This window comes from Flavitalea sp., assembly GCF_035489435.1.
Taxonomy (GTDB): domain Bacteria; phylum Bacteroidota; class Bacteroidia; order Chitinophagales; family Chitinophagaceae; genus DATHKG01.
This window is the reverse complement of record NZ_DATHKG010000181.1, coordinates 57,672-115,342: the sequence shown is the minus strand read 5'-3', so window position 1 is coordinate 115,342 and position 57,671 is coordinate 57,672. Positions and strand designations below refer to the sequence as shown.

Here is a 57,671-nt window from a genome sequence, read left to right as displayed (position 1 = left end):
GCAATATTTTAGAAATCTCGGCATAAAGACTACCGGTGGAAATAACAACAATAATATTCGATTTCGGAGGCGTCCTGGTAGACTGGAACCCCCGGCACTTTTATCGCCGGGAATTTGGGGATGATGCCTCAATGGAAGTTTTCCTCGCCCATATCGGATGGGAAGAATGGAATCTTCAGCAGGACAAAGGCCGGTTGCTGGCGGAAGCTACCGAACTTCTCCAACGCCAATTCCCGGATTACCATTCAAAGATCCAGCTGTTTTATGAACAATGGGACAAGATGCTGAAGGGAGAGATTCCCGAAAATGTTGCACTTTTGCGGGAATTGAAGCTGAAGTATAAGTTATACGGATTAACGAACTGGTCGGCGGAAACCTTCCCGATAGCATTGAAAAGATTTTCCTTTTTTAAATTGTTCGATGGCATAGTTGTTTCCGGCGAAGAGAAGTTGGTCAAGCCGGATAAAAAGATTTTCAGGGTGATCTTAGAACGTTATCATTTAGATCCGAAAAGCACGCTCTTCATTGATGATAACCGGAATAATATCGATACCGCAAAAGGCATGGGCTTTTCTACAATTCATGTGTCAGAGCAAACAGATTTGAGACACGAGCTTCATGTTTCGGGTCTTCTCTAGCCCTGGATTGCAATGTTATTGTCTAATTCACAACAAACGTGATGTTAAAAGAAGAACGATTCAGTCATATCCTCAACCTTATTAAAAAGAAGGATAAAGCCAATTACGAATCCCTTGCGGGTGAACTGAACGTCTCTGAAGACACGATCAGAAGAGATATAGAATCGCTTCATAATAACGGCTTGCTCCTGAAAGTACGCGGCGGCGCCATATCCCTTTCAAAGAATCCGCTCAGCTTCCAGGATCGGACCCGGTACCAGTCAGAAGAAAAGAATATTATTGCCTTAAAAACGCTGCAGCTGATCAGGGAGGGGCAGACGGTCTTTATGGATGGCGGCTCGACCATCTGTGCAGTGGCGTCACATCTGACCGCCAATTCGAAGTTCAGGCTGGTAACCAACAATATGGCCCTGGTACCGATCATTTCTACATTCAGGCATATCGAGCTTATCGTGCTGGGGGGAATATATGATCGCGAGACGGCCGCTAACACGGGAGGACAGACCTGTGGCGAAGCCGCTAAATACATCGCAGACCTATTCCTGATGGGAACTTGTGCTCTCCAAAAAGACCTTGGCATTTCCGCCGTTTTTCAATCCGACGGTGAAGTAAAACAGCAAATGCTGAAAAACGCTGCTAAAACCATTGTCTTGGCCAATAATTCGAAATTAAATGTTACAGAGCATTATAAGGTTTGTGAATTAAAAGAGATCAAAGGATTAATCACAGACCTGCCTGCCGATGACCCCAGGCTCGATGACTTCAGAGGTCTGGGGATCCGGCTGATCTGAGCCACCTCTAAGCCACCTAATAAGGAGCGAAGAGTATTTAATAATTATTTTAGCAATTCTGCCGGAATTGCATCAATTGACCTGATCATAATATCCTTATAATAAATTTCTGCGCCTTCAGATTGTATCTGCAGTTTACCTTTTGCAAGCGGGCTTGCCTGCCCGTTATCCATTTGCCGGGAATGATATAATACCATCATCACTTTTCCATTTATCATATGTATACTTGTGTCACCGTGACAATAGAGATCAAGTGTGTTCCACTCACCGGAAGGCTTCTCGGCATCCAATCCTATCATGCAACGTCTTCCCACTTTACTGGTTGCACTGAAAGTATATAACTGTCCCGCAGGATTGTACACATATTCGCTGTCTGATTTTTTTATTGCCTTAACATCTTCCATACCACCTGCCACACCCCAATAATCGCCACTGTCTCCCTCCTGTATTTGAAATTCCTGGCTGCGCATCCATGCACCACCATCTGCTCCATGCTTACCCACGGCAAAGTATAGCAGCCCGCTGTCTTTTTTCTTTCCCTTTTTTTGTCCCCATGTTAAAGAGCCCCATTTAAACATTAATTGCAAATGAAAATTGTCGTATTCTTTTACAGTTGAGATGCCACCCCATTCCTGGCCTGAAATGCGGATAACTTTTTCTGCACCTTCATTCACTATACTGAAAACATGGTTGGGATCATTATTCAGCCCAACAGGTATATCACTCATCTTTTTTCCTGCATCATCACGGGGAGGAGCCAGGTAAGTATCCCAGCCGCTAAGGTCTTTGCCATTGAACAATTTTGTCCAGTCATTCTTTTGATGAAATGGATTGGTAAAACCCAATACCACTATGAACGGAAGCAAAAGAAACATCATCCATTTATACTGTTTCATTAAAAATTATTTTACTAAAGTTAGAGCAATTCTTTCCTTGTCCGTACCCTTGTACGGTTAAATTGTCTTAATTCCCGACGAGTTTCTGCTATGGCTTTGTGCCATGACGCGTAACGTCGATGTAACAATTAATCTACCTGAACTATATAAGAATTGAACTCTTTTACGAATTCATTTACTGTTTCCGGGTTTCGGCTTCCTATTACTGTAAATGAAAATCCACGCTTTAAATTAATTGATTCAGAAGTTCTGATGTTTAATTTTCTTGAATGGACAATAGCAAATAAATTACTATCATTAAATAAAGCCCATAATCTTATTATAGGTGAAGGATCATCCAGCCAATTTTCGTCTAACTGATAGCCAACAAAATGTTCACTATTAGATTCTTCAAATCCTGCACTTTTAAAATTGAATAAACTTATTAATAGTCAGGCTTGTATCCTGATTGATAATTTTTGAAAGAGAATATTCCGGGCTGGTACCTGGTTTAATATTTTTGATTGAGGTATAACCCACAAGTTCGGCTTTTAGACCCTGACTTGTTTCCACCCCTGCACGTAAATTCATTTTCTCAAGAACAGTTCCAAATATTTTCCCACGCCCTAAAAAATTATTTTTTAAACTAAATATATAGTTCTACATTTAAACTATAATTATAGTTTAAATGAAATCATTAACGAGAGCCGAAGAGCAGGTGATGAAAGTTTTATGGGAACTGGAAAACGGAGGACTCATGGAAATTGTTGAAGTCATGCCGGTTCCGCAGCCACATAAAAATACAGTGGCTACAATTTTGAAAACACTTGTTGACAAGGGTTTTGTAACTACCGAGAGCATCGGCAGGTTCTTTCGTTACTATCCATCCATTTCCAGGGAAGACTATTCTTCAAGTACATTAACGAATGTAGCCAAAGGCTATTTCCAGGGATCCTTTAGCAATGTGATCTCATTTTTGGTTGATGAAAAAAAATTATCAGTACAGGAAATCGAGCTGCTGCTGAATCAACTTAAAAAGTCAAAAAAATGAGCTCAATCTTCATCTTTTTGCTAAAGGTTGTGATCTGTTCGGGGATCTTCTATATCTACTATTTTATTTTTCTAAGAAATAAAAAACTACATCATTTCAATCGTGCTTTTTTATTGCTTTCGATACCAGGCTCATTGTCGATTCCTCTCCTCAATTGGAGAATCTATTCTTTAGAAATCCTTCCATCCCATGACCCAGGTGCAAGCCCATACTCCCAAACCTATGTAGATAGTGTCGTTTCGTTTTCATGGGAGGCTGCGTTGGTGGTTGCTTTTGTAGGGTTGGGATTTGTATTGTTAGTAAGTCTCATTGTCAGAATATGCCGAATGATGATATTAGTGAAAAGGCATTTTATTCAACCCATGAACGGCTTTTATTTTATTGAATCGGATCTTGAGCAAGCACCTTTTTCTTTTTTTGATAAATTATTTTGGAAGAAAACTATTTCTGTTGAAGAACCGGCAGGTGAACGGATCTTTATGCATGAACTGGCGCATATACGTCAACGCCATAGCCATGACAAATTATTTACACAATTAGTTTGTTGCATTTTTTGGGTGAACCCGTTTTACTGGCTTATTCAGCGAGAGTTATCGATGGTGCATGAATTTCTTGCCGATGCAGCTTCCATTGATGAAGGCGATTCGGAAACATTTGCGCAAATGCTGCTACGTTCGGTGAACAATGGACAGTATTTGAGTCCTTCGCAAGCATTCTTCAATTCCTCCGTACAACGTCGACTTACGATGATTAGTTCCTCCCAAAAAACCGGTTATTCTTTCGAAAGAAAGTATTTGATCATTCCTATTCTTATCCTGCTTTCAACCATATTATCGTGTACAATTACACGAAAAATGATGAATGCGACGCAGATGTATTCTATGAAACCCAGTGATGTTCCGGAAAAGCCACTTACTGCACAATTAAAACCTGCTGCACCTGAAATTGAAAAACCCAAAACAAGTTCTACATCACATCCAAAACCGAGCACTACGAAAAAGGACACTAAAGTTGAGTTCACGCATCTAAAATTTCCAGAAAAAAATTCATCACCACCAGGAAAGAACGACAAAAGCGATGGGGCTCTTTCGCCAGGAGAAATCATTGGAATAAAGAGCGGTAACTCCAGCGATGGCGCGGGCAAAAAAGAATATTCAGAACGGTACAGCACCAAACCAAGGGTTTCTTCAGAAAAATCTAAAGAAAGTACCATCAAAAGATCTTTCAAAGAAGAAGGATAGCCCAACGGTAAATTCAAGTAGAAAAAAAATTCTAAAAACCAAATTGCCATGATATTTAAAACAGGGAAACTATTTCCTTTGGGCATTCTATTGCCTGTACTTTGCTGCGTATTATCTGCCACCGCTCAGCAAGATTATGCAAGTATCCTAAAACAGGGCATACTAATGCAAGCTGATTTAGCTAACATTGACGCACATGCGAAAACGAAGGCTGAGGCTGCAATCGAATTATTGCGGACAGGCAAGGGAGAGCTTGTATGGCCATATCTTCGGAGTAGTGCCGATCCATCTATGCGTTCATACTTTGTCCGCGATGTGGGGCGTTCTGGTTTGCAACCAACCATAATAGTCGACCGTTTGGAAAAGGAAAAAGACGTTTCCATACGTCGGGCGCTGATCCTTAGTCTCGGCGGGTTTTCTGATAAACAAGTCTCCGCGCAACTCAGGCAAAGAATACTCACCAAACTGCTCCCCGCTTATCAAAACGATCCCGATCCGGGAGTTCATTCAGCCATAGATTGGCTGCTGCGAAACAGTACCCGCGGTTGGGGGAAACTTGCTCTCGATTGGAAGCAGGCAGCAGCATTGAAGCATATTGACAGCCAGCTTGCGGGGAAACCTTCAGGAAATCGCAAATGGTTTTTGACAAGTAAACAACAACCCATGGCCATTATTGAAGGGCCAGTAGAATTTCTAATGGGTTCACCGGGCAATGAACCCGGGCGAGACAAGTCACCAATTGAATTGCAACACCGTCAGCTAATACCAAGATCTTTTGCTATCGCTACCAAAGAAGTGAGCGTTGGACAGTTCCAGGAATTTTTGGATGCAAATCCGGCGATCAAAACTTTGGCTCAGTCGGGTGGCGCAAAAGATCCTTCTCGAAATGGAGCCATTATGAAAACAAGGATCATTGACGATGATTGCCCACAAATACTCATGACATGGTATGAAGCTGCACAATATTGCAACTGGCTGAGCGAACAGGAAGGCATTCCGAAAGAAGAATGGTGTTATCCAACATTACCTGAAATAAAAGAAGGCATGCATCTTCCTGATAACTATCTTGAGCGCAGCGGATATCGTTTACCCACAGAAGCTGAATATGAATATGCATCCAGATCGGGTAGCTGTACTTCCAGATTTTTTGGAGGATCGGAAGAATTGCTCCGCGAGTATTCCTGGTATACCGGAAACACATTTAATGAAAAACCCTGGCCCGGCGGACAGCTTAAGCCAAATGATTTTGGCTTGTTTGATGTGTATGGAAACGTGTGGGAATGGGGACAGAGCTGGGTTCAATACTATCTGTCGGCTTCAAAAGATTCTGTGTGGACTGATTCAAAAGATAGTTCACTTATTGTTTCAAAAGATTATAAGCGACCTCGCAAGGGCGGTTCATATACTTACGGTGCTGATTATCTTCGGTCGGCCGCCCGAAATGAAGGTTATATTCCTGATGAACGGCGTGATAGTGTTGGGTTTCGGATTGCGCGGACGATGAAGAAATGATTTTATCGGTGCACATGTATAAAATGCGACGGTGGTAATAACTTTTCTATTCCGGATAGTGTGATGTTTGGGATGACTGATCAACGCGATGCTCATAAGTCAGGGCTCACGGATTATGACGACTACAGTGCTGCATTTGGCAAGAAGTTCGAGTCGATGGCTTCGAGCATCACGACCTAAGCTGAGACGTTGCTGAAGTAGTGTACGAAGCTGTTACCGACGGTCGTGACCAGTTCAGATATGTTGTTGGCAATGATTTAAAGGAGCGGATCAAAGCCAGAACCAGCATGGATGATCTGAAATACATAAGGTACATGCGGGAACTTTTTAAAGTATAAAAACCAGCTCGTAACTAAATTTTGGTCTTTACAGCAAAATGAAATTTGGACCGTACAGAAAAATGTGTTCTTCACCTAGCTGTTTAAATATTTAATTAGTGAGTCGTACATAATCCAAAAAGACTTCAACAAATATAAATTTATTTGACAAAGCCTAAATGCACCGAGAGAAGGTAGTGATGTAACTACCTGTCCCATAATCACGGGAACACGATGTAATCAGGTATAGCAAGCCTAAGGGCTGGGATAATCAGATCAAAACAGACATTGTGTTGAATTATATTTGAGATTTTTTTTACTTGTCAAGGAATCGAATACGCTTAGCCAACTCCTTGAAATAATCACGCGACCATATTTCAATAGGTTTGTCATCAGGTATGAAACGTACGATATCTTCTTTGATATCATCCATAGACACCTGGTCGATCTTATCGTTCAGGTAAGGTTCCAATGACGAGATCTTTGAATGTTGTTTGATATGGCTGTCGAATCTTCTCCCATGTTTCTTCCGGAACTTTGAAAACTAGAGCTTCCGCAGGATGTGTTGTCAGCCAATCTTTGTTGTTCCTAAAACTCAGCACATCGTCTGCTCCAACCTTGTTAAGCATTGTTTCAAAGTCGGGACTATCAAAAAAGGTTTTGACTTCTGTATTTTTCAACATCATATGAAGGTCATAGATATGACGGATCTTATTTGCGAGATCGGTGTAGGGATCGGCTGTAAGAGAAAAGCGAACCAGACTCATGATCTTCTCACAAAAGGTACGTTCCTTGCTGAGTACGAGAACTCCAAAGGGCTGCATGTTATAGTCCTTTATGATGTCCTCCTCGCCTGTAGCCGCCATCATTTCAGTGATGTAACTGGTAACAGTACTGTTTATATGGGGTTCAAATGTGCCAAGCCAGGTTGCTTCTATGATAATGTTCTCTCTTATCTGTCCATATGTTCCTTTCAGATCCATCCTTTCATACTGGTGTGCAGTTTTGCGGATCATCCCCAGTTTATTGGTTATTCCGTCTAACTGAACTTCGGGCATTATTTCAGCCACTGCTTCTGTAATGGCTTTCAATTTGTTCTTCAGCTTGTTTCCGGCTTCGCCTTCTTCCTTTACCACTACTATATCAATATCTTCCGAGAAACGTTCTATTAGTTTGTAGCATTTCGATAATGCTGTTCCTCCTTTGAAGATGGCAAACTTTCCAGCCGCAGATGAGAAAATTCTGAACAATGCAACAGTTACCCAATAATCCTTTTCAATATAGATCTCCGGGATGTTCAGTTGATGTGACGCGGCCTGAACGGCTTCCCAGAATAATTCTTTGTCTTCATGTAGTCTCATACGATGTTCCACTGTTTAATGGCTGGTAACTCTTGCTGTTAAATTCCAAAGTTATAGGAGGACAGAGGGTTCAGACTTTTTGCAAGTGGTTCAACCATCCTGGAATCAATACCGAGACTGGTTAATAATGCTCCGGTAAGGGCCCGTACCCGCGGCGGATATTTCAGACTGGTACTGATCAGTTTCCGTTTATCATCTTGGTTGAGTTCATTGATCTTTTGTTGCAGTCGTTTTAGTGCCGCTTCCCTGTTAAGGTCCGGGATGTCTTTAAAATCTTTTATGGCGTCCAGAATTTCCAGTATGTAATAATTGTCATCGGTGACGTCCGCGTAACTTTTAACTGCTTTTACTGCTACGCTGCCGACTTTAGTAATTATTCTTTTATCCCGGCTGGCAACTTTTATGTTTTTGGGAACTTGTGTTGTCAACCCCATTTTATTATACAATGATGTGCCGGTAACATAAGCTATTCTCTTACCTTTTTGAAACAGGTAAGGTTTCAAGAGTTGGTCCTCGCCAGGTTTGAGTTCTCCGAATACTGATCTGTTTGGCTTATAATACCGCCCGGTTGAAGCTCTTTTGATAAGCCCCGCTTGGGTCATTCTGCCTAACGCCTTTACTGCTGCACGATATTCAGCTGGAACCAGTTTTAGCTGATCATAAGTAAAGACCTCGCCTTCCCTAAAGCGGTTTATTTCTTTTTCAATTTTTTTAGTTGTTTGCATCAGTAATTCCTCCTTTTCAAAGGTATGAATTTCTTATAAAATGTCACCTATTTTGCGCATAACACCTGTCCAATCCAATTCCTGAAAAGGAATTTAGCCTACCAAGAAATTGGGATCTTAATCAAATGGAAGACGAAAATAACAGCCTATGCGTGTTTAATCAAATCGAATGCTATCTCAGAGATAAAAGAGCAATGGTGTCACCCTCTACACTTACTGTTATTAAAACAATGAAGAAACATCTCTTTTCCTTCCAGGAACATATTGGATACAAAGTAGCGTTCGACAGTTTTGATGCAGTCTTCTACGAGCAATTCGTCAGATATCTCACTTTTGATATCCCACTAATGAGAAGGAACACCGTTCTAAAAGGCCTTAAGATAAATACGGTAGGAAAGACAGTAAAGCAACTGAAAACATTTATCAAAGATCGAATTCAGAAAAAGGTAATTCCACATGTTGATCTCACTGCATTTAAAATCTTGGAAAAAGATGTTGATGGTGTTTTCCTTAATTGGAATGAGTTATCGAGAATTTATCACCTGGACATGTCTTCTAAACCCGGACTGATAAAATACCGGGACCTATTTATCGTTGGATGTCTAACGGGGTTTCGATTCAGCGATTATTCAACGCTATCTGCTCATCATTTAAAGGATGGAATGCTACATGTAAAGCAACAAAAAACCGGCACTACCGTGGTAGTCCCATTAAGAGCCGATGCAAAAAGGATTTTAATAGAAAAGTATGAGTTGAAAATGCCAATGGTCAGCATGGTCAATTTCAACTATTACATTAAAGAAGTCGTCCGGTCAGCAGGCTTAAAAGAGCCGGTCAGCATATCACACAGACGAGGAAATAAAATTCGGGAAGAAATACGACCCAAATATGCCTGGATATCTTCGCACACTGCAAGGCGTTCCTTCTGTACTAATGAATAACTGGCTGGGACGCCATCAGATCTCATTATGTCTATCAGCGGCCATAAATCAGAAAAGTCTTTCAGAAAGTACATAAAGGCCGACCAAATAAAGAAAGCTTCAATGATTAAGGAATTATGGGATAATCAGCCAGGTTTGTATCACGTCGGTTTTAGTCTATCAAATTATAGACCTGCTGATAGACCATAAAATGAAAAACCCGCTACCAGAGCGGGTTCTACCTAAATTATCTGCGGACCGGACGGGACTCGAACCCGCGACCTCCGCCGTGACAGGGCGGCATTCTAACCAACTGAACTACCGATCCAACTCCCTTATTTTCTACCTGAAGTAGTTATTTTGGGAGGGCAAAGATAAGAGAAAAACTTTTCGAAACAACAGTTTTTTGGATTTCTTGCAGAAAAAATTATTCTACCGTTTCAGAGTTCTCATTTTATGTCATTCTGTTTTTATATAATTTAGAGTCAGAAAGATAAATGCTACTATAAAGGATTTACATAAGACCTGCCTCAAGGTTGATCAGACATAATAAAGACAAGTCTCAATATACATCTCTGAAAATTACATGGGAGATGTTTATATGGAGTAACTTGAAACGAAACCACTTGCACTAAGGGAAGAAAAACGTTTAAAATTTTACTCCATGAACATTACTCCATGAACAGATGATTAATTTGAGCGGAAACTCTAAAAATATTGTGAGTTGATTCCGATAATCCATTAAACAGTTTCCTATCTGAATGTGATCGATTAAAGTTGGAGACAACAAAAAATGCCGATGGAATTCAATAAGCTGAAAGTCGCCTATATCGGGCTCGATCAGCCATATATTGACAGCGCTAATTTACTTGTAATGTAGAAAAGACAAATTTTAAATCTCGTGTTGAATAGAAATATTATTCATCAAAAATATATTATCCCTGATTTTCATAATGATGGAACCTGATCATTCAGCAGCATCCGAATATAATATTCATGATTACGGGGAAGCAAGATTGCTACGAGGAATTCGCGGAATGAGCCGCGGGAAGGTCATCAAATATTTTTTGCAATTTCTTGTAAGTCCTTTATTTACCGTGCCTTTTCAAAAGTTATAAGTATCGCAAATATTCCACTTTTTTGTGTTGTGTTGTAAGAGATGGAAATTATTTACATCAAAAATAGCCGCATATTTCTCTGTGTCGTATATTTTCCAGGCCTCCACGAACTTTTCGGGTCTGAGATCTCTATATGCAACTGTTATATGAGGTGTAAATTTTAGTTCGCGGTTCAAAGAAACGGATTTTGGAAAGGAAATCCAGAATCGTCTGATAAGGTCGTGTTGCAATGATAATAACGGAATAGTCGTAATTGGATTCACATAAATGACCGGATGGTCCCTATTGGGAAAGGCGCCAAAATTTTTCAATTCAATGTTAAACTGAGTTATATCCAGCGATAAACACCGGAGCCATTGTAATAGATCGAAATGCCTGGAAGACGGTAATTTGAAGGGCATTTTTAAAGTGATATGAGGCACGACCTTTAGTGCTTGTGTTGATTCAAAACGGCGCGCAAGATCCCGCTTGAAAGCATCAATCTCATTACAAATTTGTTCGTTTGGGATCAGGGCCATAAAATACAGATTTTCTCTTTCCATGATGTTCTGATTTTTTTAGCTGTAACAGAAAACTAACAAATAACGGAAACGATAATTTTTAATCCGCCCCTAAAATACTAAATATTTTAGTATTTAGAAACAAAAATATTCTGATCATCGCGATAATTCTCATGTTATTAGTGAACAGGGGATGGGAATTTTCGGGTGAATACCTCGCGGGGAAGTCACAACTTTAGAGGAACTTTTTCGCCGATGAATACATCAATTGGCGATACAACTGGCATCTACCGGTCCCATGTTGGAACCTTTATACTTTAAGTTTTAAGAGAGAAATTGTAGGCAAGCCATAAGGTTTAGATGTTGTCGCATAATCGCTCGCGTGAGCAAGAAAAGCGAGGCGAAATTTGTGGCAAGACAACGGACACAAAATTTATTCCAGCCTTTAATGTGAAGATGCTTTCAGTCCCACGATTGAACCAATCAGCGTCATCAGAAAAAATATTCTCCAAAAATTAGCCGGGTCCTTAAAGAAGAAAATTCCCACTATAGCGGTTCCCGCTGCACCAATCCCGGTCCAGACAGCGTATGCCGTGCCAATTGGAAGGGTTTGTGTAGCTTTCATTAGCAACAGCATGCTGATTATTAATGCGAGTAAAAATCCACCATACCACCAGTATACAGCACTTCCCTCTGCTTCTTTTGCCTTGCCAAGGCAGGACGCGAAAGCGACTTCGAATAATCCCGCGACAATTAAGATGAGCCAGTTCATTATCTATGATTTTGTTTGCAAAGATGATAAACAGTCCGGTCTTTAAATTTTACAAATGATAAAAAATATATTCTTTATTTGATTTCAGCACGGATCCGGCTTAAGGTAACCTGGGTGATGCCGAGATACGATGCAATGTACCCCAGTTGAACCCGCTGAAGCAAGTCAGAATGATCCCGCATCAAGTCTCTATATCTTTCAGAAGCAGATCGAAATTGACTTGAAATAAGTCTCTCTTCGGTTTTCAATAATTCTTTCTCGGCAAGTTTACGTCCCCAATTAGCTATATGTATGTCTTCAAGAAAAAGCTTCTGAAGATTTTCACTTTTCAATTTGAAAAGCCCGCAATCTTCAAGCAACTCTATGTTCTCATATCCTTTTTGAGAAGCAACATAACTTTTCATCGAGAGTACTGTATCACCTTCCTTTCCAAACCAAAAAGTTATCTCGCTTCCATCTTTGGGTGAGTATGCGCGCACAATTCCTTTTTTTATGAAAAAGATATTCGTTTCAATTTTATCTGCCTTTAAAAGAATTTTTCCTTTTGGATGATCGACTTCGCTGATTGTGTCTTCCAACAACGATTTTGACTTCTCAGGGAGAAGGTATATGCTATCTAATATCTGGCTAATCTTCATTTTTGGCTGGTCTATTAGTATATGTGGGTACCATGAATTTACACATGTTGAAATGAAAACCAGCGGTTGCCCGGTAAAATGGCTGGTCGGTAATCATTGGAAGTTCAAAGATAACTGTCACTACCAGTTAAATCAACCTATTAAGAAACTATCCCCGGTTTGGTTTGAAGACATGCGGGAACGGACATATGATGAAATGTCCTGGAAATAAACAATACAGTTCTGAAATTGCAGGTATTTGAGTACGTGAGGTTGGAATGAGTGAATGGAAATTCAAGGGGGGATAAAGACCAACCTGTTAGGTTCGGGCAAACCACACAGCATATGTGGCCCTGGTTTGCCGGAGCAAGCTGGCCACTCCACAATGGAATCGTTGGCATAGTATTTTAATAGGTAGTGGGAGAGCCACCTGTGGTAAAGTGGAAATGTCGGCCAAAGAGCATTCCTGTCTTATTGAAAAACCCGTCATGATAAAAATGTCCGTCTATTGGAAAACCTTTATCATATTGAAAAGCCATTATCTGATTGCAAAGCCACTGTCCTGATAAAAAGCCCCTACCTTATTGAAACGGCGTTATCTTATTGAAAAGCCGTTGGCTTATCGAAAAGGGTGCAAAGGATTCCACACTACAGCTATTTGCCAATGTAAACAATCCTGCAAATCCATTTCCTGATGGGAAAAACTCTGACCGGTTTGGTACTGACTTCACCATGCTGAAAAACCGCCTGAACAGTTCTTTTATTATCGGGGGTGATTAAGGGCTTGAGTACAATATGACTTCGGCAGGATCCAGGATTGAAGGTTAATTTAAGTGCCTGAACCGCCGATCAATTAAATGGATTTGCTGTGGAATATTAGTGTTACTTTCGTATAAGTTTAATACTGCAATTAATTCCTGGAAGAACCACATCTATCTTCCCATCCCTCCCACAAAAAGTTTTTTGTCAAGTACCTTATCGATCCTGATCATTATGGTAACTACCTTGTTAAGTTGTTTCATTACCTGACACTTGGAAACAGCATAACATTATCAATTTCAACAGACATAAAAGTCGTCATTACATAGAACTTGCTTGTAACCTGACAGGTGGTTTTGAGTTGCAATAGGTTTGCTTAATAACGAATCCGAATTGTGCTACCTGTAATAGACCATTAAATATTTGCGAGATCATATATAGCCGTTTAGGGTATATAGCTTTTTCTTTTTTTAGACGTTACTGTGAAAATAAAAGTCATTAAAATTTGACATTCCTGCCCAGGATTTTGATACCACGACTTTCTAATCTATCAAATCTATGTGTATGAGTGAGCAGAGTTTACGCTTGATTAAAGAGGAGGTTGAAAGAATTTTCGGAAGAAAGATTTTAACTGCATCAGATTGTCAATATTTAAGTAACGATATATACAAACAAACAAAACAGAAATTAAGCTTAAATACCCTGCGACGTTTTTTTCACCTGATGAAGAGCAAATATCAACCTTCCTCATTCACTCTTAACCTGCTTTCAAAATACTGCGGTTTTTCTTCGCTTGATGATCTTGTCAATCATAAAGAACAGGTTTATAAAAATCATGTAAATTCTGATCCTGACTTATTGAATTTTTTGATTTTGTTGTTTAGGGATTTTAATACAAGGGGGATAGATGACACTACTTACATAAATCTAATTCATGAAATTATCAATAACCTCGAAAAGTGGCCCCATGTCATTGATGAGTTTCAAAGTCAGATCGCGAAAACAGCCAACGGTCAATTTTTCTATTACGAACAATCTGTAAACATTGATAATTTAAACGGATATTATGGCGATGGATTGCGGTATTATTTGCATGAACGAAAAGATGCTCCGGCACAAATATTTGGACACTCGCTGCTTTGTTTCCGGAGCTGGTTATCTAATCAAAAAGATGAAGTTTATAATCATTGCCAGGAATTGATTCAATACAGTATCAATGAAACAATTCATCCCTCTATTTGTGGAAGATACTTTGCATCTCATTTATACCAGGCAGAAATTTACGACTATGACTTCGAACCAATTTTATCGGCGGCCAGGGAATATTATTTAGATACAAAATATTCAAAAGACATCAGGTATGGATTTCCATATTTTGAATTTATTTTGTCTGAAACACTCATTCTAACACAGCAATACGACGAGGCTTTGTTTTATATTATCGAAGCGATTAAAAAAAGAAATAATTATGTTCCGCCATATGTTGACTTAAAGTTGTTTGAGTCAATTTATCTTTTTCATGCAATTGCATTAAAAAATACTGGCAGGGCGGAAAAGGCTAAAGAAATGTTTGAAATGATAAGTGTAAATAACTTTTATTTTTTGTCGAAAAAATTCAACATGCTTTTATACTTATTGCAAAAACAATCTTTACATAAAAACGACTTCCTGAAAGGACAATTAGATTATTTAATTAAACAAACAGGATTTATAAAATTAGTAACCGCCTACCCGGAAATATTAGCTAAGCCAATGGAAAAAGGATAACGGGACTTGTGGGCAAAAATGGGCAATTAACTTTGCCGGCGTGTTTTTAATTTGGACATAACAATAATTTAACTAAAACATAACCCTAATTTAACAAAGCCCTGTTAAAGCACAACCCTAATTTATTTTATACACCATTTTACTTTGTTCGGTGATAAGTTGGTAGACGAGATGCTGACACAAATAATATTGTGAATTACTCAAGTCTTCCATGCTAATCAGGCTAAGCTATTCCTCTCATAGCTTGTGTGTATCTATTTGCATATCGCGATTGAAATACACATTGTTATGGAAATGCCAGGTAGTGACAGATGAATCATTATACCCTTTGCAGACTTATAAAAAATGGCTCAGATTGTTATGATTTAGCAGTTTTTTACTTAAGCTAATTGCAAAGATATGAATACCAGGCACCTCCTTTATTTGCTGATTATTTCTTCGGTAGTTTTACCTTCCTGTTTTAACACAAAAGATGTTACGAGTTTTAATTCAATAAAGGATACTACCATTCAGTATTCCATTGAAAGCCTTGAGCCAGTAATTCAGAAGAATGATATTTTAAGTATATCAGTTAGCAGTCTTAATACGGACGCAACGCAGCCCTTTAATCTATATACTATTTCTTCATCACAGGGCGCCGTAAACTCGGGAACAGTATCTCAGGCATCCGGGTTTTTAGTCAACCAGGAAGGATACATACAATTCCCGATGCTCGGCAGTATAAAAGTGGCGGGCATGACAAAAAAAACACTGACAGACACAATCACTGCAGGTCTTATTAAGAAAAATCTTTTGTACGAACCGATTGTAAATATCCGTTACTTAAATTATAAGATCACTGTACTTGGCGAAGTAGCAAGACCTGCCGTTATAAATGTACCCGGGGAAAAAATCACCCTTCTCGAGGCGCTAGGCGTCGCCGGGGATCTCACGTCATATGCTAACCGAACCAACATTTTGGTTATTCGTGACAGTGAATCAGGAACGCGTACTACTAAACGACTTGACCTGACTGATGATGATCTTTTTACTTCTCCCTACTACTTTCTGAAGTCAAATGATATTATTTATGTAGCACCTAACAAGGCTAAGGCTGCCGGCACAAGCACATCGAGACAATGGTGGCCAGTAGTGCTAAGTGCAATGTCTTTTGTCGCAATTGTAATAGGGATAATAGCGGATAAATAAATTTGTGAATAAGCGAATAAGTGAATTTTATGCAGGAAAATAAATACATATCGGCAAAGACAGGGAAAAAAGAAAATAATTCCATTAAGCTTTTATTAAACCAGTATTTGCCTTACTGGCCGCTTTTTGTATTGCTAGTTCTTATATGTTGGATTGCTGCCTATGGATATTTGTACGTAACGAAGCCGATATATGAAGTATCTGCCAGCATCTTAATAAAAGATGAAAAGAAAGGAGCAGACGCCGAAAGAATATCAGATGCTATCAACGGATATGGATTGACCAAGATCGTTGAAAATGAAATAGAAGTAGTCAGGTCAAAGGATTTATTGAGAAAGGTGATAGATAGCCTTTGCCTTTATGCTCCTGTTTTTGAAGATGGTACTATTATAGAAAGGTCAGCCTATAAATCTTCACCTGTTATCATTGAGATCCTGGAAACTGAAAATATACAAAAAATTCCCCGGGTTGACTTTAGTTACGATGGAAAAATACAGGAGGTGATCATCGGAGATAAAAATTATGCATTGAATAAATGGATACCTGCACCATTTGGTATCGTCCGGTTTGTGGAGAATCCTGATTTTGTTGCGCATGCAAAGTATCCTTTGTTTTTCTCCCTTGTCCCAGTCAATAACGTACTCAACAATGTTTCTTCGAAGCTAAATGTTGCTCCGGCAGGTAAGATGTCTTCAGTACTTTACTTAACATACAGAGATGCTGTGCCGGAAAGGGGAAAAGACATACTTAATTTGTTAATCGATATTTATAACCAGGAAGCCATTAATGACAAAAACCAGATTGCCGCTAATACGCTTGCATTTGTAGAAAATCGTATGACGCATGTGGTGCGTGAACTTGATTCCGTTGAAGACCAATTACAAAGATTCAGAACCGAAAAAGCCGTGGTCAATTTAAGTGAGCAGGGCAAGCTTTATCTTCAAAGTGTTGGGGAAAATGATGAAAAGTTAATGGATATGGATATGCAACTATCTATGCTTGATGAGGCAGAAAAATATGTGCGTTCAAAAAATACCCAGATCGGGATTGTTCCTGCAATTACGGGTGTTAAAGATGTTTTGCTTTCTCAGTTATTGCAAAAATTATTTGATTCGCAGGTGCAATATGAGCGATTAAAGAAGACAGTCCCGGCTGGTCATCCGACAATGATTTCTTTAGAAAATGAAATCCAGAATTTGCGACCGCATATATTGGAGAATATTCAGAATCAACGGGCCAGTATAGTAGCGGGGAGAAGCCAGCTGAGCAAAAGCGCTGGTGTGTATACATCAATGCTCCGCAGCATTCCTAAAAATGAAAGGGGACTGTTGGATATTAGCCGTCAGCAAACCATCAAAAATAATGTGTATTCTTTCCTGCTGCAAAAAAGAGAGGAAGTAGCATTAACATATGCTTCCTCGATTGCTGATAGCAGAACAATTGAACGGGCGTATGCTTCCCCCGGCCCTGTAAGTCCAAACAAAAAATTCGTAATAGGTGTTGCCACTGCGGTTGCATTATTGATTGGGGTTATCATTGTAAACATCAAGGAAATACTGACAAATAAAATTTTGTTTCGTTCAGACATTGAGGCAATTACTGATATACCGGTTATTGCTGAAATTATGAGGGTAAATAGGAAAACGTCGCATTTTATCAGTAATACCAGTCGATCAAATCTTAACGAACAATTTTGTCAGTTAAGGGTTGCCCTGACGCTGAACAATCGTTTTTCACAGAGTAAAAAAATATTGGTCACTTCCGGCATTCCTTCTGAGGGCAAAACTTTCGTCAGCATTAACCTGGCGCTGAGCGTGGCTTTTTCAGGAGGGAAGGTGGCACTGGTCGACATGGATTTGCGCAGCCCGCAGGTATCCGCTACCTATGGGCTGGAAAAAGAAAGAGGCGTAGCAAATTTTCTGCAGAACAAAGAAGTCTCTTTTGATGAGATTGTTTATGAAACAGATTATCCCAACCTGTTTATTATTCCCGCCGGAGTTGGGGAAGTAAATCCAACAGAATTATTCTTGAATGGAAACATCGAAAGGTTGTTTGAAAATCTTAATAAAACATTTGATTTCATAATTGTCGATGCATCTCCGATCGATCCGCTGGCTGATGCTTATCTTCTTACAGAACATTGTGACTCGACATTATTTATCGTCCGGCATGACTATACGCCCAAGGCTATGGTCGAGTTGGTGCAGGAAAGCAGGAAAGTAAATGCTTTAAAGAACATCGCAATAGTTTTTAACGATATAAAACCCAGGGGTTTTATCAGAAAAGGATATGGTTACAGCTACGGGTATGGTGTGAAAAAGGTTTATGGAAATAAGGTTTACGGCAGAAGCATCTCGGCCAGGGATTGACAAGTTCCCATACATCTTACTTGAAATTAATTTTTAATTCTTCAATCTCTCTTAACAATTTGTGACTGAGATAGGCGGAGCCATTTCTACAGTACAGGCAACTTAAAATATTTAATATGGTCGATGGTAAGAAGTGGTTCGCGGTATATACCAAACCGCGATGGGAGAAAAAAGTGTCTGATTTGTTAGTAAAGGAACAAATTGTTACCTATTGTCCGCTCAATCGGGTAGTGAGGCAATGGAGCGATCGTAAGAAGTGGCTTTATGAGCCACTATTTACCTGCTATGTTTTCGTACAAGTTGGTGCCGATGAAATAAGCAGGGTAAAAGGCATAAATGGAATTATCAATTTTGTTTGTTGGTTAGGCAAACCAGCAATTATTAAAGATGAAGAAATCGAGGTCATCAAAAGGTTTTTAAATGAGTACGATAATGTTAATCTTGAGAAAGCAGAAGTAAATGTAAATGACGTGGTTCGGATTACAAACGGACCATTGATGCAGGCTGAAGGAAGCATCTTGTCTGTTGGAAAAAAGAAGGTTAAGGTCTATCTCCCCACGCTTGGTTATGCAATGGTTGCTGAGGTTGAAAAAGGTAATTTGAGAATTGTTAAGAAATCAAGTAGCTCTAGTAGACGCGATCAGCTTTTAAGATGAAGTGAGGAACTTTGACCTGGTTCAGCAAATGTCTTGTTTAGGAATTGAACATCTGTAATCGAGTATGAAAATATTAGTATCAGGAAGTGCCGGTTTCATTGGGTTTCATTTAACCATTGCTCTGTTGAAAGATGGATATGAAGTGATAGGAATTGATAATATAAATGAATACTATGATGTGAAACTGAAATACCAGCGATTGAAAGAATGCGGAATTGAAAAAAAAGAAGTTATTTGGTTCAAGGAAACTCAAAGCCGAAAATTTAATGATTACATTTTCATTCGGTTGAATCTTGAAGATAAATCGGAATTAATTGATGTTTGTGAAAGACACCGTCCCGATGTGTTCATAAACCTGGCAGCTCAGGCAGGGGTAAGGCATTCAATAACTCATCCTGACTCATATGTGCAATCAAATCTTGTCGGGTTTTTGAATGTCCTTGAATCATGTCGGAATATCAAGGCAAAACATTTAATCTATGCCAGTTCCTCAAGTGTGTATGGCCTGAACGTAGAAGTGCCTTTCTCCGTAAAACATTCTACAAATCATCCTGCTTCTTTATATGCGGCTACTAAAAAAGCGAATGAGCTAATGGCGCATGCTTATAGCTATTTGTACAACATACCAACAACAGGGCTGCGTTTTTTTACGGTGTATGGTCCCTGGGGCAGACCTGATATGGCTTGCTTTCTTTTTGCAGATGCCATATTCTCCGACAAGCCAATCCAGGTTTTTAATAATGGCAAGATGAAACGGGACTTCACATATATAGATGATATTGTAGGGGCCATTACCAGAATTGTCAATGCGCCCGCTCAGCCAAATGTGAATTGGAATGCAAGTCGGCCCGACCCTTCAACTTCCACTGCACCGTTCCGCTTATATAATATTGGAAATAACAGCCCTGTTGAATTGCTTGAATTTATTAATAAACTCGAGAATGCTATACACAAGAAAGCAATTTTAGAAATGAAATGTATGCAGGCTGGAGATGTAATGACTACCTGGGCAAATGTAGATGACCTCGCCGAGAATTTTGGTTATTCACCCGATACAGATTTGCAGGTCGGGTTAGAAAAATATATTGAATGGTATAAGGAATATTATTGTACGAAGTACAATTTACAAGCCGAGATACAAAGCTAACTGTGTAATTACCCGACATCAGTTTTCTTAAAGGGTTTTCGGCTTTGAACAAACTGTAAAATCATACCGCATTCTAACACAGATGAATAATATTATAGTTGAGCCGATTTCTGGGATATTTAACCCGCCCAAACAAGCTAATCTAAAACTTTCTTTGATCGAAGAGGTGTTACAGTCTTTTCATGAGCTTAATATCAAATATTGCCATTGGAAAAGTAACGAACATCTGGCTGCATCAATGTCGGGGGACACTGACCTTGACATTCTTTTCGACGAACAGGATAAGGCTGGGTTTGAGATCATCATGAACAATTACGGCTTTAAAAGATTTAACCCTATTAAGGAGAAACAATACAGGGATATTGAAGATTATATAGGGCTTGATTTGCCTTCTGGAAAAATTATTCACCTGCATACGCACTTTAAACTCACATTGGGTGAATCTTATTTAAAGGGATATCAGTTAAACCTTGAACAGAAAATTTTAGATAGCCGTGTCTTCGATGTTGAGTTTGGTATTTATCGAAGTGCACCGACTTTCGAGCTTTTACTGTTATTTTTTCGCTATGCATTAAAACTCAGAAACAGGGATATTCTGAAAAGTTATTTCAAAAAAGATATAAAATACAGTAAAAATGTATTGGCTGAGTATCAATGGTTAAAGGCCAGGTGTACTAACGATGAAATCGCTATACTTCTTAAATCTCTATTTGGTGATTATATCCCCATTTATGATTTGGTGACAAAAGAGTTTACGCATAAAACACTTTTAAAACTTTCCACTTTATTGCAAAAAAAACTAAAAACTCAACGTCTTTACTCTCCTTTAGAGGCAACAATATTAAGATGGTACAGGGAGATTGCGATCAAGGTTTACCGTAAGTGGGCAAAATATTCAAGCCAGCCAATTATTTCACAGCGTATCTATCCAGGGGGAGGTTTTGTTGTTGCTATAGTCGGGGCAGACGGGTCCGGGAAATCTACAGTGATTGGAAACCTGCAGGCAACATTTAAAAGAAAAATAGACGTATACAATATATACATGGGCAGGGGGAAGTCAGGTAAGATATCATGGCAGCGAAAGTTTTTAAAAGGTTTTAAAAAGAGCTATACACAATATCAGCAACCCCGGAAAATTATGATGCGTGATGATTTCTCTCCTAATCAGGGAAGAAGCTTCAAATTCAATTTGTTTAAATGCTTTGAGGCATTGACAGTTGCCAGGGAAAGACGCAAGAAGCTGAAAATGATCCGGCTTGCAAAGGCGAAAGGTATGTTGGTCATCTGTGACAGGTTTCCGCAAAACCAGTGCATGGGGTATAATGACGGTCCGGCGTTAAACTATTTACTTCACTCTAAAAATATTTTATTCAGGTTCCTTGCAAGAAAAGAAGCTAAGACTTATCAATTAGCTGAAGATAATCCTCCGGATCTGGTTTTTAAACTTGTAGCTAAGGCTGATTTAATTGCGATCAGAAAACCTAGTAACGCTTCATTACAAATGCTTGAATTAAAGATTGAAGGTATAAGGAATTTAAAGTATCCAGGGGATTGTGCTGTTGTAACCATTGATGCCGCCCGGCCGTTAAACGATGTCCTTGTTTCTGTTAAGAGTCACCTGTGGGGCTTGTGGAATTGAGTTTCTTATCCAACGCCTGAAGAAATTGCACGGGGGGTAATCCAATTGTTTGGAATTAGATTTATATGATTGATTTAGCTGTTGAAAAAAGTGCGGAAGTCCAAATTGAACGACCTGCAAAGCCAAAAGAAAACCTTAAGCAGCGGGCCTATCTTAACAGCTTAACCAGTATCATAGATTTTGCTGCAGTTCAAATCACAGGTTTGTTGGTAAGCCCCGTTATAGTCAGGGGCTTAGGTCCTGCGTTTTATGGTGCCTGGAAAATTATTGGACAGTTGACGGGTTACGCAACAGTTGCTGATTCCCGCGCAACCCAGGTGCTCAAATGGACAGTAGCCCGGAAAAAAGATATTGCCAGCGAGGAAGAATTGAGAAGTGATGTAACCAGTGCGTTTTTTGTAACCGCTTTTATTTTGCCGGTAATTTTGATTGCCGGGGCTATTTTATCCTGGTATGCGCCTTATATTACGAGGATTGACATAAAACATTACAGGCTAATTCGCATTACCTGTTCATTATTACTTTTCTCCTTAGTTATTGCCAAAGTATTTGACTTATTCGAGGCTGTATTGCGTGGAATGAATTTGGGTTTTAAGCGAATGGGGTTGCGGTCGGGAATCATAATTATTGGTGGTACTTTAAAAGTGTTTGTAATTACACAGGGGCATGGCTTAGTTGGTCTCGCCCTGGTTCAAATCTTTATTACCATCGTAACCGGCCTCAGTTACTACTTCATTGTCAAAAAAAGTGTTGGTTGGTTTGGGTTCGGGAAAACAAATTTTGCAAAAGTACTTTCCTTTTGCAGACTAAGCGGCTGGAATATGGCTAATACAGCCACTGATACTATACTTACCAGTAGTGATAAGGTTTTGCTTGGATTTGCTGCAGGTCCCGTTTTAGTATCTTCTTATGCCCTTAGTACCTTTCTGCCGTTAGCGATACAGGGTCTTTTGTTTCGTGTGATAATAGGAGCTATTCCGGGAATTGGCAAATTGTTCGGATTGAAAGAGTATTCAAAGATTTATAAGGTTCGGGATACTATGACTGGTTTAATTTTTTTATTAATAACTGCCACAGGAGTTACGATTATCCTTTTCAATGAGTCGTTTTTAAAAGCATGGGTTGGTGATGGTTTTTTTGCAGGCGATTTTATTAATTTATTACTCATTGTTATGATACTTCAGGATACACTTATAAAGCATGATGGTTATATTATTAATGCAACTTTAGACCTGAAGAAGAAGGTTTATCTATCCTTGATTTCATCCTCGATTTTTATTGCTTTAGGGCTGGTATTTACGGCAAAATGGGGGATTATTGGGCTTTGTAGTAGTTTAATTTGTGGTAAGTTTTTACTTTTTATCGGGCAAAGAAAATTTCTAAAAAGTAAAATAAAGCATGACGTGGAACTGTCTTTTATTCAACGAGTCCGGCCTTTGATAACATCCGTGTTAATGCTTTCTTCGGCGTTGTATATAACTACCTTCTTTCAACCTGTTAGATTGATTTGGATGATAGCGCTCGCATTAGTCTCCTTTGTCATTTCGTTTTCAATATTTTATCTGGTTGGCCTTCGACATGAGCAAAAAGAGGCGCTCTTGAAAATTATTTCTTCGATAAAGTTCTTTAAAACCAATTAACACTATCAGTTTCATATTTTATGAGAGTTTTACTAGTCGGCCCAAGGTTTCATACCAATCAATACCAGATGGTGAAAACACTCCAGGAACAAAACCATGATGTTTCATTCCATGTTGCCAGCCTCGGATCCACAGAAGATTATAGCTTACTTACCCCTTCAAGGTACAATCAAAGCAAACTATCTAAAGTAATCGAAAAGATATTTGGAAAAGGTGGTGTTAACAGGCCAAATTATTTTCCGGAACTCTTGCATTACTGGAAGACGCTCCGAAGTTTAAAACCAGATATTGTTATCATCCGCGACCCATTCAAATATTTTTCGTTTATCGCTGCTTTTTATTCATCTGTATTAAAGGCCAGAATAATTTTCTATACACAGGAAAATTTATTCAGGCCCCGAAGTACGAAAACAAGAATTGCACAAAGGCTGATGATTGCTTTTTTTAAAGCGGCCTGGATGGTTCCTATAAAAAGTGATAAAAAACTGCAAAGCAGCCAGATCAGGCATATGTATCACATTCCTTTACCCATTCCAATTAAAATATTTTCCCGGGATCATAAGAATTGCGAGGAGATAAGAATATTAATGATTGGAAAGTATAACCAGGAAAGGAAAAACCATTTGTTGCTAATAAATGCAGTTAATATTTTAAAGGATAAATACAAGCTAAAACTCACAATGGTAGGCGAATGTTCCAGAGATCAACAGGTCTTTCGATTTGAAAAAATAAAAGAATCGGTTTCCCGTCTGGGATTAGCAAATATTATTGATATGAAGAGAAATGTTCCTTATAATATGATAGGAGATTTGTACAAAACACATCATGTATTTGTTTTGCCAGCAGTTGATGAGCAATATGGAATATCTGTCACTGAGGCTCTTGGTTACGGTCTACCAGTAATTTGCACCGATACCTGCGGTGCACGATTCAATATAAAAGATGGCGAAAACGGATTAATAATCAAGTCTAATTCTTTGACGGCTTTGACTAATGCTCTTGAATCGCTCATTAGCAATAAAGACAAACTTGAACAAATGAGTAAAAATTCCGAGAAATATGTCTTAGCCAATCTATCAGGAAATATTTTTTACCGGCGATTTTCCGATTTGATCCAACAACGGTTTAATGTTGATTGCTGTAATTGAAGGAAAGGCTATTGGCGAAATCCGGTGCAGCTTAATATTTTTCAGGTCTGGCCCTTCATTCATTTAAAATACGATATATGGATTCTTACTACTTTTCAAAAGCATTATTTAAGATGCTGAAACTCGTGAACAAACCAGAATCAAAATGGGATTTGATCAGAAAATATCCTGTTCTTTTTTTCTATCCCCATATGAAGCGTAGAGAATATTTTTTCTTTAAAGAGTTGTGTAAAAACAAGAAGACCTTTTTGGAATACGGTTCAGGCGGTTCTACAATTTATCTCCTGAACTACAATAAGATTGTGTTTTCAGTAGAATCAAATCCAGATTTTTTCCGGTACATGTGCTCGATTAACTATATAAAGAGAGTATTAAATAAAAATTTGCACTATAAGTTTGTCGATCTGGGTCCCACAAACCGATGGGGAAAGCCTATATCTAACGATTATAATGACTATTGGCCCAGGTATTACGAAGAAATATGGGAAGAAATTAACCCGGCACTATATAAGGTCGATGTTGTTTTTATAGATGGGCGATTTCGTGTTTGTTGCTGCATGTATTCCATTTTGAAAGCGATAGAGTATGATTGGAGAGAAATAGTTTTCGTGATTCACGATTTTTGGCGGCGGACAAAATATCATGTAGTCCTTGATTTTCTCGAAGAGATTGAATCTAAAGAAAACCTCGTTTCTTTTCGCATTAAGGATGATATTGATGTAAGGAAGGTTAGGGAATTATTAGGAGAATATTCACTTGCAACAGTCTGATTCAAATATATTTTCAGATTTTGGCAGGTTATTTCTTAATCTCAAAGCACAACAATGGATAGGTTCTTTTTAATTATTGAAGTTTTGGGTTATTTATTCGCTATATATCTTTTTTCAAAAAAGAAAGAACTTGCAATTATTTATCTGCCTGTAATAATCTTTTCAAATAATATAATTGAACCCGTCTTTTCGGCATCGATCTATTATGGCACTATATCGTTTTTAATTTTGTATGGTATTCTACGAAACGGCACTTTCTTTAAAAACAATATCTATGCTTTAGTCCTGTTCTGTTATTTTTTTCTACTGCTCACACGGTCAGGTGATTTAGTGGCAATCCGTTCAAATGCTTTTTCCGTTTTTTGGTTATTTGTCTCAATTCCTTTAATCGCTGCAATATATAAAAAGTATTCAGCAGACGCGATTTTCAGAGAGCTTTCTAACTCGGCATTTTTAATATTGTTATTATTTGTTGCTAATGTCCTTATGTCAACAATCAACCACTATTCTCCTGCACATATGTATGGTATAGCCGGTGGTATTTTATATGGTAACATCTATGCCGCTGGGTTTAATATTTTATCGATTGCGGTATTTATCATGGCCTTGCAAATGATAATGACTCGTAAGCTTACATATATTTTACTTGTTATTTTAGCCTACAGTTTTATTATGCTCAGCTTAAGGCGAACTGTTATGTTAGTAAGTTCTATCGGAATTTTGGTGCCAATGATAACATTACTTTTTAAAAAGGAGGCAAAGCAATTTATTTTGCTGGGGTCATTTATTGTTTTTGCCGGTTTTTTTATTTACTCGGGTACTGGTTTCGGAAATGAATTGAAAGAACGGTATGAATTGCGGCAACTGAATGAAAGAGAGTTGGAGAATGAACCACGTATTGCAGAATACGAGCTTATTTACAAGGACATGTTTGTATATAATGCATACAGCCCTTTGATCGGTTTTGGATTATTCAATAGTTCTGGTCATTATGGCAAAGGTGTCTTTGAGCTGCGAACGCTGCATGGTGATTTGCCAAGTATAGCACATTCAAGCGGCATCCTCGGGGTTATCCTGTATTGCCTGATGATTATCACAGTATTTAAGATGTCGCTCGGGGCAGCTTCATTAATTATAGACAAATCAATTGTTTTTTTTGCGGCCGTGGCATTCCTGGTTTTTGCCGGTACAGGTCGCTTTACTGAGTCAGGCTCAATGTTGCTGATTTTCTTGTTGCTTATGTTACCATTAGCGCGAAGCAATATGGAGACGCAATCCGCGATTTCGACGGATAATAATGCTATCAATGTGTTGCATAAATCGCCCTTCTATAAAGATATTTAATGTATGTGCGCTGAAATAATAGAGATCATCGGGCCGCCAGGTATTGGCAAAACGACAATATATAACGCTTTATGTAAAAAATGGCGTGCATCATTTAATTGGATATACCAGGGTGCGCTTTTAATGCCTGCCCCTTCTCTTGAAGATTTTAATAGCTGGATAGTATTTAGAATCAAAAAGCTTTTAAATGGGGGGGGGGCGAAGAGTATTCCAATAGAATTCGGCTTACGTTTTGCACAAAACCATCCCCGGTTGGCAAATTTTTGCTGGGAACAATTGTCAGATGCAAGTATTTATCAGAATGATAATTCAGCTTTGCGTTTCCGCTCTGTTTATCTTTTGTATTTAGATTTTTGCCGATATCAGGCAATCGATGAAAAAAAATCCTTTATCCCATGTCTCCTTAATGAAGGATTTCTGCAGAAGTCTTTTTTGGTTCAAAGTGATTTGGTGCTAATGCCAGATTTAATCAATAAATATTTACCTCTCGTTCCCTTGCCGAAAGCTATAATTTATGTAAACACAGAAGATAAAGGAATAATTGTACAACGTTTGGTTAATCGATCAAAAACAATTGCCTCTCACCTTGGAAAAAATAAAAATGATTTACTGGGAGATATCCTTAAATGGCAATTCCAGCTTGAGCTTATTATCTCCTGGATGCTTGATCACAATGTCGTGGTTTATAATATTGATGGGGAAAAATCCATAAAAGAGAACGTGTTGTCTATAACAAAAATACTGGAGGGACAAAAACATTCCGATTCTTCCTTTGCGCAAAAAAATACTATAAATTTTACTGCTTACCGGCAATAAAAAGTAAATCAATAGGGCAGAATGTAATAGCAACAAGTCTTTGAACCGGGCTTTGAATAATACCTGAACAATGGCGAAATTTCTTTTTTTTGATGATATGATAATAAATATTCTTGTTAAACAAGAAAAGCCTTCCGGCGGAGCTGCTGTGCAGGCGTACGGGTGGATAAGAGGTCTTTTAGATGCAGGTGAAGAAATTAATGTGCTTACCGATATGTCTGAAAATAAAATTTTGAAGGAAGAATGCCTGGATATAATTCTATTGCCGTTGTATAATAAAAAAAAAGGTTTGCGATGGGTTCGATGGTTGTATTATCGCCTGCCTTATTTATACCAGACAATCAAAAGAAGCAAACCTGATTATTTTTATGAAGGTGTGCCGTGTTGGAAGTCGTTTTTCTTTGCGATAATATGCCGCCATTTAAGGGTTAAATATATTCTACGTATTTCGAACGATTGTTTTTTAGACGAGCGGGCCCACAAAACCCGTTCAGTGCCACATCTTTTCTTTCAGCGATTGGGAATGAAATTGTCATACTGCATTCTTTGTCAAAACAATTATCAATATAATATCATTAAAAAAGAGTTTCCTGGAAAAAAAATATTCAAGATTTCAAATCCTCTTCTTTTAAAAGGAGGAGCATTTTCAAATGAGATACAATCAAAAAATTACATAGCCTGGCTGGGAATATACCAATATCAAAAAAACATCCCGCTATTGTTTGAAATTGCTTCACTACTGGCCGACGAAAAGTTTTTGATTGCGGGAAAGGAACATCCAAGATGCGACGAAGAAACACAATATTATCTTCAGAAGTTAGGTCAATTGCCCAATGTGCAATTTGCTGGTTTTTTGGAAAGGGACCAGGTATTGCCTTTTTTTTCTAAAGCAAAGTATTTATTAAACACTTCTCATTATGAGGGATTCAGCAATACCTTTTTAGAAGCAATGTCAGTCGGAACCCCAATAATAACTACTGAAAGGGTCAACCCGGATAGTATCATTTCCAATCATAATTTGGGAATAGTGTTTAGTGATCTCCCGGAATTGCAAAAAATGTTCTCAGGCGTTACTACTGCAGTATATACTTCTATGTCAAAAAATGTTTTGACATATATAGAGCAGCATGATTATAAATTGTTGTCGAAAAAACTGCTGGCCATGCTCTCCACAAACTGATCAGATTTTTCTGAAACATTCGATTTAACCTGGTAGAATGATGTCTGGTGTTGAAAAACCCCGTATCCTGATTTTCATAGGAGGTCTCCGCGCAGGAGGCAAGGAAAGGCGCCTGATAGAGTTATTAACCTATTTGAAGGCAAGAAATTTGTTTGAAATTCTTGTTGTAATGACTAAAACTGAAATCCATTATACAGAATTCTTCAACCTTAATATTGAATATAAGATCATAAATAAAAAGCTTAAGAAAAAGGATTTGATGGTATTCTGGCAGTTTTATAAAATATGCAGGCAATACAATCCACACATCATACATTCCTGGGGACGAATGCAGTCTTTATATACTATTCCGGCAATTATTGGCCAGAATAAAACTTTGGTTAATAGCCAGATTACCGGGGCCCCGACGCGATTAAATAGTTGGACAGTAAACCGTTTAATCGACGTCATCAATTTTCGATTTTCGAAAGTGGTACTAGCTAACTCAAAAAAGGGGTTTGAAATCTTTAAACCTCCCTTAAGTAAGCGAAAGTTGATTTTAAATGGAATTAACCTGGCGCGTTTTGAAAATCTGCCGCCGGTTGATGAAATGAAGAAAAAATATGGAATCATTACTTCGCATGTCGTAATAATGGTAGCGTCGTTTTCGCCTGCAAAAGATTATAATTTGTTTATTAATGTGGCTTTGAAGGTAACTGGTATCAGGGATGATGTCAGCTTTATTGGGGTAGGTGGGTATGATAAAAATGATCTTGAATATAGAAGAATATGCAAATTAAGTGCAGAACATCCGAGGATAAGACTTCAAGGTGAAATTCAGGATGCTGAAGCCCTGGTAAATGCTTGTTCTATCGGCGTGCTGTTTTCTACTAATGGAGAAGGTACTTCTAACGCAATTCTGGAATATATGGCGCTCGGGAAACCAGTAATAGCAACCAATGCAGGTGGTACCGGTGAACTAATACGGAATGGCGAAAATGGTTATTTAATTGGTGAAGAAACTGTTGATGAAATCAGCGATTTTATACTGGAACTAATTGACGATACAGAAAAAGCCCGGCTGTTTGGAGCAATCAGCAAAAAGAGAATTCGCGATGAATTTTCAATTGACACCATGGGAAAGGAATTTGTAGCGGTTTATAACGATGCTTTAGCTTATGAGTATGGAAGTGAAGGCTTAGGACGTGCTATTTTAACAAATAAAACCTGACTCATGTTAAAAGACCGTATTTATTTGATTCATTCAGGTTCAACAATAGAATCACTATATACATTGTTTCCACTTATTGTTTCACAATTTAATCATCTGCTGGTTTATGTACATATAGATTCCAAAGAGGCAAGCATGGTGTCCGGTAAATGCGCAATACTGATTCGTGTGTTCAAAGGCAATAAGTTGTATACAACGAATGATCAGAAGAAAAGAGACCTAATCCGTGATTTCAGAAAACGATTTGATAGAATTATTATACTTGATGATGGTGCAGGAAGCGATAGCCTTCATTTTGAATATATAGATCTGGTGGATTTGTATTTTAAGGGGAAACTATTGCGTGACCGTCTAAATTATTTAAGGCCAATGTATGGAAGACAGTTGTTTACCGATTATTACCATCAGAGATTTAATATTATTGATGATAATGAAAAAATCAGGGCAGTGCCTGACAATCCGGATGTATTGAAAAAGTTAAGAATTTCCTGGAACCTTGGGTATGGGATTTACCCAATACCTGGTAGAACCTTAGTGCGACTTGCAAAGACCGCAACTAAACTAGGTTTTTCTAAATCGCTGAGACCATGGTTTATCTATTGTTATAAACAAATGATTGAGACTTTAAACAAACCGGTAGATATTACCACAAAGATAAATAAAGTGCAGGCCCGTTTTGGCGAAAGCGTTTTGCCGGAGACTATTGGTTTTCAACGAAAACTCTTTTTGAAGAAATGTATTAATAGTGAGGCCGTACTTTCCGGATCGGTAAAATCGAAATTATATAATAATGAAATTAAACTTGTGGCTTCAGTTTTAAGCCCTTTCGGCTGGGGCGAAGTGTGTTTCCGAGATTTTGAAACAATTATGAATGGCGGTTTATTAATTAAGCCAGATATGAACCACCTGGAGACCTGGCCTGATATTTACGTAAAGTCGAAAACTTACGTACCGGTAGACTGGGATGGAGATAATTTGACCGATGTTATTGATAGTGTTTCTGATAGAATAGCTGATTATCGCGGCATTGTTGAAGCGGGTAGAACGGAATACAGAAAAGCATTGTTAGGTTTAGACAGTCGCGTATTCCATTTTCTTAGCGAAGCTGTGGGGGCAAATGCTATAGTGGTTGAAAGCGATGATTTCTATAGTGAACAAGCCATCAGATGATTGCTGTTTCCTTGCTACCAGTTATCATCAACAGCTATGGTTATTTTTCAACGCGATTTTTTGAGGGTGTTTAACAATCTTAAACTTCAAACATATACAATGTGCGGAATTGTCGGTAGTATCAATTGTTATATGCCAGATGAGACAGTTCAGTTAATCAGGCATAGAGGCCCGGATGAGTTCGGTGCCAGAGAAATGATTATTAATAATCATGTTGTCAGGTTATTTCATCACAGGCTCTCGATATTGGATTTAAGTGCCAATGGTAGTCAGCCAATGGAATCTTCCGACGGGCAGGGCATAATTATCTTTAATGGGGAAATATATAATCATGCAGAATTGCGCGAGCTGATGTATGACCTGCCTTTCCGCGGCCATTCGGATACTGAGACGCTTGTTAATTTGTGCAGACTGTCTTGTACGGAGTACTCACTTTCTCAGCTCAACGGCATTTTCGCATTTGCTTACCTGGATATTGAAAATCAAAAGCTTTACCTGGTCAGGGATCGTTTTGGAGTAAAACCGCTGTATTATTATTTTGAAGAAGGTAAGGTAATTTTCTCATCCGAAATAAGACCTATAGTCGACAGGATAAGGCAAGTATTTTCGACAAGTTCTATCACATCTGCATTGGCATTACGCCATGTTCCTGGAGCTGCCACTCTGTTCAAAAACATATTTAAAGTAGAGCCTGGGCAATACATTGAAATAAATATTGGCGATAGTCTTTCACTAACAAAAAAATACTTTGCTGACTTAGATCAGCGAAAAGTGCCGGTTAATACAACGAGTAAACAACTGGTAACAGAATATGGCCAATTGCTTGAAAAAGCAGTCGAACGGCAGTTGCTTTCGGATGTTGAGGTGGGTATTTTGTTAAGTGGCGGCGTTGATTCATCTCTTATAGCTGCAATAGCAAGATCAAAAGTAAAAAGTATTAAGGCCTTTACTGTTGGATTCGATGATAAAGAACTTGATGAAAGAGAAAACGCAAGAATCACTGCCGCTTATCTGAATTTGGATCACTATTGTGCAGAAGTAAAGTTTGGCAATTTTTTGAATCAGTTCGAACAAATTGTCAATATTGTCGAAGAGCCGGTTGACTCAGGCTCGATATTATCTATGTATACGCTTTCAAAATTAGCCTCTTCAAAAGTAAAAGTTGTGCTGAGCGGGCAGGGCGCTGATGAACCATTAGGTGGATATAGAAAATATAAGGCTTTGCCGGTTATTGAGTTATTGTCATCAGCAAACTTTCTACAGGGATTTTTCCGCTTTTGCTCAAGGCATACCGGAAACCAAAATTTGCGAAGGATATTATCCACCTCAGGAACATCAGATGATCTTTATGCTTATTTTGAATTTAATAGCCTGTTTGGCAATCATGATATAGCTAAACTTTTAAACAAACAGGAAGCCGAATGGATTTCTTCGAACCATGATGCTGCCGTGAATTGTTTTCATGAAAGTTTAAGTTCCAGAAGAAACCTGCCAAATCGTAGAAGTAGTCTATATCCATATCTTGACACAAGAACTAAATTGCCCGAAACGCTTCTGAAATATACCGATAAAATTACTATGCATTTCGCCCTTGAGTGTCGGGTTCCCATGCTGGATAATGATCTGGTAGCTTTTATTGAGTCTTTGCCCAGAGCAAATAAGTTTGGTTTCAAAAATAGCAAAATCATACACAAAACCTTTGCGAAGGAGTATCTTCCAGGGGAGATGATTCATCGCAAAAAGTTAGCATTTCATGCTCCTTCAAAATCATATCTTAAAAATCATTCTAAAGAAATAAAAGAATGGTTTGTCATTAATGACAATAAGCTTTTTTGGAGAATATTTGATAGGAAAAAGATTTTAGGATTGGTTAATGAGCATGCGCAATTTGGAAATCGGGAAAAGGAACTGATACTGATTATGAGCACTTATTTTTTGACCGCTAAAAGAAAGGAACCTGTTCATATCTAGATTCTGAAAGACAACGATGGTTTATTTCGGGAGATTTCAAAAGAAGTATTTCAAAAACTTTATCTACCCTAATATATTTTATGAAAGTGCTTTTTGTTTGCAGTGGCAACAACAAGAAATTAGGTATTGCTCCTTTTATTAAACAACAAGGTGAGTCTCTTATAAAAAAAGGGATTGATGTTGATTATTTTCCCATTGTCGGGAAAGGTATTTTTGGGTATCTGAAGGCGGCCATAAGACTTCGCCTCCATTTGCGACAACGGAGCTATGATTTAATTCATGCGCATTTTGCGCTTTCCGGCTGGACCGCTGTACTCGGAACCAGGAGAGTGCCTGTTGTTTTATCGCTTATGGGTGATGATGCGTATGGCGCTTACATTGGCGTAAATACAGTTCGCATTAGCAGCAGATTATTCACTCTTTTCACTCTGCTTATACAGCCTTTTGTGAAAGCAATCATTTCCAAGTCACAAAACATTGAGAAATATGTATTGTTAAAAAGCAGGTCTTACATTATTCCAAACGGGATTGATATCGAAGAATTCCGGCCGCAGCCATTAATTAATAAGTCTGCACATTTTTCAAAAGAAAAAAGAATTATTCTTTTCCTTGGAAATAAAGCAGAAGTAAGAAAAAATTATCACCTGGTAGAAAAGGCCGTAAATCTGTTGAAACTGCCAGATGTGGAATTAGTCAATCCATATCCTGTAAAACATGCTGATGTGCCTGCTTTGTTATGCGTTGCAGATGTACTTGCGGTCCCTTCGTTGATGGAAGGCTCTCCCAATGTTGTTAAGGAAGCAATGGCATGTAATTGTCCAATTGTGGCTACAAATACCGGTGATGTAAAATGGGTAATAGGAGAAACACAGGGATGTTATATTTCCTCTTTCAACGTATATGAGTTTTCTGCCAAATTAAGATTGGCATTAAATTTTGCAGTAACAAAAGGTAGAACTGATGGTGCAAACCGACTGGTAAAGCTAGGTCTTGATGAAGACTGTATTGCAAAAAAAGTGATCGCCGTTTATAATAAAGTATTAAGGAATGAGTGATGAGCCATGCGTATAAATCCGTGTGCCGGATTTGAGCGACAATTTATACTTAAAATAGTGTTTCGGTTAAAGATTGTGCCATTGTTAAGAAGCCTTAAATAACTCAGGTAATCAATTTTTATTTTTCTAAACTTAAGATCTGTAATGAGAATATTGATCGATATCAATCACCCGTCCCATGTTCATTATTTTCGGAATTTTTATAAGCTTATGGTAGCACGTGGGCACAATGTCTATTGTGTTTCCAGGAATAAGGAAATGGAACATAAGCTTCTTCAATTATACAATATCCCATTCCTGGACAGGGGTAAGGGGAAAAAAGGGAAAGTTGCTAAACTGATATACCTGATCTATGCGGATTTCATGCTTTTAAAGATTGCAAGAAAACTAAAAATTGACCTTTTCTTAAATTTTCTTCATCCTTATCCGTCACAGGTTGCAAAGATATTAAATAAAACCTCCTTAGTGTTTAGTGACACAGAGCATGCAAGACTACATCACAAGCTTACCGTTCCTTTTGCAACGAAGGTCTTTACTCCGGGTTGTTATAAGATCGATTTGGGCGAAAAGCATATCAGGTTCCAGGGCTATATGGAACTGGCTTATCTGCATTCCAATTATTATAAACCTGATCCATCAATAATTGAAATTCTCGGCATCAAAGATTCAGAAAAATTTGTTATTGTGAGATTTGTGTCCTGGAATGCCACCCATGATTTTGGCCATTCCGGTATGAGTTTGCAAAATAAAATAAAGGCAGTTCTTGAATTGTCCAGGTGGGCAAAGGTTTTTATTTCTTCTGAAGTAGAATTGCCAGGAGACCTGGAAGAATTCAGAATAAGTATCCCTTTCAATAAAATGCATGATGCTTTATACTATAGTTCGCTTTTATTCGGTGAAAGCGGTTCTATGGCGTCGGAAGCAGCTATATTAGGCACGCCTGCTATCCGTATCAGTTTTAATCAACTTGGATATCTGGAAGATCAGGAAAATAGGTATGGCTTAGTTTACAATTTTGGCGATAGTGAGCGGGAACAGGAGCTTGCAATTGAAAGAGGCTTAGAAATAATAAAAGACAAATCTGCAAAGAAAGAATATAGCGATAGAAGTGAAAAGCTACGCGGTGACTGTATAGATACAACTGAGTTTATGATAAATGAAGTGATGAAATATGAAGAAAACCCTTCTTCTTATGTAAAAAGTCTGGTCTGAAGTTGAAATATCCTTCAGGCTACACAAGATGTGGCTTTCGTGCTATGTTTCCCGGCGACGGGATACTACAGAAAAATCAAAGGCGGTCTCATCGCTATCGTAACAATTCTTCGAGAACAGCGGAATCCACTTTCGGATTGAATCAGACAATCTTTCTTAAACCCCTCAATTTAGTTTTATGATCAGTGCAAAACCAACAGGCCCTTTAGTCAGCTCAGTAGGAAGTAAACTGTCATTTAACCCTTTAAAAAGAAATAAAAATGTCAAGTATGCATTAATTGCCGGAACCGGCATTATGGCAAAGAAGGTAGAGATGCAATTGATGGCACATAAAGTCAATGGATATGAAATCAAGGGTTTTATTAATTGCACAAATAATGAGGAATGTATTGTTGAACGAAGTATGGTGATAGGAAATTTGCAAAATATAAATGACTTTTTAAAAGATAATGTAGTAGACGAGATAGTTATTGCTTTACCTGGTAAACCAATTCAGAAAATACAAAACATTTTATCAGCTGCGGACTACTATGGAATCCGCGTTAAATACATACCAGGCTATGATGATTTATTCGGTACAGATTATCAGGTTACAAGGTTTGGGCAGATAGATGCGTTAAGCATTCATAAATCGCCCATGGATTCGGTATATGGTTCTTTCTTTAAAAATTGCTTTGATAAAATCTTTGCTGCCTTCGTTTTGCTTTTTCTTTCACCATTACTTTTTCTACTTGTGTTGCTTATAAAAATGGAGTCACCCGGGCCGACTCTTTATTGTCCCATACGGATCGGGAAGGGGGGCAAGCCTTTTAAGTTATTTAAGTTCAGAAGCATGAGGGAAAATGACGAATCATCAGGTGGCAAGCTTTCAACATCAAAAAATGATCCCAGGGTGACCCGTTTCGGAAAAATTCTAAGGAAGTATAGTTTAGATGAACTCCCACAGTTTGTGAATGTTCTACAAGGACACATGAGTGTTGTTGGCCCCCGGCCGCACCGGCGATATCTGAATGAGCAATTGCAGGGTTGTGTAACCAGGTATATGATCAGGCATTATGTGAGACCGGGTATAACCGGATGGGCCCAGGTAAATGGATGGAGAGGTCCAACCGATACAGAAGAGCAAAAAAGACAACGTACCCTACATGATTTATGGTATATAAAACACTGGTCGTTTTGGCTGGATATAAAAATTATTTTATTGACAGTTTTTGGTAAAAAAGCTGGTCACGGTGCTTTTTAGAATTTTTCGCTTTTGTAATAGAAACGTGAATACTCACTTAATTTTTATTTTATGAAAAAGATCTTTTTTTCGTACCTGTGCTGCCTAAGTGCATTTTTTTCTTTTGCACAAAATGATATCAGAATAGCAAGTTCACTGACTTCTTTTGATAATTATCCAGATCTCCGGGATAATCATAATTTAACATACTGGCTGAACAATCTGGGACTCAATACACATGAAGATGACGAGCCGGTTTATAGCGGTGGTCCAGGTTTTCCAATGGGAGTTCCGGGAATAAATGCCAGTCCCAGACCTCCTTTTAATGCTATCACCACACTCGACCCTATCCAGATCGGGGGTATAGATACGCAACATAAGCCCCAGGCAAAAACATGGTGGTATGCGGGGCAATGGTGGTGTGCGCTTCCGCCAACTATCGGAGGGACATGGATATTCAGGCTGGATGGAACTACCTGGACGCCAATATTGCGACTTGCGACGTCTGGCAGCAGAACTGATTGTTGGAATGTCGGCGATCTTGTTCATGTCTTAATGTTTAAAGGTTCAGGCGCTAATGCAATCGCAACTCTGCAGTATGATCCTGCAACCAATACTTATAAAAATTGGGGTGGAAGACCTTCCCCGACAAACGTAACTTTTCCAAGTGGTGTGGAAGCGGCCACACTTACTATAGATGGAACAGGCAGGATGTGGGTGGCCGCAGATGCAGTAAATGACATCCAGGTATGGTGGAGTGATTCGCCATACAATACCTGGAGTGCTTCTATTAACATAGCATCAGGAGTATCTAGTGATGATATCTCAGCAGTTACCAAACTCCAGGGTAAAATCGGTGTTTTTTGGTCAAATCAAAACACGGGTCTTTTTGGTTTTAGGACCCATACCGATGGCGATAATCCTAACACCTGGACCGCAGATGAAAGACCTGCTTCCCAGTCAGCCATTCCAGGCAATCCCCGCATGGCGGATGATCATATGAATTTAACGCTGTCAAGTAATGGTACACTTTACTGTGTTGCCAAAACCAGTTATAACAATGTTAACCTTCCAGAGCTCATATTATTGGTACGTCGTCCGAATGGCACCTGGGATAACCTTTATCCGGTGACGATTGGGGAAGGTAGCCAGGCTATAGTTTTGTTGAATGATGTATTAGGGAAACTCAAAATAGTATACACAAGCCTTTCAAACGGTGGCCGTATTCTTTATAAAGAATCTCCTGTTTCCAACATCTCTTTTACTGCTCCGACAGTATTAATGGGTGGCCCGTCAGCAAACTATAATTTTTCATCCAGTACCCATCAAACCTATAACCCTGACGTCGCAATCGTGGCAACTGACCAGGGAAGCCCCCGGCAGATAGTGAGCGTATTGGCATCAGATGGTCCACCGGGTGATGTAACTCCTCCATCAGTTTCAGGTATCCCTCGTTCTTCACCGACAACACAAAATACAACTGCGACGACAGTGGTCTTTGCCGTCAACTTCTCCGAATCGGTAACTGGCGTAAATGCATCAGATTTTACAGTGACAACCGGGGGAACAGCTGCCGGCAACATCAGCAATGTGTCGGGTTCCGGAGCGGCATATACTGTTACTATTAACAATATCACAGGTACTGGTAGTTTGCGGCTCGATCTGAACGCAAGTGGAACCGGTATAGTAGATGGGGCCAGTAATCCCATAACGGGTGGCTTTACGAACGGAGAAACCTACAATGTTTCACCCGGTGATTTTACCTCACCATCAGTTTCGAATATACTTCGCTCTTCACCTACGACACAAAATACCACGGCGACAACGGTAGTCTTTGCGGTCAATTTCTCCGAAGCGGTCAATGGAGTGGATGCATTAGATTTTACACTGTCAACCGGGGGAACAGCCGCTGGTAGCGTCAGTGGTGTGTCCGGCTCCGGAGCAGCATATACTGTTACTGTCAGCAATATCACAGGTACAGGTAGTTTGCGGCTGGATCTTAATAGCAGTGGAACCGGCATTGTAGATGGGGCCAGTAATTCAATCACTGGAGGCTTCACGAGCGGAGAAACCTATAATGTTTCACCAGGTGATGTAACGCCACCATCAGTGTCAGGTATACTTCGTTCTTCACCGACCACACAAAACACTACGGCAACTACAGTGGTCTTTGCAGTTAACTTCTCTGAAGCGGTCAATGGAGTGAATACATCAGACTTTTCACTAACCATCGGGGGAACAGCTAATGGAATCATCACCAACGTTCTGGGGGTATGTGCTAATTATACTGTAACAGTTACATCCCTTACCGGAACCGGCACATTGCGCCTGGATCTCAAGAATAATGGAACAGACGTTGTTGATGCTTTCGGTAACCCGATAACAGGTGGGTTTAGTTCAGGCGAATTCTATATTATTGACCCACCCCAGCTGGCTGGCAGAGCCAAAATAAAAAATACTTCTATGGCCAGAAGTGATCTAACAGCTAAAAGCATAGAGGCAACGGTTTTTCCAAATCCATTTTCTAACGAAGCTACTTTCAGGTTCACATTGCCACAGACTGAGAAATACTCTATTAAATTTTATAACAGTAGTGGTGCCCTGATATCCCAGGTTGATGAAGGTACGGCCCATGCCAATGTCGCAAAGAATGTCAAAATCGATGGGACTCGCCTGGTGGCAGGATTGTATATGATAAGTATACAAACCGGTAATGAAACAAAAGTCTTAAAAGTGGTGAAAGAATAAAGTTGAGACTGTTATTGCATCCGGTTCAACTGTTTATCCTGGCATAAAAAAATCGGGATTGTACAAATAAAAGAGGCTGTCTCAAATCTAAATTGAGACAGCCTTTTTTAGTGCGCCATGCATGGCGATAAACTTGACGGTGCGAGTCCGTTATGGGGGTTGGTAATCACCAACCATTAGCCAAGAGCAAGGGTGTCCACCGCGAGGTGGAATCTGAAGGAAGCTTCGAGGCAAAGTTCCGGCGCGAGGAACACTAACACCATCAGGCAGCCGTTGTGTGGATGAGCTTGCTAAACAAAGCGAAGTCCAAAGATTACACGGACATAACGATGTAAATGGCGCGTGTATATGGAATGAAGGTTTATCGTCTTACCATGGGAGATCTCACAGACGCGTGAAAACAATATGTATGAAGCGCGGTTGAAACAAGATTTGCTGTGAGAAGTCAGCCGAGGCCATAGTACAACATGCGACATATGTTGGAAGGGCTGAACCTTAAGAAGTAAGCAGTAAATGAATGTTACCAGATGCAAGGTAGAAAGCAGCAAATATCGCAAGATAGCTACCTACAGAAAAATAGGGCGGAACCCGAAGACTATGTGGGTACCGCAGAAGACTTAGGATGGTGTTCTGGAAACAGTGGAAACGAACGAGCACCAAACAAACCAATCTCGTCAAACTTGGCATAGCCAAGTCCAAAGCCTGGGAGTATGCGAATACGAGGAAAGGCTACTGGCATATTGCCAATAGTTGGATCCTGTCTACGTCCGTAACTAATGAGCGGCTCAGAGAAAGGGGATACTTGTTCCTGACGGACTGTTACCTGGATGCAAGGTAACTAAATTAAGGAACCGCCGTATACCGAACGGTACGTACGGTGGTGTGAGAGGAAGATAGCGGACTGAAAGTCCGCTATCTTCCTACTCGATTGTTTTATTATGAAGTTTTTATTTCACAAAAGTGAAACTAATAGTGTATGGCGTACCTGCTGTACCGCCGCCGTTTGCTCCGGAATAAGGAGTGGCTTTAATAGTGTATTTGCCTAATGCTGGTGGATTCCAATTATCAAAAAAGTAGTTGCTTTTTCCATCATCACCATGCAAAGAAAAAGGAAGGTTGCTGTCGCTATATTGTTTTGTTTGCGTACCGCTTAATTCAAATTTCACACTTCCTACAGTACCAGATGTGTTTGCCCGGATGTTCAATTTATCAACATCGATTGTTGCCAGACTGATGGTAGCTCCATTTGCAATAGTACTGATATCTTTTTCTGTATGAGCACTAACTAAAGTAAAGCCTGTAATAGGAGATTGACCAGGGGTTGGAGTTGGTGTCGGGGTTGGCGTTGGAGTAGGAGTAGGCGTAGGAGTAGGAGTAGGTGTCGGAGCTGGTGTCCCAGATGAGCCGCCGTTAGGAGTTGGCGCCATTTCCCCTAAAGTTGCGTTTTCATTGCCCAATCTTATGTCATCAAAAAATAAAACTCTTTTGCTGGTCTCAGTTGTTTGTGAACCATTCCAGTTTGATTTATAGATTCCAATTTTCCACTCAGGATTTGTCAGGCCACTTTCACTGCTCAATTTATACATATTAGAGCCGGATCGGTTGATGATTTGTTGTCCGTTAAGCCATAATTCAACTAAGCCATCTGAACCACCTGAATGCTTTACATGAAAAACAAAAGTTAACCACTTGTCTTTAGTAACCGGTCCCAGATCAATCTTCTCAGAGGTGCCTTTGTATGTAGGGATGATATTCAGGCGGAAACGATCATCTTTAATCCGTAAACTGATCGCGCTGCTAGTTCCGTGTTCATGTTGCTTCCATTGTCCTATTAATTCATCTCCTGAATCAGGTTTGAAATCAGACGAAGGAAAATAAGCTGCAAAACTATACCAACGATTCAGGTTCGTAGCAACCGGGAACACAACTTCTGTACGAGTGCCGCCATTGTTTTCAGGATCAGTATCCCTTAATTCAAAACGTCCGGTTTTGCTTCCTTGAAATACGGGGCTGCTGGCTACAGTGAAAGCATATGATGTTTCAAATTGTGTATTCAGATTCGCGAAGGGGTTGCTGCCTTCAAACGTTTCACTGTACAAAATGTTTTTACTTAGAGATGTTGCACTTAAAGAAGAGATGGCTGTTTCATTTTCTTCGCTAGAAAGTGGTTCCTGTAGATCTGCTTTGTTACACGAAAATAAGACTGATAATACTAGCATTGGCCCAAGCATAGGCATGACTTTGCAAGGCAATTTCCTGCATTTTTTCATTGAAATTGGATTTTTTTGTTAAGAAATTGAATTTTTGTGGTTAAGTGGATTCTAATGATTAACTAAATAGTTTTTGTGTTTAACTGAGATGATTTTTTGTTGGTAAGCAAATAGATGTTATATATAGTCGCGGAGTAAGCCTGCCTGTGGAATTTATCGTCAATCTCTAACCGAATCGCCTTTCTAAAATATCTTCAGACTTTTTGCAAATATGGTGCCATAGAGACCAATGATTGACAAACTTGATTACAATCACTGTCAAACTTGATTTCGATCACTTCTAATCTCTTTTCTTTTTGAAAACTGTTGCTCTCTGCCTCTTTCTGTTGCTCTCTGCCTCTTTAAATGAAAAAAAAGAAATAGTTTTTTTTAGTTTGGAGGAACCGTAAATTTATTATATAGGATTACTTACGCTAAACGATACGCTAAATTGATTACAGAGATATGCTCTTAAGCTTTGGCTTTAGAGAACATGGAGGATACGCTAAACTACTAACGGAGTTATGCTCTAAAGTCCTTGGCTTTAGAGAACATGGAATAATAGATATTAAATAAAATATTAGATATTAATGTGCCTGACATATAATCTTAAAATTCCCAGGGGATTGACTGAAATCAATTATTATCGCAGTTGATGCAAATGTTCTGCTTATAACAGGATTTATTCTTTCAGCTTCTGGTAAATGCAACTTCTGGTAAATGGGTTTCAGAACCAATGAATTTTTTCACCGATTTTTGCTTGTAAATTGAAAAGATGGAAATTCTAAAGCATCCCTGGCCCTGGTATGTAGCCGGGCCAATCATAGGCTTAATAGTCCCCGCATTGCTTATACTGGGGAACAAACATTTCGGTATCTCTGGAAATTTCCGGCATGCATGTGCAGCATGTTTTCCTGCCGGGATCAGGTATTTCAAATATGAGTGGAAAAAGGAAATATGGAATTTCTTTTTCGTGGGAGGAATATTGGCCGGGGCAGTCATAGCTGTATCAATGCTAAATAACCCGGCACCTATTGTTGTAAATCCAAAGCTTGAAGCAGAACTCGCAGCTTATGGTATCAATGATTTCAGTTCAATGGTACCCAGGCAATTATTCAATTTTGAATCCCTGTTTACACTAAGAGGTTTCATCATGCTGGTTCTTGGGGGATTTTTAATTGGCTTTGGAACAAGATATGCAGGCGGCTGTACCAGTGGTCATTCAATTACAGGTTTAAGTGATTTGCAGTTTCCTTCCCTGGTTGCTACCATTTGTTTTATGATTGGAGGTTTTACTATGTCTAACCTGCTACTGCCATATATTCTGAGTTTATAAAAAATATACTGAGTTTATAAAAAGGACCAGGAAAATAATATTTCAACGATGGATAATTTTGAGACCTATATGCCCACAGAACTTAAATCCACACCGGTGGGTATTGCAAAGGAGATTGCTGAGACAGATTTTGAAGTGCGATCCCTGGACACTATTTGTTTGAATGAATCTGAAAAACAACATCCCCTGTGGTATAATTTAAAATACTCCATGGTAGGTATCATATTTGGAATAGTATTCGTGAAAGCAGAGATTATTTCCTGGTTTAGAATACAGGAAATGTTTAAACTCCAGAGCTTTCATATGTATGGAGTGATAGGAACTGCGGTTTTAACCGGTATGCTGTCGGTTGCATTAATAAAGAAATTCAATATAAAAACCATCTATGGTGAACCGATCCTTTTTCGGGCAAAAAAGTTTAACAAGGGCCAGGTAATCGGAGGTTTAATGTTTGGCTTGGGCTGGGCGATGACAGGGGCTTGTCCGGGGCCATTATTTGCACAGATTGGCATAGGAGCATTTGTGGTTTTTGTTATTATTCTTAGCGCTATTGCCGGTACCTGGACTTATGGATTTTTCAGAGAAAGGTTACCGCACTGACAGGAGAGTAGTTTTATGTACCAGGAGGCAGTAAATGTTTATTTGATTCTAATCTAAAATCGAAAACATTGTTTCAGGGAGTACTAGATTCAATTTTTTTTCCGGCCATCTTTCTGGCAATACTGATATGTTTTATCGCAATTGGTTATCTTTTATCAAAACGACTTGTTGGAAACCGTCAGGAGAATTGGCATACTGCGGGGTTATTCAGCGTGATTATTAGTTTCTTTACCCTGGTGTTGGCTTTTACATTATCATCATCCTCAAATTCGAATAACGAGCGGTCAAGGTTTTTAACCGAACATAGTAACACGATTGCAAACCTTTATAGGAGCAGTCTTAGTTTCCATGATTCCATTCGCAAGGCTGTCAAAGATTATACTATCGAATGGCTCGAAGTAAAAATTCAATCATCTTACTTACACGGTGCGGCAAGGACTGCGTTGGATGAAAATCTTTTCAACTCAATGAAGCAAATTTCAGAAAGATGTCGGCAATTGTGCGATCAGGTTCTTCGTCTGCCGAACAGGCGAGGCAGGTGATAACACAACAGGAAAAAATTATTGAACTGGATAACAATCTTCATTTTAGCAACCAGGAAAGAACGCCGGTGGGAGTGATGTTATTGCTTTTATTTTGAGGATGGGCAGTTGGATTTTTGATTGGATTTTCAGCTTTTTACTTTCGGCAACATTATTTTATCGGGCCGGTAATCTTTCTTGCGCTTTCGAGCCTGGCTGTAATTGTAATTCAGGACATGGATAACCCACATACTGGTTTTATCAAACCTCCTTATGAGTCTTATGTCCAGGTGTTGAATATGATTAAGACTGATTTATAACTATTTTGCTTTGCATGGTAGTCATAGCCGGAGGCCCTTCTGCAAATTTTTATATTAACGGAGTGTTTCCTTATGGAAGGTTTTCCAGGAATGCCAGAATTCCTGGTAAGACTGAACTTTCCGTAATTTTTCCCCTTTGGAGATACCATCAAGGCTTTCGCCGGATAGATTCCAGGTAGATCCATCGTTATCCTTCATCTGATCAAATCCTGATTTCTTAAAAGAAAGCACTTTGCCTTTTACTGTCCTGTCAAAAGCATGAAATGAAGCAGTATCGTTTTGAAGGGTTAATAAAATCGGCAGGCCTGGTAATGAATCTGATATTATCTGGTTTTTCACCAATTCGTTCCAGTCATATGCTTTCGAAGTTTGATCATGACTTACTCCTATAACCCATGACTTCGGCATCCAGGAAGCAGAGTCTCTTTTTGTGAGACTGCTTTCTCCATTGCCCCTATCATATCTCACCAATTGCTCATATTTTGCTGCAAACGTTTTATCAGGTTGCATCACTAGTGAATTGGGATATTGTATCAACCATGTATTTAAGGATGCCTGCTCTGAAGGCAATTCTTTTAAAGTTGTTCCTTTTAAAGGACCTGCGATAGAAACCCCTGTAGCCTGCTGCCACCAGCTTTTGGTTGAGGCATCTTCAAACATAGCATTGAAATGATCCATACCTACAAGCCTGAATTCTTCGGCCTTACCGTTAACAGCCGGGCTGAAAGCCCGACCAGTTCTGCATACCGTACAATAAGTTATCATAACCTGTGTGTTACCAATTGAATCTCTCACCTGGTGATGATAGCCGATCAGTTGTATTGGGTAAGCTTTTGCTTCGCCATTTATTTCGACACCAATAACAAGTTTATTTCCATCGATCTTATTTGTGCCTGCAGCGCTAAACGTTTTTTGTTCCGGCTGATAAAACATTTTATCAGCTTCAAAACGAAAATTAATAAAGAAGAAAATCACTGCATATAAAATCATGAACAGTGAGAAAACTACTTTAGCCCGGGTCCTGCCGTTTTTAAAAAGACCAATTGCTGGAAAAATTATCAGCAGCAAAGCAATAATTCTTAACCAAAATACATTCCTCCCTAACCAGTAAGCAAGTGAAATAGTGTCTGATTGCTGGCTGCCCGGAAATGGCATAATAAAATAGACGCGCAGTGTTTCTATTGCAAATAAAAGCAGCAGCCCCGTTACAAGCAGTAAAGGTTTCATCAGGGTTTTTTGAATGATATAATGGTGAATAAAGGAACAAAAAACCTATTGGGATTTTGCTATGTAAGTCGAATATACATTTTCTTTTAGAAGGGAATTAACTCCATCGTGTTTAAATTTGATGCATTCATCCAACTAAAATCAAATTACTATGGAACAAAAATATGATGACCAGCTAAGACATATTTACAACCTATTCAATGCAAGGGATATTGATTCAATTCTGGTGCATGTAGATAAGAACGTGCATTGGCCAAACGGTTGGGAAGGAGGTTATGTAAATGGACACGAAGAATTGAGAGACTACTGGACAAGACAATGGATAGAAATTGACTCTTTTGTTGAACCCCTGGCAATCAATCTTAAACAAGACGGAAAAATTGAAGTCGAGGTTCACCAGCTCGCAAAAGACAAGGCAGGTAACTTGTTATTTGACGGAAAAGTAAAGCATATTTATTCTTTTCAAAATGGATTAATCAAAGGCATGGAAATTGATAAGAATTAATGTGAAGGTTGTTTTTTGGCTTAATGCTAACTTTAATAGAATTGCCGGCAACCGGATTAAATAGTATATTTATTGTGCATTCCCGTTATTGACGCCTGCCCGATGATTGCTCCTTCCGCACTCCATTCGTCATAATTAAATTTATTACAATGAAGTCCTCATCCCTTCTGCCTGCATCCTTGCTGGGCACCTTTCTCTTCTGCATGATTTCCTGCGGAGATCAGACCGAACAGAAAGACAACGAAACCGCTGACTCTGTCGGCTACGATTCTGCCAGTAGTACCGCTCTAGCAACTCCCACTTCCACTTTTGTTACAACGCCGGAAACCATGATGTTCGTGATTCAGAAAGTCGCGGATTACGACAAATGGCTGACTGTTTATGAAGAGCATGACTCTGTCCGGTTGGCAAACGGAGTTCATAATTATGTGATTGGTTATAGCACCACTGATCGAACCAGGATTTTTGTGGCATTGAAGTCGGACCAGGTAGACAAGGCAAAAGCTTTTGGTAAATCCGCTGATCTGAAACAGGCTATGCAAAAAGGCGGCGTGAAAGGATCCCCCAAAATAAATGTTTACAATATAACTTTCCAGGACACCGGTAAAATCAGTACAAACCTGCGATCGCAAACTACCTTTTCAGTAAAGGACTGGGATACCTGGCAGCGAAAATTTGACAGTTCGCGCCATATCAGGGTGGACAACGGCCTTGTTGATCGCGCTTATGGCCACGATGCCGACAATAACAAAAAGGTGACCATTGTTGTAGCAGTAATTGATACTGCCAAAGCTTATGCTTTCTGGAAATCGGACCAGATAAAAGAATTACGAAAAAACTCGGGGGTCATTGGAGAACCTGAGCGTTTTAATTTCCGTATTGTAAAGCGGTACTAAACCAAACACTGCTGGTTCAGAGATGTAATTTTTTATGTGTAACACAGCAATTAACTTCACCAGAAATAAATTGATTTGCTGGGTATAGTTCTATGCGGTGGAAGAAGTACCCGGATGGGTGCCGATAAAGGTTTGCTCAAACCGGAGACGAAAACCTGGGGGCAAATTGCGATAGACAAAATGGCCGCACTAAATATCGCGGTAAAAATATCAGTAAACAATAACCAGCTTCCTGCTTATTGCGCTGTCTTTTCAAGTAACAACCTTATTGCCGACAATATATCTCTTCCCTTGCACGGCCCGCTGCTGGGAGTATTGAGCAGTCATCTTCAATATCCGACTGAAGATTTGTTCATACTTGCCTGTGACATGCCGCTTATGGAACCTTTTTTATTAGAAGAACTTAAGGCCGGGTATCGTTTGCATTCATCTTATGATGCATATATATTCTCTAACGATAGCGAGCCTGAACCATTATGTGGTATTTACACCGCAAAAGGGCTATCTGTTATTCTTACTATGCTGCTCGAAGGGCGACTAACCAGGCACAGCATGAAATTTATGCTCGGCCTCCTGCATGTAAAAGTGGTTCCGGCAACGGATGAGCAGAAAAAGTATTTCCGTAATTTTAATGATCATGCCGGACTAGAAGGACTGTAGGCCTAACTTTTTCTTTTCTGTCTTTCTGAATTCATCTTTTGGCCCTTCGCATAAAGGGCATTTGTAATCATCCGGAAGCGATTCGAAGGTTGTGCCGGCATCTATGCCATTTTCATATTCGCCGGTTATCTCATCGTAGATAGTAAGGCACTGACTGCATTGATAAACATATTCCGCTATGTTTTCCTTTCTTTCTTTTTGGACGGGAATTTCCCTTTCAGTGATTAAATTCTTATTGTTCCTGTTATTATAAAAGGCTGTTACAGACCTTCGTAATTGTTCGCCTAAAAGGAATTTCGGATTATTACTGCTAAACACGAAACCCGTACGTTCATTAGGATTAAAATCATGTGCGCATAAGATATCGTACAAATGGAAGAACTCAAAACCAAATATAGAAAGCAGTGATTTGCGTCTGACCAGGATGCTGCTGAATACCTCGCTTTTTTTCCTTGTCTTGATTCCTATACAAACACCGAAGGTCCTTGTGTCTTCGTTGTTCAACCTTTTAACCAGGTAATTTTTGAGCAATAGTCCTTCCCTGCAATTATCTTCTACCTGGAAATTAAGTTCATTGGCAGCGTGCCGCACATTTATCTGGTGCTTTTCCAGCAACCGGTTCCAGGCTGTTTTATCCTTTTCCTCAATACCTTTAACGATAACTGATTTCCAGGAAGTAGAGCACAATTGACCGATCTTGGTTTTAAGACATAACAAACAAAGGTCCTTCAAAAACGATATACTAAATAATTCATCGCGCCGGTATATGCCTAACCAATATTTGTTGTTGTAACGGTTCAGTCCCTCGTAATAAGGCAGGTTGAAGCCCGGAAGTACTGCTGCCTTTTCTGCAGTTTTTGTAATATATTTTTCCAGTTCTATCTTTTTGAATAATAGTACTCCATTTGCCAGTTTATTATCATAAAACTCATGTTTAAACCGGAGGATGACTCTTTCAATTTCTCCCGAGAGACTTGCAACATCATTGGTATATACCAATTGATCCCATTCATAAATAGTGTTCGTTTTGGGAAAACGCACAAACAGATGCCAGAAATGTTGAGCTGTGGAAGAAGCAACCCAGTTGATATTCCCGGTAAGCATTGGTGTAAAACTTTGGTTACTGTCGGATATATTAATTTTTAACCCTGGTCTATAATCTATTCCATCAAAAATATCTTTATACACCCCTTCGCTTAGCCAGGTATTATTAATAAATGCCTCTTCTGCAGGATAGCTGCTAACGATATTCGGGAAATTATCGGCATTCATTTCAAATGGAATATCCATTTTCTTTAGTTCTTCAATCATAACCCCGACGGTCTCCGGCGATACATCGATCAGTAATTGCTGACGTAGTCCGAAGCTAACATCATGCACACCAGCTATGCTGGCCGCTACCAGGATATTATAAAGTTCTCCCGGGGAAATAATGCCGCCGGGAAAATTAATCTTTATGGTAACCAGTGATTTCATATGCCTGTTTTTCTCCGCGAAAGCGGGTGTATGTTGCTGTTAAGCCAAATTCCCTCAGCGCCTTCGGAAAATTTTTACTTTCATGACCTGGCCTGCACAATTTCAATAAAACAAAACGTTGCAGGTTGGTCAATGCTTTCCATTGTTTCAGCGAGACGTACAATCCGTCCTCTATTAACTTGTCCAATAATAAATCAGGGATTTTATTTATATCTGCCCAACCAGGATTACGATCGATTGCTAAGTCCGTCGCTTCTCTATTGGAACGCTTTTTTATTAAACCGGATAAGTAGAGACGATATTTGATTGTTTCTTCTTCATTGCTGCATGACCGGCACGCCAATTCAATTCTTTCTTCAACAACAAGTCTGTTCCATTCATCCAGTTTTAATTTTATTCCAACCTTATCTAATTTAAATCGGACGATCATCGGGATGCACCGGATATTTTTCTCAATGAAGTCTTCTTCAAAACCGAAATATTCAATGCCGGCTAACCCATTAAACTCCGATGCTGATATTCTCTTCAATATTTTCGCCATGATGTAATTTTTTTCTCAGTTGTAAGTCAAGTATCTGCTTTATTTCGGGGCGACAACTACCACAGCCCATACCTGCGCCGGTTATCTGGCAAAGCTGCAGATGATCTTTACAACCTTCCTTGATCTTGTTTATTAAATTTCCTTCACCCACGTTGTTGCAGGTGCATACCAGTTTGCCGATCACAGGTTCTGTTGCTTTACCTGACCGAAGTAATTGCAAACGCTTTTCACTCAGTTCAATTTTGCCTTCTATCAGGTTTCGGTATTCAATGAATTCAGTTTTATCACCTATTAATATAGCGCCGATCAATCTATCGTTATGAATAATGCATTTTTTGTAATAACGTTTTGCCTTGTCTATAAAAACAACTTCTTCATAGGCCGGATCCTCCGGGCATTCTACTTGTCCCAGGGAACACAGATCTGTCCCGTGCATTTTTAAAATGTTCATAAGCAAAGAACCAGCATAATATTTCGAAATATCGCCGTTGAGGTATCGCGCTACGATTTCTGCCTGTTGTTCAGCCGCTGCGGTTATTCCGTATAACATTCCTTTGAATTCCGCTATTTCCCCGATAGCAAAAATATTTTTATCGTTTGTCTGCAGGTATTCATCTACCACAACTCCCCGTTTGCATTCGATTCCGTTTAATTTTGCTATCTCAATATTTGGAATAGTACCAATAGCAATAACGATGGCCTGGGCATCTATCACCAATCCGCTTTTTAATAATATGCCGTTTACGACTTTGGTACCAAGGAACCTTTCTATCTCGTCGTTATAATAAATATCAACTCCTTTCACAATTAATTCTTCATGCAATAACTGGCTTCCAAGCGGGTCAAGCTGGCGATCCATTAACCTCGAAATTCGTTGTACGATTGTTACTTTCACGTTTACTTCACGTAGTGATGCGGCCAACTCTATGCCCAGCAGACCCCCGCCCACAATAACTACATTGCCTTTCGATGGATCTACATGCTCTTTAAAATTGTCAGCGTCTGTTCTGCTGCGCATGGTAAATATCCCTGCCATTGATGGCAAATCGCGCAACATTGCAGGCCGGCTGCCTGTGGCCATGAGAAGTATATCGTAATCATGCGTTTGTCCATCGCTATCTGTAACAGTCTTAGCTTGCCTGTCTATTTTTTCGATGCTTGTCCCGCGATACAACTTGATCCTAAATTCCTTTTCTTCCGCATCTGTCATCTTGACCAGGTTATCCCATGTCAAAGCCCCGCTAATATAGTCAGGCAACAACACCCGGTTATAAAAAGGAAAGTTCTCTTTGCTGAATACGATTAAATCGTCGTCTGTATTTAATTCCCTGTAGCTCTTTATGAAACCGCAGGCTCCGGCTCCGGCCCCGATCACTATTATTTTTTGTTTCGGTTTTTTATATCGCCATACCTGTACCGTTGAAAATTTGAAATCCGGTTCTTTGCTTATTGGGTCCACCAAATTACTGGTCAGGTTATTGGCCCGGTTCAAGTCGCTGTTTAGTATTTTGCCCCAGTGCATAGGTAGAAAGCAAACTCCTTTTTTTATGTCTTTGGAGAGTTTTACTTTAACCCTGACATTACCTCTTTCATTAAAAATTTCAACCAGGGTATTTTCTTCAATACCTCTTTTGACTGCATCTTCCGGATGCATCTCCAAAAAAGCTTCGCTGATATGTTGTTTTAATTTATTCACCTTACCCGTCTTGCTCATGGTATGCCATTGGTCGCGGATACGGCCGGTTGTTAATATCAACGGGTGATCCGAATTCGGTTTCTCCGACTTATTTGCGTCGGGAACAGCGTGAAGAATTGCTTTATGAGATGCAGTGTGAAATTTCTTATCAGTAAAAAGTCTTTTGGTTCCGTAGCCATTGATCTCTTTGGTGTATGGCCATTGTACACTACGCTTCTCTTTCAGTATTTCGTAATTAAGGCCGCTAACGTCGATATTTGTGCCGGCGGTTAAAGCGGCATGTTCAGCATAGATATCGCCAGCATTTTTATAATCAAAACCCGGGTAATTCATTTTAGTCGCAAAGCGACAAATAATCTCCGCGTCTGGCAGGGCCTCACCCGGGGCGTTTATCAATTTATTTAGATAGCTGATCCGGCGTTCAGCATTTGTCATTGTCCCTTCTTTTTCTATCCATGCCGCAGCGGGCAGCACAACATCAGCATATTTTAATGTTTCGGCTTTACCGCTAACTTCCTGGACTACTACAAATTTTGCTCTCTTCAATCCTTCTTCCGCTATTCTAACGTTTGGCAGGCTGATCAGGGGATTGGTACACAATATCCATATCGCTTTCAGCTTACCGTCATTCAATGCTTCAAACATTTCAGTGGCTGTTAAACCAGGCTGCGGGCTTATGGTTCCCAATGGAATATTCCAGAATTTTTCTACTTGATTTCTATGTGCTTCATTGGATAAGTCCCGGTGTGCGGGCAAGAGATTAGCTAAACCACCAACCTCTCTTCCACCCATTGCATTGGGTTGACCCGTTAGTGAGAACGGACCCGAACCTGGTTTACCAATATGACCGGTGATGAGGTTGAGATTAATAAGAGAGAGGTTTTTGTTAACTCCAATTACGCTTTGATTCAATCCCATCGTCCACATAGTAATAAACCCTTTTGCGTTGCCAATAAAGGATGCTGAAAGGCGAATATCATTTTCGTCGACTCCGCAGATTGACGCAGCTTCCGCTATAGTACGTTCAAAAACCACTGTGGAGTATTTTTCAAAGCCTTCAGTATGATTTTTAACGAAATCAAAATCAATACTTCCTTGTTCTATCAGGCACCGGCCAATGGCATGATGCAAAGTGACATCTGTGCCCGGATTCAATTGCAGATGAACATTTGCAATTGAACAACTTTGTGTTTTACGCGGATCACTAACAATGATCTTAATATCCGGATTTTTTTCACGGGCAGCTTCAATCCTTCGCCATAAAATAGGATGACACCAGGCAGGGTTTGCGCCTGCAACAAAAATGCAATCCGCTAATTCAAGGTCATCATAACTCACTGGTACACTATCTTCACCCAGGCTCATCTTATAACCGGTTACGGCAGAACTCATGCACAATCTTGAGTTGGTGTCAATATTATTACTGCCTATAAATCCTTTGATTAGCTTATTTACAACATAATATTCTTCAGTAAGACATTGACCTGATGCGTAAAAGGCAACGGAATCCGGACCATATTTCCCGATAAGCGTTTTAAATACCGCAGCTGTGCGTTCCAGTGCAGTGTCCCACGAAACTCTTTGTCTTGGCTGGTTACGACTATAACGCATTTCAGGGTACAACAGGCGGTCTGATGTATCAGTTACTGTATACTGCAGGTTCATTCCTTTGCTGCAAAGCATGCCCTTATTCACAGGATGGGTTTTATCACCATCCACCTTAAGGTTTCCCTGCGGGTCTTTGCCAACTACAATGCCGCATCCCACCCCACAATAGCAGCAAGTGGTTTGCAAGGCGGAATCTTTGTTTGCGTTTTTGTTTATTGAGTTCGAATCTCTCACTACAGATTATTTATTTATGGCTACCGTTTGCATCACAAGCGATTGTTCTGTCTTTTCTGCATCCGCCTTTAAAACATTTGCATTTAAAACATTAACGGAGGTTCTTTTTTTACTCATAACCCTGGTGGCCATAATAACTACACCCGTTGCGAAAACGCTGCCGCCGAGATAGAAAAATGCTTCAGAATAAGGCATTGATTTAAATAGAAATCCGATAACCATGGCACCGACATTCCCGCCCGCGCCGACAATACCGGCCACACTGCCAACGGCTTTTTGATTAATGAATGGAACAATGCTATAAGTAGCACCGTTAGCCATTTTAAGGCATAAACCAAAAAAGAACATCATCATGATTGCCATTACCAGTTCGCCCGAATTTGCAAACAGCATAATTCCTGCTCCTTCAAGCAATAATAATACAGCTAACAAACTTACTTTTCCGTTGAAGCCATACCTGCTTCCGATTTTGTCTGAAACAATGCCGCCTAATGCCCGGGCAAATATGTTGATCCACCCGAAGATGCTCGCGAGTAATCCGGCAAAAATTAATGTGGCCTTATAATTATCATGAAAATAGGAGGCGGCAAAATTATCGACTGTTATCTCTACCCCAAAACATGCTGCATAAGCGATAGTGAGTATCCATGTGCGATAATCCTTAGCGGCTAATAAAAAAGTATTTTCTTTTATGCCTTTCTCCGTCAGTGGTAACTCATCAAAGTTTCCGGCGGGCGTATCTTTTGTATACTTCCAATAGAGCCATGCCATCACAAGTAACATTATACCGGGAAAGATCATCGCATATCTCCAGCTGTCCGCCTGGCTTACCCAACCAGCTCCTACCAAACCAGCCGCAATTAAAGGCATTAAAATTTGCGTGGCACCACCACCTGTGTTCCCAAAACCGCCGGCTGTTGCATTTGCAGTTCCTTTTATATTCGGCGCAAACATCACCGATGTATGAAATTGGGTTAATACAAAAGAAGCTCCTATCACGCCGATCCCCAACCGAAATAATAAGAATGTAATATAACTATCTGCCAGGCCGATAAATATTACCGGGAAGGCGCAGATCACCAACAGCCAGGTATATACTTTACGCGGACCAAATTTATCAGTCAGCCTTCCGATGAGCAGCCTTGCAATAATGGTGGCGCTAACAGCAGCGATAGCTACATTTCCTTTTTGGGCTTTGGTCAAATGAAGTTGCTCGCTAACCAAAGGCATCAGGGGTGCAATACCAAACCAGGCAAAAAAACAAAAAAAGAACGTGAGCCACGTAATATGAAAAGTTCTCATTTGTATTCCCCGCCCTGAGAATATATTCAATTTTGTGAGGGGCTGATGATTATTACCAAACGACATAGAAATTGTTTTTTAGATTGATGTTTTAGCTGTTTTAATGGGAAAAACTTATTTCCTGGACTGGAACATGGCTTGCACGATGGCGTTGTATGTTGGAAAACAACGACTTAGATTTGTCAATTGATAGGGAAGCAAACGTCTCTTAAAACTAATGGCAGATATTACAGGAGTAATGATCACTACTTTCATAATAGAAATGTTAATGTGAATGTAGTGGCAAGCAATCGTATTGTAAACAGATATATATAATATTTTCGGGGCAGAGTGGCCGCTGAATAGATATTATAATATGATCTATATAATAAAACTACTCAATTTTAGCAAACAATCAATTTGTTATTCCGAATAAATGACATATAAATATATTTAATGTGAATAAAGGGAATGTGAATTAAGGTAATGTGAATGAAAGGGGGAATTTAGGATGTGTTGGGTGGATGAGTAGGGTGGATGAGCAGGGTGGATGTGTAGGGAGGATGTGTAGGGAGGATGTGTAGGGTGGATGTGTAGGGTGGATCAGTAAGGTGGATGTGTATGGTGGATCAGTAAGGTGGATGTGTATGGTGGATGTTTAAGGTGATTTTCTTTTTGGAAGAGCCTCGAATATAAAGCGATGACTATAATATTCCTATATCATGAAGCTATTTCATTGAACCTATATCATGATTGTAAACTAATCAACAAATGAAGCCAAAAGGTTACATATGCTTAGTCAAATTAAAACCAAGCTAGTACCAGGGCTGACACTAAAAAAAATCTCCTGTAATTGGAAAGCTATCTACCTGTTATTGGAGGTAAGCTACTGCAATTGGAAAGGTAGCTACTGTAATTTTTTGAAGGGCCAGCTGCTGTAATTTGAAAGGTTGCTACTGTACTTTGAAAGCTAGCTGCTGTAATTGGAAAGCTTTCTAGTTACCAGTAGCAAGGAAATGGTTTATCAGCGCCACTACGAATGCAATTTGTTGACTATTCTTGTCCTGGGCGCAGATCTCACCGATATAATCACCATGTGCGGAAGGAAGGATTGCTAAGCGTGCATTTGAAAGTGTTTTAGACAACAGCAGCGCATGATCCGCAAGCACTACTTCGGCATCACCGTTGATAACGAGGGCTGGCGCCTGTATCTCTTTGATGGCCGAAGCCGGGATATCTTTGAAAGCAATCATTCGTGCAACATCCCGGTTGAACATTTTTATTAAACCTTCCTCGTCCTGGTTCACCAGAAGATAAGCCTCCTTTAAAGGCGCTGGCATCTGTTCGAGCTTAGCCTGTTTCATGCCTTCAAAAAAACCGGTTTGCATACCGCTACGTTGAAATAACGTAGAAGCAAGTATGATCCTGTTTACCAACCTGGGATGCCTGATGGCAATCTGAATGGTCGTGGTGCCTCCATTACTAAAGCCGAAAATGTCTGCTTTTTTTACTTGAAGTTGATTCAACAACCCGGCAACATCATCTGCATCCTGCTCAAAGCTTAAAGACTGGTCGACGTCTTTTGTCCGGCCATGTGCTTGTAATTCTATTGCAATTACTTTATGCGTTTTCGAAAGTTCCGGAAGAATTCTGCCAAATGTTGACTGTATAGTAGATCCACCGCCATGGAGTAAAACTAATGGCTGTCCGCTTCCGTGGATTTCGTAATACATGTTCAGTTCATTTACTTTGGCATAATGGCCGACCGTTTGATGCTGTGCATTCATATTGGGTGATATTGTCATCAAAACACAAATAACCATTATCAGATTCAATGGTATGTATAGCCTTATTTGCATTCTTTAATTTCTTGATACAATTATATTTCAAAGATGGTGAAAATCCGGATGTTCAAAGCAGTTTAGTTCCAGGTTTTTTGGCAGCTTTATTTTGCAACAGTTCTGTTTCATTCCTTCGCTCCCAACTCACTCATCCACTTGGTGGGGATATGCAACCAGTCAAAACAAATCTCACTAATCCTGGTTAAATTGCCGTTATCATCAAATCATTCGAAAACACCAATCACTTCTCAACTATTTTATTAAGGATAGAAGGTCACCAGGCGAATGTGCAGGTTTTGCTTCTGCCACGGTTAATCTGAAATATAGGCGATGCAACATTCAATTGGACAATTAAAAACTGTAAACTGCAAATAATGCAAAGGCTGCGAAACTCTGCAAATGCTGCAACGCTGCAAACAGTGCAAACGCTACGACGTTGTAACATTGTAACATTGTAACGTTACAATTGAAGGCATAGCCACTTTATAGTCACTTATGTTCTGCATGAACTATGCAAGCATTACTACGGGCAGCTATCGGGTTCTTTGCGAATGACTTGTGGTGGAATTCAAACAAGGCGATAGACAAGAGCACAAGAGCAACGTATACAAGAGGATTACGATAGCTGATTTGGATAGTTGCATTTGGAAAAATGTCATTCCAAAGACTAATGCCGATAACTTCAATGCTCATAACTCTTAAGCCGGATATTGCAATAAGTGAAGGTGAATTTTATTGTGGTATTCGCATATCCACCCAAGTGAACGAGATTAGAACGTGCAGGATGGGCCTGAGGTTGGTTTGATTGCCACCTTCGATTCCTGTTCGGAGTTAACCAGACCCATCAGGGCCCGACAGCAACCTGCGCTGGAAGCAAGGTTAACAAAGCCGATCAGGGAACCAAAAGCTGATCGAAGACAAGAACCCCCAGCGGCATGAACAAACATATTAACCAGGAATCACAGTGGCAAATCAAACTAACCGAAAGGCCCATCCGGCGGAGGGAAGAAACGAATGAACGCCATGAACGTGCATAATCAACAAATCAATAACGAAGCAGGTCGCCAGCTTGCGCCTAAATCATTCCGTATTATCGCATATTGCAATTGGCTTGATTTCATTCTTTCTGTTTATAATTTGTAATTTCCATGATCACAACGATTGTCTGCCATGAAAACCATGCAAAGAAATATTCTTATCGTAGGGAGTTCCAATACAGATATGGTTATTA

49 protein-coding genes and 1 tRNA gene (2 of these 50 cut by a window edge) are annotated in these 57,671 nt (G+C 39.5%); 35 read left to right on the top strand and 15 right to left on the bottom strand.

Going from position 1 to position 57,671, the window contains the following annotated elements; all coding sequences use genetic code 11:
* The 3 genes in view from VK664_RS29025 to VK664_RS29015 are tightly spaced (at most 41 nt apart) and all read left to right on the top strand, a layout consistent with a single transcriptional unit that may run on beyond the window.
* Nucleotides 1–26, top strand: the 3' portion of a protein-coding gene (locus tag VK664_RS29025; RefSeq protein ID WP_461402242.1) for a VOC family protein. The gene continues 364 nt to the left of window position 1, outside the view; only the last 26 of its 390 coding nucleotides appear in the window; the start codon falls outside the window, past its left edge; its stop codon occupies nt 24–26.
* Nucleotides 27–35: 9 nt separating this feature from the next.
* Complete coding sequence (locus tag VK664_RS29020) at nt 36–638, top strand: HAD family hydrolase (RefSeq protein ID WP_461402241.1); 603 nt, start codon at nt 36–38, stop codon at nt 636–638.
* A gap of 41 nt (nt 639–679) precedes the next feature.
* Complete coding sequence (locus tag VK664_RS29015; protein ID WP_461402254.1) at nt 680–1,429, top strand: DeoR/GlpR family DNA-binding transcription regulator; 750 nt, start codon at nt 680–682, stop codon at nt 1,427–1,429.
* A 44-nt stretch (nt 1,430–1,473) separates the two neighbouring features.
* Here the strand turns inward: VK664_RS29015 and VK664_RS29010 are convergent, their stop codons facing one another.
* Nucleotides 1,474–2,325, bottom strand: coding sequence for a 3-keto-disaccharide hydrolase (locus VK664_RS29010; RefSeq protein WP_461402240.1), 852 nt, complete (start codon nt 2,323–2,325; stop codon nt 1,474–1,476).
* Between the two features lie 667 nt (nt 2,326–2,992).
* On the opposite strand from VK664_RS29010, the gene VK664_RS29005 reads away from it, so the two are divergent.
* The 3 genes from VK664_RS29005 to VK664_RS28995 all read left to right on the top strand — a co-directional run bounded on the left by VK664_RS29005 (nt 2,993) and on the right by VK664_RS28995 (nt 6,108).
* Nucleotides 2,993–3,355: a BlaI/MecI/CopY family transcriptional regulator gene (locus tag VK664_RS29005; RefSeq protein WP_461402238.1), complete on the top strand. Its 363-nt coding sequence runs from the start codon at nt 2,993–2,995 to the stop codon at nt 3,353–3,355.
* A gap of 113 nt (nt 3,356–3,468) precedes the next feature.
* On the top strand, nt 3,469–4,596 hold the full coding sequence (locus VK664_RS29000) for a M56 family metallopeptidase (RefSeq protein ID WP_461402237.1): 1,128 nt from the start codon (nt 3,469–3,471) through the stop codon (nt 4,594–4,596).
* Nucleotides 4,597–4,644: 48 nt separating this feature from the next.
* Nucleotides 4,645–6,108 carry an SUMF1/EgtB/PvdO family nonheme iron enzyme gene (locus VK664_RS28995; protein ID WP_461402236.1) on the top strand — a complete coding sequence of 488 codons (1,464 nt, stop codon included), beginning with the start codon at nt 4,645–4,647 and terminating at the stop codon, nt 6,106–6,108.
* A 633-nt stretch (nt 6,109–6,741) separates the two neighbouring features.
* On the opposite strand, the gene VK664_RS28990 is transcribed toward VK664_RS28995, so the two are convergent.
* Genes VK664_RS28990 through VK664_RS28980 form a run of 3 tightly spaced genes read right to left on the bottom strand, consistent with a single transcriptional unit; the run spans nt 6,742 to nt 8,511 of the window.
* The gene (locus VK664_RS28990; RefSeq protein ID WP_461402235.1) at nt 6,742–6,897 is read right to left on the bottom strand and encodes a hypothetical protein; all 156 of its coding nucleotides are present in this window, start codon (nt 6,895–6,897) and stop codon (nt 6,742–6,744) included.
* A complete protein-coding gene (locus tag VK664_RS28985; protein ID WP_461402234.1) occupies nt 6,875–7,786 on the bottom strand; it encodes a nucleotidyl transferase AbiEii/AbiGii toxin family protein in 912 nt (303 codons plus the stop codon). Before VK664_RS28985 ends, VK664_RS28990 begins: the two co-directional genes overlap by 23 nt.
* Before the next feature lie 38 nt (nt 7,787–7,824).
* Nucleotides 7,825–8,511 carry a DUF6088 family protein gene (locus VK664_RS28980; RefSeq protein ID WP_461402233.1) on the bottom strand — a complete coding sequence of 229 codons (687 nt, stop codon included), beginning with the start codon at nt 8,509–8,511 and terminating at the stop codon, nt 7,825–7,827.
* 125 nt (nt 8,512–8,636) lie between these two features.
* Here VK664_RS28980 and VK664_RS28975 point away from each other — a divergent pair, with 125 nt between their 5' ends.
* Nucleotides 8,637–9,452 carry a phage integrase SAM-like domain-containing protein gene (locus VK664_RS28975; protein WP_461402232.1) on the top strand — a complete coding sequence of 272 codons (816 nt, stop codon included), beginning with the start codon at nt 8,637–8,639 and terminating at the stop codon, nt 9,450–9,452.
* A gap of 233 nt (nt 9,453–9,685) precedes the next feature.
* Here VK664_RS28975 and VK664_RS28970 read toward each other — a convergent pair.
* The 4 genes from VK664_RS28970 to VK664_RS28955 form a co-directional block, all read right to left on the bottom strand.
* A tRNA-Asp gene (locus VK664_RS28970) sits at nt 9,686–9,759 on the bottom strand.
* 777 nt (nt 9,760–10,536) lie between these two features.
* The gene (locus tag VK664_RS28965; protein WP_461402231.1) at nt 10,537–11,091 is read right to left on the bottom strand and encodes a 2'-5' RNA ligase family protein; all 555 of its coding nucleotides are present in this window, start codon (nt 11,089–11,091) and stop codon (nt 10,537–10,539) included.
* Between the two features lie 403 nt (nt 11,092–11,494).
* Nucleotides 11,495–11,821 (bottom strand): DMT family transporter, encoded by a 327-nt coding sequence (locus VK664_RS28960; RefSeq protein WP_461402230.1) that lies wholly within the window; start codon nt 11,819–11,821, stop codon nt 11,495–11,497.
* A 74-nt stretch (nt 11,822–11,895) separates the two neighbouring features.
* Nucleotides 11,896–12,459, bottom strand: coding sequence for a Crp/Fnr family transcriptional regulator (locus VK664_RS28955; RefSeq protein ID WP_461402229.1), 564 nt, complete (start codon nt 12,457–12,459; stop codon nt 11,896–11,898).
* 52 nt (nt 12,460–12,511) lie between these two features.
* Here VK664_RS28955 and VK664_RS28950 point away from each other — a divergent pair, with 52 nt between their 5' ends.
* The 21 genes from VK664_RS28950 (at nt 12,512) to VK664_RS28850 (ending at nt 39,449) form a co-directional block, all read left to right on the top strand.
* Nucleotides 12,512–12,670 (top strand): hypothetical protein, encoded by a 159-nt coding sequence (locus VK664_RS28950; RefSeq protein WP_461402228.1) that lies wholly within the window; start codon nt 12,512–12,514, stop codon nt 12,668–12,670.
* A gap of 371 nt (nt 12,671–13,041) precedes the next feature.
* Entirely contained in the window at nt 13,042–13,218 is a 177-nt protein-coding gene (locus VK664_RS28945; protein WP_461402227.1) for a hypothetical protein, read from the top strand.
* Between the two features lie 543 nt (nt 13,219–13,761).
* Nucleotides 13,762–14,964, top strand: coding sequence for a hypothetical protein (locus VK664_RS28940; protein WP_461402226.1), 1,203 nt, complete (start codon nt 13,762–13,764; stop codon nt 14,962–14,964).
* 399 nt (nt 14,965–15,363) lie between these two features.
* Nucleotides 15,364–16,152, top strand: a complete 789-nt coding sequence (locus VK664_RS28935) for a polysaccharide biosynthesis/export family protein (protein WP_461402225.1) — start codon at nt 15,364–15,366, stop codon at nt 16,150–16,152.
* A 29-nt stretch (nt 16,153–16,181) separates the two neighbouring features.
* The gene (locus VK664_RS28930) at nt 16,182–18,521 is read left to right on the top strand and encodes a GumC family protein (RefSeq protein ID WP_461402224.1); all 2,340 of its coding nucleotides are present in this window, start codon (nt 16,182–16,184) and stop codon (nt 18,519–18,521) included.
* Between the two features lie 116 nt (nt 18,522–18,637).
* The gene (locus tag VK664_RS28925; protein WP_461402223.1) at nt 18,638–19,177 is read left to right on the top strand and encodes a UpxY family transcription antiterminator; all 540 of its coding nucleotides are present in this window, start codon (nt 18,638–18,640) and stop codon (nt 19,175–19,177) included.
* Between the two features lie 64 nt (nt 19,178–19,241).
* Nucleotides 19,242–20,324 (top strand): NAD-dependent epimerase/dehydratase family protein, encoded by a 1,083-nt coding sequence (locus tag VK664_RS28920; RefSeq protein WP_461402222.1) that lies wholly within the window; start codon nt 19,242–19,244, stop codon nt 20,322–20,324.
* An 82-nt stretch (nt 20,325–20,406) separates the two neighbouring features.
* Complete coding sequence (locus tag VK664_RS28915) at nt 20,407–21,963, top strand: nucleoside/nucleotide kinase family protein (RefSeq protein ID WP_461402221.1); 1,557 nt, start codon at nt 20,407–20,409, stop codon at nt 21,961–21,963.
* A gap of 65 nt (nt 21,964–22,028) precedes the next feature.
* Nucleotides 22,029–23,603: a lipopolysaccharide biosynthesis protein gene (locus VK664_RS28910; RefSeq protein WP_461402220.1), complete on the top strand. Its 1,575-nt coding sequence runs from the start codon at nt 22,029–22,031 to the stop codon at nt 23,601–23,603.
* 20 nt (nt 23,604–23,623) lie between these two features.
* On the top strand, nt 23,624–24,751 hold the full coding sequence (locus VK664_RS28905) for a glycosyltransferase family 4 protein (RefSeq protein WP_461402219.1): 1,128 nt from the start codon (nt 23,624–23,626) through the stop codon (nt 24,749–24,751).
* A 77-nt stretch (nt 24,752–24,828) separates the two neighbouring features.
* Nucleotides 24,829–25,521 (top strand): hypothetical protein, encoded by a 693-nt coding sequence (locus VK664_RS28900; RefSeq protein WP_461402218.1) that lies wholly within the window; start codon nt 24,829–24,831, stop codon nt 25,519–25,521.
* Between the two features lie 54 nt (nt 25,522–25,575).
* Entirely contained in the window at nt 25,576–26,865 is a 1,290-nt protein-coding gene (locus VK664_RS28895) for a hypothetical protein (protein ID WP_461402217.1), read from the top strand.
* Nucleotides 26,866–26,868: 3 nt separating this feature from the next.
* On the top strand, nt 26,869–27,681 hold the full coding sequence (locus VK664_RS28890; RefSeq protein ID WP_461402216.1) for a hypothetical protein: 813 nt from the start codon (nt 26,869–26,871) through the stop codon (nt 27,679–27,681).
* 70 nt (nt 27,682–27,751) lie between these two features.
* The gene (locus VK664_RS28885) at nt 27,752–28,861 is read left to right on the top strand and encodes a glycosyltransferase family 4 protein (RefSeq protein WP_461402215.1); all 1,110 of its coding nucleotides are present in this window, start codon (nt 27,752–27,754) and stop codon (nt 28,859–28,861) included.
* 37 nt (nt 28,862–28,898) lie between these two features.
* Nucleotides 28,899–30,071 carry a glycosyltransferase family 4 protein gene (locus VK664_RS28880; protein WP_461402214.1) on the top strand — a complete coding sequence of 391 codons (1,173 nt, stop codon included), beginning with the start codon at nt 28,899–28,901 and terminating at the stop codon, nt 30,069–30,071.
* A 3-nt stretch (nt 30,072–30,074) separates the two neighbouring features.
* Nucleotides 30,075–31,241 (top strand): hypothetical protein, encoded by a 1,167-nt coding sequence (locus VK664_RS28875; RefSeq protein ID WP_461402213.1) that lies wholly within the window; start codon nt 30,075–30,077, stop codon nt 31,239–31,241.
* A gap of 99 nt (nt 31,242–31,340) precedes the next feature.
* Nucleotides 31,341–33,212, top strand: a complete 1,872-nt coding sequence (gene asnB / locus VK664_RS28870; RefSeq protein ID WP_461402212.1) for an asparagine synthase (glutamine-hydrolyzing) — start codon at nt 31,341–31,343, stop codon at nt 33,210–33,212.
* Between the two features lie 80 nt (nt 33,213–33,292).
* Nucleotides 33,293–34,267: a glycosyltransferase family 4 protein gene (locus VK664_RS28865; protein WP_461402211.1), complete on the top strand. Its 975-nt coding sequence runs from the start codon at nt 33,293–33,295 to the stop codon at nt 34,265–34,267.
* 144 nt (nt 34,268–34,411) lie between these two features.
* Complete coding sequence (locus VK664_RS28860) at nt 34,412–35,479, top strand: DUF354 domain-containing protein (protein WP_461402210.1); 1,068 nt, start codon at nt 34,412–34,414, stop codon at nt 35,477–35,479.
* A 178-nt stretch (nt 35,480–35,657) separates the two neighbouring features.
* Nucleotides 35,658–36,722, top strand: a complete 1,065-nt coding sequence (locus VK664_RS28855; protein WP_461402209.1) for an exopolysaccharide biosynthesis polyprenyl glycosylphosphotransferase — start codon at nt 35,658–35,660, stop codon at nt 36,720–36,722.
* Nucleotides 36,723–36,773: 51 nt separating this feature from the next.
* Nucleotides 36,774–39,449 carry a T9SS type A sorting domain-containing protein gene (locus tag VK664_RS28850; RefSeq protein WP_461402208.1) on the top strand — a complete coding sequence of 892 codons (2,676 nt, stop codon included), beginning with the start codon at nt 36,774–36,776 and terminating at the stop codon, nt 39,447–39,449.
* Nucleotides 39,450–40,396: 947 nt separating this feature from the next.
* Here VK664_RS28850 and VK664_RS28845 read toward each other — a convergent pair.
* On the bottom strand, nt 40,397–41,668 hold the full coding sequence (locus VK664_RS28845) for a polysaccharide lyase (protein WP_461402207.1): 1,272 nt from the start codon (nt 41,666–41,668) through the stop codon (nt 40,397–40,399).
* A gap of 805 nt (nt 41,669–42,473) precedes the next feature.
* Here VK664_RS28845 and VK664_RS28840 point away from each other — a divergent pair.
* The 3 genes from VK664_RS28840 to VK664_RS28830 all read left to right on the top strand — a co-directional run bounded on the left by VK664_RS28840 (nt 42,474) and on the right by VK664_RS28830 (nt 44,274).
* Nucleotides 42,474–43,034 carry a YeeE/YedE family protein gene (locus VK664_RS28840; RefSeq protein ID WP_461402206.1) on the top strand — a complete coding sequence of 187 codons (561 nt, stop codon included), beginning with the start codon at nt 42,474–42,476 and terminating at the stop codon, nt 43,032–43,034.
* A gap of 48 nt (nt 43,035–43,082) precedes the next feature.
* Nucleotides 43,083–43,634 (top strand): DUF6691 family protein, encoded by a 552-nt coding sequence (locus tag VK664_RS28835; RefSeq protein ID WP_461402205.1) that lies wholly within the window; start codon nt 43,083–43,085, stop codon nt 43,632–43,634.
* A gap of 487 nt (nt 43,635–44,121) precedes the next feature.
* The gene (locus VK664_RS28830; RefSeq protein WP_461402204.1) at nt 44,122–44,274 is read left to right on the top strand and encodes a hypothetical protein; all 153 of its coding nucleotides are present in this window, start codon (nt 44,122–44,124) and stop codon (nt 44,272–44,274) included.
* Nucleotides 44,275–44,529: 255 nt separating this feature from the next.
* Here the strand turns inward: VK664_RS28830 and VK664_RS28825 are convergent, their stop codons facing one another.
* Nucleotides 44,530–45,702 (bottom strand): DUF3179 domain-containing (seleno)protein, encoded by a 1,173-nt coding sequence (locus VK664_RS28825; protein WP_461402202.1) that lies wholly within the window; start codon nt 45,700–45,702, stop codon nt 44,530–44,532.
* Nucleotides 45,703–45,853: 151 nt separating this feature from the next.
* Here VK664_RS28825 and VK664_RS28820 point away from each other — a divergent pair, with 151 nt between their 5' ends.
* The 3 genes from VK664_RS28820 to VK664_RS28810 all read left to right on the top strand — a co-directional run bounded on the left by VK664_RS28820 (nt 45,854) and on the right by VK664_RS28810 (nt 47,763).
* Nucleotides 45,854–46,207, top strand: a complete 354-nt coding sequence (locus tag VK664_RS28820; protein ID WP_461402201.1) for a nuclear transport factor 2 family protein — start codon at nt 45,854–45,856, stop codon at nt 46,205–46,207.
* A 149-nt stretch (nt 46,208–46,356) separates the two neighbouring features.
* Nucleotides 46,357–47,103, top strand: coding sequence for a hypothetical protein (locus VK664_RS28815; RefSeq protein WP_461402200.1), 747 nt, complete (start codon nt 46,357–46,359; stop codon nt 47,101–47,103).
* A gap of 75 nt (nt 47,104–47,178) precedes the next feature.
* On the top strand, nt 47,179–47,763 hold the full coding sequence (locus tag VK664_RS28810) for a molybdenum cofactor guanylyltransferase (protein WP_461402199.1): 585 nt from the start codon (nt 47,179–47,181) through the stop codon (nt 47,761–47,763).
* On the opposite strand, the gene VK664_RS28805 is transcribed toward VK664_RS28810, so the two are convergent.
* The 5 genes from VK664_RS28805 to VK664_RS28785 form a co-directional block, all read right to left on the bottom strand.
* Nucleotides 47,749–49,239 carry a rubredoxin gene (locus VK664_RS28805; RefSeq protein ID WP_461402198.1) on the bottom strand — a complete coding sequence of 497 codons (1,491 nt, stop codon included), beginning with the start codon at nt 49,237–49,239 and terminating at the stop codon, nt 47,749–47,751. The genes VK664_RS28810 and VK664_RS28805 overlap by 15 nt on opposite strands.
* Complete coding sequence (locus VK664_RS28800; protein WP_461402197.1) at nt 49,211–49,780, bottom strand: nitrate reductase associated protein; 570 nt, start codon at nt 49,778–49,780, stop codon at nt 49,211–49,213. The genes VK664_RS28805 and VK664_RS28800 overlap by 29 nt, the downstream gene beginning before the upstream one ends.
* On the bottom strand, nt 49,740–53,318 hold the full coding sequence (locus VK664_RS28795) for a molybdopterin-dependent oxidoreductase (RefSeq protein WP_461402196.1): 3,579 nt from the start codon (nt 53,316–53,318) through the stop codon (nt 49,740–49,742). The genes VK664_RS28800 and VK664_RS28795 overlap by 41 nt, the downstream gene beginning before the upstream one ends.
* 6 nt (nt 53,319–53,324) lie before the next feature.
* Nucleotides 53,325–54,686 carry an MFS transporter gene (locus VK664_RS28790; protein WP_461402195.1) on the bottom strand — a complete coding sequence of 454 codons (1,362 nt, stop codon included), beginning with the start codon at nt 54,684–54,686 and terminating at the stop codon, nt 53,325–53,327.
* 908 nt (nt 54,687–55,594) lie between these two features.
* Nucleotides 55,595–56,386: an alpha/beta fold hydrolase gene (locus VK664_RS28785; RefSeq protein WP_461402194.1), complete on the bottom strand. Its 792-nt coding sequence runs from the start codon at nt 56,384–56,386 to the stop codon at nt 55,595–55,597.
* A gap of 1,233 nt (nt 56,387–57,619) precedes the next feature.
* Between VK664_RS28785 and rbsK the strand changes: the two genes are divergently transcribed.
* Nucleotides 57,620–57,671: the 5' portion of a ribokinase gene (gene rbsK / locus VK664_RS28780; protein WP_461402193.1), read on the top strand. 884 nt of this gene lie beyond the right edge of the window; 52 of the gene's 936 nt are visible here — the first part of the coding sequence; its start codon is at nt 57,620–57,622; its stop codon lies off the right edge, out of view.

What these genes read in the sequence shown, in the direction of transcription:
- VK664_RS29005 (WP_461402238.1), top strand. Translation starts at nt 2,993, where the DNA reads ATGAAATCATTAACGAGAGCCGAAGAGCAGGTGATGAAAGTTTTATGG.
- VK664_RS28975 (WP_461402232.1), top strand. Translation starts at nt 8,637, where the DNA reads ATGGAAGACGAAAATAACAGCCTATGCGTGTTTAATCAAATCGAATGC.
- VK664_RS28800 (WP_461402197.1), bottom strand. Translation starts at nt 49,780, where the DNA reads ATGGCGAAAATATTGAAGAGAATATCAGCATCGGAGTTTAATGGGTTA.
- VK664_RS28880 (WP_461402214.1), top strand. Translation starts at nt 28,899, where the DNA reads ATGATGTCTGGTGTTGAAAAACCCCGTATCCTGATTTTCATAGGAGGT.
- VK664_RS29015 (WP_461402254.1), top strand. Translation starts at nt 680, where the DNA reads ATGTTAAAAGAAGAACGATTCAGTCATATCCTCAACCTTATTAAAAAG.
- VK664_RS28835 (WP_461402205.1), top strand. Translation starts at nt 43,083, where the DNA reads ATGGATAATTTTGAGACCTATATGCCCACAGAACTTAAATCCACACCG.
- VK664_RS28980 (WP_461402233.1), bottom strand. Translation starts at nt 8,511, where the DNA reads ATGCAAACAACTAAAAAAATTGAAAAAGAAATAAACCGCTTTAGGGAA.
- VK664_RS28925 (WP_461402223.1), top strand. Translation starts at nt 18,638, where the DNA reads ATGGTCGATGGTAAGAAGTGGTTCGCGGTATATACCAAACCGCGATGG.
- VK664_RS28850 (WP_461402208.1), top strand. Translation starts at nt 36,774, where the DNA reads ATGAAAAAGATCTTTTTTTCGTACCTGTGCTGCCTAAGTGCATTTTTT.
- VK664_RS28860 (WP_461402210.1), top strand. Translation starts at nt 34,412, where the DNA reads ATGAGAATATTGATCGATATCAATCACCCGTCCCATGTTCATTATTTT.
- VK664_RS28815 (WP_461402200.1), top strand. Translation starts at nt 46,357, where the DNA reads ATGAAGTCCTCATCCCTTCTGCCTGCATCCTTGCTGGGCACCTTTCTC.
- VK664_RS28885 (WP_461402215.1), top strand. Translation starts at nt 27,752, where the DNA reads ATGGCGAAATTTCTTTTTTTTGATGATATGATAATAAATATTCTTGTT.
- VK664_RS28965 (WP_461402231.1), bottom strand. Translation starts at nt 11,091, where the DNA reads ATGGAAAGAGAAAATCTGTATTTTATGGCCCTGATCCCAAACGAACAA.
- VK664_RS28890 (WP_461402216.1), top strand. Translation starts at nt 26,869, where the DNA reads ATGTGCGCTGAAATAATAGAGATCATCGGGCCGCCAGGTATTGGCAAA.
- VK664_RS28845 (WP_461402207.1), bottom strand. Translation starts at nt 41,668, where the DNA reads ATGCTAGTATTATCAGTCTTATTTTCGTGTAACAAAGCAGATCTACAG.
- asnB (WP_461402212.1), top strand. Translation starts at nt 31,341, where the DNA reads ATGTGCGGAATTGTCGGTAGTATCAATTGTTATATGCCAGATGAGACA.
- VK664_RS28830 (WP_461402204.1), top strand. Translation starts at nt 44,122, where the DNA reads ATGTCGGCAATTGTGCGATCAGGTTCTTCGTCTGCCGAACAGGCGAGG.
- VK664_RS28900 (WP_461402218.1), top strand. Translation starts at nt 24,829, where the DNA reads ATGGATTCTTACTACTTTTCAAAAGCATTATTTAAGATGCTGAAACTC.
- VK664_RS28865 (WP_461402211.1), top strand. Translation starts at nt 33,293, where the DNA reads ATGAAAGTGCTTTTTGTTTGCAGTGGCAACAACAAGAAATTAGGTATT.
- VK664_RS28825 (WP_461402202.1), bottom strand. Translation starts at nt 45,702, where the DNA reads ATGAAACCTTTACTGCTTGTAACGGGGCTGCTGCTTTTATTTGCAATA.
- VK664_RS28790 (WP_461402195.1), bottom strand. Translation starts at nt 54,686, where the DNA reads ATGTCGTTTGGTAATAATCATCAGCCCCTCACAAAATTGAATATATTC.
- VK664_RS28950 (WP_461402228.1), top strand. Translation starts at nt 12,512, where the DNA reads ATGAAAACCAGCGGTTGCCCGGTAAAATGGCTGGTCGGTAATCATTGG.
- VK664_RS28910 (WP_461402220.1), top strand. Translation starts at nt 22,029, where the DNA reads ATGATTGATTTAGCTGTTGAAAAAAGTGCGGAAGTCCAAATTGAACGA.
- VK664_RS28820 (WP_461402201.1), top strand. Translation starts at nt 45,854, where the DNA reads ATGGAACAAAAATATGATGACCAGCTAAGACATATTTACAACCTATTC.
- VK664_RS28935 (WP_461402225.1), top strand. Translation starts at nt 15,364, where the DNA reads ATGAATACCAGGCACCTCCTTTATTTGCTGATTATTTCTTCGGTAGTT.
- VK664_RS28920 (WP_461402222.1), top strand. Translation starts at nt 19,242, where the DNA reads ATGAAAATATTAGTATCAGGAAGTGCCGGTTTCATTGGGTTTCATTTA.
- VK664_RS29010 (WP_461402240.1), bottom strand. Translation starts at nt 2,325, where the DNA reads ATGAAACAGTATAAATGGATGATGTTTCTTTTGCTTCCGTTCATAGTG.
- VK664_RS28840 (WP_461402206.1), top strand. Translation starts at nt 42,474, where the DNA reads ATGGAAATTCTAAAGCATCCCTGGCCCTGGTATGTAGCCGGGCCAATC.
- VK664_RS28875 (WP_461402213.1), top strand. Translation starts at nt 30,075, where the DNA reads ATGTTAAAAGACCGTATTTATTTGATTCATTCAGGTTCAACAATAGAA.
- VK664_RS28855 (WP_461402209.1), top strand. Translation starts at nt 35,658, where the DNA reads ATGATCAGTGCAAAACCAACAGGCCCTTTAGTCAGCTCAGTAGGAAGT.
- VK664_RS28930 (WP_461402224.1), top strand. Translation starts at nt 16,182, where the DNA reads ATGCAGGAAAATAAATACATATCGGCAAAGACAGGGAAAAAAGAAAAT.
- VK664_RS28905 (WP_461402219.1), top strand. Translation starts at nt 23,624, where the DNA reads ATGAGAGTTTTACTAGTCGGCCCAAGGTTTCATACCAATCAATACCAG.
- VK664_RS28785 (WP_461402194.1), bottom strand. Translation starts at nt 56,386, where the DNA reads ATGAATGCACAGCATCAAACGGTCGGCCATTATGCCAAAGTAAATGAA.
- VK664_RS28985 (WP_461402234.1), bottom strand. Translation starts at nt 7,786, where the DNA reads ATGAGACTACATGAAGACAAAGAATTATTCTGGGAAGCCGTTCAGGCC.
- VK664_RS28895 (WP_461402217.1), top strand. Translation starts at nt 25,576, where the DNA reads ATGGATAGGTTCTTTTTAATTATTGAAGTTTTGGGTTATTTATTCGCT.
- VK664_RS28955 (WP_461402229.1), bottom strand. Translation starts at nt 12,459, where the DNA reads ATGAAGATTAGCCAGATATTAGATAGCATATACCTTCTCCCTGAGAAG.
- VK664_RS28960 (WP_461402230.1), bottom strand. Translation starts at nt 11,821, where the DNA reads ATGAACTGGCTCATCTTAATTGTCGCGGGATTATTCGAAGTCGCTTTC.
- VK664_RS28805 (WP_461402198.1), bottom strand. Translation starts at nt 49,239, where the DNA reads ATGAAATCACTGGTTACCATAAAGATTAATTTTCCCGGCGGCATTATT.
- VK664_RS28995 (WP_461402236.1), top strand. Translation starts at nt 4,645, where the DNA reads ATGATATTTAAAACAGGGAAACTATTTCCTTTGGGCATTCTATTGCCT.
- VK664_RS28940 (WP_461402226.1), top strand. Translation starts at nt 13,762, where the DNA reads ATGAGTGAGCAGAGTTTACGCTTGATTAAAGAGGAGGTTGAAAGAATT.
- VK664_RS28915 (WP_461402221.1), top strand. Translation starts at nt 20,407, where the DNA reads ATGAATAATATTATAGTTGAGCCGATTTCTGGGATATTTAACCCGCCC.